Source organism: Tessaracoccus yangjingae (assembly GCF_055326235.1).
On record NZ_JBUZNN010000004.1, the window covers coordinates 113,962 to 170,931 of the forward strand.

The window sequence follows — 56,970 nt, forward strand, 5'->3', positions numbered from 1 at the left end:
CCACCACCCACAGGTGCTTCACCGTGATGCGCCGTCTGGCCGGTAGCCCGGAGGACTCCGGCGCAGGCGCCTGGGCTCTGACCGGCGCCGGCGGACCAGTCTGCGGATCGACGGCCCTCTGCTCCTCATCGACGACACCGGCAGCGCGCCGCGGCCCACACAGTGCCGGCCGCCCGACACTGACGTATGTCAGGCGGGCGCGGGCCAGCTCTTCGACATCACGCGGCTCCATGCCCCCATTGGTCGCAATCCGCCCGGGTCGTTTCCCAGCCGGGCTCGCGCCTGTGGAGAAGTCAGCGAGGCACGAGGCTGAGCATCTTGGGGAGGCGCGCGATGACCTTGGCGATCTCGCGGCCGTCCAGCGAACGCTGCACCGCGGGATCCGCCAGCGCCGCCGCCAATGCGTCCTCCTCGGTGATCACGGCCGGCACCTCGAGCTTCGCCCGGATCTTGCCCTGGATCTGCACCACCATGGTCACCGTGTCGTCGACCGTCAGGCTGGGATCCGCGGTAGGCCACGAGCTGTTGGCCACCGACGGGCTGTGGCCCAACGCCTCCCACATCTCTTCGGCCACGTAGGGCGCCACCACGCTGAGTGCCTGAGCCACGAACTCCGCCGCCTCGCGCACCGCGGGATCCGCAGGACCAGGGCCGGCATCGATCGCCTTGCGGGTTGCGTTGACGAGCTCCATCGTCCGCGCGACGGCCACGTTGAACCGCCCGGACTCCAGCAGCATGGACACCTCGGCGATGGCCTTGTGCGTGACCTTGCGCAGTGCCTTGTCCCCGGCCGCGCGATCCACTTGGCGGTCACTCGCGACGTCGGCGGCGATGCGGTGGGCCCGCTGCAGGAACTTGAGGCTCGACGCCGGCGACAGGTCGGCCCAGTCGATGTCGTCCTCGGGCGGACCGGCGAAGATCATCGTGAGTCGCACCGCGTCGACGCCGAACTCGTCGATCTGCTTGCCCAGGTCGACGCCGTTGCCCAGGGACTTGCTCATCGCCTTGCCCTCATTGATCACCTGGCCCTGGTTCAACAGCCGCAGCATCGGCTCGTCGAAGTCCACCAGACCCATGTCGCGCAGGACCTTCGAGAAGAACCTCATGTAGAGCAGGTGGAGGATCGCGTGTTCCACCCCACCGACGTACTGGGCGACGGGCATCCAGCGGCGGACCGCCTCCGGGTCGAAGGGGCCCTTGTCGTAGCCCGGGGAGCAGTACCGGAAGAAGTACCAGGACGAGTCCACGAAGGTGTCCATGGTGTCGGTGTCGCGGCGGCCGGGGCCGCCACACCGGGGGCATTGCGTCTCGACCCAGTCCGTGGCGGACGCCAGGGGTGAGGTGCCCTTGGGTGCTAGTGCCGCCCCCCGCAGGTCCGGCAGCCTGACCGGGAGTTGGTCGTCGGGGACGGGCACCTCACCGCAGGACTCACAGTGGATCACCGGGATGGGGCACCCCCAGAATCGCTGCCGCGACAGGAGCCAGTCCCGGAGCCGGAACTGGATGGTGCCCGTGCCGAGGCCGTCGGCCTCCAGCTGAGCGATGATCCTGGCCACCCCGGAGGCCTTGTCCCCGAGACCGTTCAGTGCGCCGGAGTTGATGTAGGCGCCGTCGCCGCTGGTGGCCACCCCGGTCTGGGCGGGATCGGTCCCGTCCACGTCGATGACCGTACGCACCGGCAGTCCGTAACGCCGCGCGAAGTCCAGGTCGCGCTGGTCGTGTGCCGGGACCGCCATGATGGCGCCGGTGCCGTAGTCCGCCAGCACGTAATCGGCCGCCCAGATCGGGATCCGCTCACCGTTGACCGGGTTCACGGCGTGACGCCCGAGCCACACCCCGGTCTTCTCCTTCTCGGTGGACTGGCGTTCGATCTCGGTCTCGCGCTTGACCTGCTCCAGATACGCCTCGAAGGTGGGCCGCTGCTCGTCGGTCACGAGCTCGGCCGCAAGGGGCGCGTCAGGGGCCACCACCATGAAGGTGGCGCCGAACAGCGTGTCGGGGCGCGTCGTGAAGACGGTGATGGGCTCGTCGCGGCCCTCCGCAACGAAGGCCACGTGGGCACCCTCGGAGCGGCCGATCCAGTTGCGCTGCATGGCGAGCACGTGGTCCGGCCAGCCGCCCTCCAGCTGCTCCATGTCGTCGAGCAGTTGCTGCGCGTAGTCGGTGGTCTTGAAGTACCACTGGTTCAGCTTGCGCTTGGTGACCTCGGTCTTGCAGCGCTCGCACCTGCCGTCGACCACCTGCTCGTTGGCGAGCACCGTCTGATCGGTGGGGCACCAGTTGACGAACGAGTCCTTGCGGTACGCCAGCCCCCGCTCGTAGAAGCGGATGAACAGCCACTGGGTCCACTTGTAGTAGTCCTCATCGGAGGTGTGGAGCCGACGCGACCAGTCGAAGCTCAGGCCGTAGCGCTTGAACGAGCGTGCCTGGGTCTCGATGTTGTTGTAGGTCCAGGTTGCCGGGTGCGAATCGGCCTTGATGGCCGCGTTCTCCGCGGGCAGCCCGAACGAGTCCCATCCGATCGGGTGCATCACGTCGTATCCCTTGAGGCGCCAGTAGCGCGCGACCACGTCCGCCATGGCGTATGCCTCGGCGTGGCCCATGTGGAGGTCGCCTGAGGGATACGGGAACATGTCCAGCACGTAGCGCCGCTCCCGGGTACCGTCGTCGGCCGGGCGGAAGGTCTCGTCCTCCTCCCAGAAGGCCTGCCACTTCTCCTGGGCCTGAACCTTGTCGTACTGACCCGCCTCTTGGCTCACGACTCTCTCCTGCACTCGGCCATCTGATGCGTCCTGGGGACACGGTGGTTCAATATACCCGCACCGCCTCCGGGGCAGGCATCAGCTCGGCCAGCACTGGTCAACCGCGGTTCTCGGTGGGTCCTCAGGCGAGGAGTGCGTCGACCTCGGCCGCTGTGGGCGGCTGCGCGCCCTTGCGCGTGCAGACGATGGCGGCGGACGCCACGCCGCGGGCGAGGGCAGCCTCCACATCTCCGGGATCCTCGGCGTAGGCCGACAGGAATCCGGCCATGAACGTGTCCCCGGCGCCGACGGTGTCCACCACCTCGACGGGGCGGCCCGGCGCGTGCAGACGCCGACCGTCGGGCTTGACGGCCACAACCCCGTCCGCCCCCAACGTGACGATGAACATGGAGAGGCCGTACTCGCCCACCCATCCCTCGGCATAGCCCAGAGGATCCGAGTCGTCGTCGACGAGCCACGCGATGTCCTCGTCGGAGGCCTTCGCGATCCCACCGTTCTTCCCCACCGCCGTGAGCAGATCCTGGATCAGTCCGAAGTACTCGGCCCGGTCCGGCAGCGTCGACGGACGCACATTGAGGTCGAAGCTGACGGCGGCGTCAGTGCGGCGGACGAAGTCCAGGATGTGCCTGGCCCCGGACCCGATCACCGCGCCGATGGAGCCGAAGTGCAGCCAGTCCCCCGACTCCAGCTCTGGCAGTTCCCCCGCCCGCCAGCTGAATGCCGACGTGCCGGTGAAGTGGAAGTGGTAGCTGGCGCGGCCCTCCTCGTCGAGGGAGACCACGGCCAACGACGTGGGGTCCGGCGTGCTGACGGCGAGCGAGAGGTCCACACCCGCCAGCTCCAGGTGGCTGCGCAGCTGGCGCCCCAGGGCGTCCGTGCTGAGCCTGCCCAGGAACCTGGTGTCCTGCCCCTGCTTGGCCAGGGCGGCGGCGGTGTTGAACGGTCCCCCACCCGACCGGGCGATCCACCGGCTCTCGGCCGGGGAGATCATTTCCTCCGGCATCAGATCGATCAGGGCCTCGCCACACACCACAAAACGCATGGCAGAACCCTACGGCACGGGCGCCGCCGGGGAGCGCGGAGGGCTCATTCGTCCCATCGGCGCGGGGGGATGGCGTCGCGGTGCACGCGGGCCAGCAGCCCACCGAGCTCGTGCCCTGGACTGATGCGTGCCAGCTGCTCCAGGCACGAGGTCTGGGCCGCGCCCCGTCCGCTCAGCCACGAGGCGATGCCGAGGAGCGCCAGCACGTTGGCCTCTGACTGGGGCGTGGCGGACTGGCGCGCGGAGACGAGATGCGGCCAGATCCGGTCCGCCGTGTCCATGCTCAGCCTGGCGAGGACCGCCCCCATGCGGTCCTCGTCCTCAAGGAGGACGCTCAGGAGGCATCCCTCCGAGGGGTTCAGCTGCGCCGGGGACTCCGCCAACTGCTCCAGGAGGTCCAGTGCCTGCCCTGCCGGCAGCGCCGCGACCAGCGCCTCCGCCGCCGCGACCTCCCGGCTCGGCGGTGGGCTGTGGAATTCGACCGGGGCCACGGCCTCCCCGCGATCCCCACAGATCCGGATGCCCTCGTACACGGCCTGGGCCTCGAGCGAGCTGGAGGTGCTCTCGATCTCGTGGGCCTCCAGATCTGCGTCGAGCGCCCAGGTGGTGCGCCCGTCGGTGACGAGCGCGTCGATGACACGCGCCTCCCCCACGACCGCGGCGAGCTCCGTGACCGCGAGCCCGGCGAGGTCCGGATCTCCGTAACCGATGATGACGAAGCGGCATCCCTCCACCTGTGAGGAGGCGTTGATGATCTGATCCGCCACGTCGTCGAAGTGGTGGACGAACCAGTCCACCTCAAGGCGGGCGCAGAAGGCGACGGTGGTGCAGCTCAGCCCCATCACCACACATGAGTGGGTGGGATGGAAACCGAGGAGGACGGCGGGCATGGCGAGGAGATCGGCTCGGGTGGTGCCCCGGAGAACGGGTGTGCTGCTCATGGGCGCATGGTCGACAACAGGGAGTGCCTTCTCCCAACCGGAATTCCGGGCTGTGGACAACCCCCTGGGTAGGCTGGCGGGACTATGAGCAACCAGCAGTGGCCACCGGCGGACAACGGGCGAGACAACTCCCCCTGGTCGCATCCGGACCCTGGCTACCGTCCCACGCAGTTCCACGACGTCCAGGGCCGCGATCCCCGCCAACCGTTCGGTCAACCACCGGCGCCACAGCCGGCCCCCGAGAGCCTGCGGCCTCAGCGCAGGCCGGGGGCCCCGCTCTGGATCGTCCTGGCAGCGGTGGCCGTCATCGGCGCCCTGATCCTCGGCATGCAGTTCCTCGGCGGCGATGAGGACGCCTCGCCGAGCGCATCTCCCACCGCCTCGGCGGCGGCCGAGCCGTCACCCACCCGCACGGGCAACTTCATCCCCTTCGAGGGCAACGGCGACGGGATCTTCGAGATCGTGCGGCACGAGTGGACCACGGACGGGCTGCGCCTGCGCATCCGCGTCGAGGTCGAAGAGGGCGAGTACCAGTTCGGGCTGTTCGCCTTCACCAACGAATCCCGCGAGGCATTCGACCCCATGGACCCCCTCCCCTTCACAGTGCGCGCTGGCGTGCCCTACGAGGCCGACGTCATGTTCGCCATGCCGAACGCCGACTCCACGATCGTGCTGGCCACGCCGTCGGGGCGCGTGGCGCTCAACGCCCTGCCGGTGCCCGGCAGCTGACGATGGCTAGTGGTGCAGGTGCACCACGGCGTCCGCCACCGCGACCACCAGCGGGTCGTGGGTGGTCACCAGCGTCGCGAGGCGGCGTTCGACGGTCAGTTCAGCGATCAGTTCCATGACGGAGGCCGCGGTGTCGACGTCAAGCTGCGCCGTCGGCTCGTCGGCGAGGAGGACGGCCGGCTCCGCGGCCAGAGCCCGGGCGATACCGACGCGCTGCTGCTGACCCCCCGACAGCTCACCGGGCCGATGCCCCCCGTGCCGGGACAGCCCCATCCGCTCGAGCAACTCCGCGACCCTGGTCCGCCGGGTCTGCGGATCGGTTCGGGCCAGCCTCAACGGGACCTCGATGTTCTCCGCCGCCGACAGGACCTGGATGAGTCCGAAGTCCTGGAACACCATGCCGATCCTGGTGCGCCGCAGCTCGAGGAGACGTTCCTCCCCTGCGCGCGAGAGGTCCTCGTCGCCGAGCAGAACCTGGCCGGCGTCGGGGCGGTCGAGGCCGCCGAGGACATTGAGGAGCGTGGTCTTCCCTGCGCCCGACCGCCCGGTGACCACCGTGAGGGCCCCGGGTACGACGTCGATGTCCAGCCCGCGCAGCACCTCGACGCGTGTCGCGCCGGATCCGAAGCCGCGATCCAGACCCAGTCCGCGCAGCCGCACACCGCCGCTCACCGCCCGTCCTCCCGTATGGGGGCGGCCGCGGGCCAGACCTCGACGTGCCCCTCCCCTGCCTCGAGGCGGACCCTGTCCCTCAGCCCCAGTGCCTCCACATGCGCCCGGGGAAGCTGGATCCGGCCCGCCCGGTCGATCACCGTGTACTCCTCCGCGGCCTGCGCACGCCCGTCCTCCCCGAACCTGCGGACGACCTCAGTGGAGGTGCGCCCGTCTCGGATCTGGATCGTGCGCTCCACGTGCCCGCTCACCGTCGGGTCATGGGTGACGATCAGCACGGTGGTCCCGGTCTCCAGGGCCACGCTCCGCATCGCCTCGAGCACGGCCGCCGAGTTGTCGTCGTCGAGCTCGCCGGTGGGCTCGTCGGCGAGCAGCACGGCGGGCCCGTTGGCCAGGGCGGTGGCGATCGCCACCCGCTGTTGCTCGCCGCCCGAGAGCTCACGGGGGTGGCGCTCGGCGGACGCGGCCACGCCCAGCACCTTCAGCAGCTCGGCCGCGCGCTGCTCGCGGCCGTCTCTCCCGGTGATCATCATGGGCAGCATCACGTTCTGGGCGGCGGTGAGATACGGGACGAGGTTCTGCGCAGTCTGCTGCCAGACGAACCCGACGCTGTGGCGCCGGAACTCGATCCGTTGACGAGGTCGCATGGCGGTGAGGTCGTGGCCCGCGACCCGCGCACGGCCCCCCGTCGGCCGGTCGAGGCCGGACAGGATGCCCAGCAGGGTCGACTTGCCGGACCCCGACGCGCCCACCAACGCGACGACCTCGCCGGGCTCGACGACGAGGTTGAGCCCCTGAAGCGCCTGTACCTCCGCCCCCTCGGTGGTGAAGATCCGCACGAGGTCCTCGCACCAGATATCGGGGCCGGCATGGTCACGTTGCACTCCTGCCACACCCGTGGGTGTCATGGCACCTCCTGTTGCACTGTGGTCCGCCGGGCGGCGGACCAGACGACGACGGCGAATGCGGCCAGGACGAGGACCATCACGATCCCGAGCGACGCCGGGTCGACCACCAGCGACGCGGAGCCCGCGCCCGTGATGAAGCTGTAGTCCAGGCCGGCCAGGAGTATGCCCGCGACCGCGATCCCCAGGACGACGCCGGCGCCCAGCGCCAGGACGAGCCCCGGCGCTACCTCCCAGGCGACGCTCCGCCGGATCTCGCCGGGTGCGGCGCCCAGTGCCCGAAGAAGGCGCGTCGACCCTCGACGTGCGCCGCCGGCCAACGACTCGGCTCCGACGACGGCCATGGTCATGAGGATCAGGCCCACCGCTCCAGCCATCGCGACGATGCGTGAGAACGCCTGCGACGCGGGGCCGAGTCGCGACCTGAGCTGCTCGTCCACCGTGGTGACCACGGCGGTCCCGAGCTGGTCCCGCAGGTCGGCGGCCACCTGATCGGCCGCGGCGCCGTCGTCGATCGAGACCAGCGCCAGGGTGGAGCTCTCCGGTGCGCCGCCGGCGGCCAACCACCGTCCGGAGTCGACCAGAGCCCATGCCTCGGGGGTGCCGGCGCCGGGGAGGAGGTCCAGCCGGCCGACGATCGTCACCTCGCCCATGCCCCCCAGCGTGGCTGGGCCGCTCTCCCCCGTCGTGGACCCACCGAGGACCACGGGGAGCGGGCCGCCGGCATCGGCCAGTGCCCCGGGGAGCCGCGGTTCGAGGGGCGTGCCGCGGTACGCGTCGGGCACACCCTCATCGACGGACCAGACGGCGACGTGTGTCACCTCACCTCCCCGGGACGTCAACGGCACCGAATCGGCGAGCCTGGTCAGCCGACCCACCGCGGCCACGCCGTCGACGGCGCGCATGCCTGCGACGACGTCGTCGGTCATCCGGGGGCCGGCAGCCCTGATCTGGGCACCGTTGACCGCCCAGGCCGCGTCCCGTGATGTGGCCTCCAGGCTCGTCGTCAGGACACCGCCCACCACCGCCATCGACACGCCCAACAGCACCGCTGCGAGCGGGACCGCGCCGCCCCCGGCCCCCCGCAGCGCCCGGCTGACCCCGAGCGGCCCGGCGAGGCCGCGACCCTCGCGCAGCCGCCCAGCCAGCAACCGCAGCAGGATCGGGTGCACGCGCCACAGGAGCGCGCCCGCGGCGAGCGTGACGAGGGCGGGCGCGGCCGCGGCGAGCGCCTCCAGCCCTCCCGCCGACGGCCGCTCGACCAGCAGGGCGACGGACACGGCGGCGAGGCCCAGGAGCGTCAGCTCCGCAGCCAGGCGCACCCGCCTGGGGCCGGGGCCGCTGCGGGTGCCTGGGCGGGCACCCCACGCGTGCATCGCGGGCATGACCCCGCCGAGGAGGAGCGCAAGGGTCAGGCCGGCCGGCCAGCGGCGCCACCCCCCGTCGGGCAGCGCCACGCCCAGCACGCCCAGTGCGGCCACCCCTCCGAGCAGCCCGAGGACGGCCCCCTCGGCCGCCGTCCACCCGAGGAGTTGCCCGGGTGCGAGGCCGCGGGCCCGCAGCAGCGAGGTGCCCACCGAGCGGCCCTCACGGACGGCGGCCCCCGCGAGCGCGACCAGCAGGGCCGCGAGGATCAGCGGCCCGACGGCGAGCACCAGCGCAAGCGACGTCAGCGTGCGCTGCTCCACCGCCACGGCGTCGAGCATCTCCCCCAGCTCGGAGAAGAACCGCACCGTGACCCGCCCGTCGTCGTCGAGCGGCAGCGTGCGCGAGAGCATCGCCGTCAGCTGCCCGGCCAGGAGTTCGGCGTCCACCTCGCCCTGCGACGGTGCAGGCGCGTTGATCCCGAACCAGAGCAGGTGGTTGATCTGGGGGCGCCGGCCCGAGGCGCCGGCGGACAGCGCTCCGCGATGGAGGAACACGGCCGAGACGAGTTCCGTGCCGAGATTGGGGTCGACGAGCTCCGCGTACCGGATGCCGCGCGGAACCTGCTCCCACCGACGGTCGGTGGGATCGGTCGGCCTGAACGTCCCGGACAGGCGCAGCCCGGGGAGCGGTTGGCTGCCGAGGGCCCAGCCCAGCCGCTCGGCCGCGTCGTGCAGCACGACGATGTCGCTGACGGGCTCGGCCGGGTCCGGTGCGGCCGGCCAGGTCCCCGAGACGAGCTCGGCGTGCTCGGCCAACGTGGCGTCGACCAGGACCGCGAACGTGAGCCGGTGGTAGCCCGAGGACTCCGGGGGCGTGACGACCAGCGGGAACCCCAGCTCGGCGACCAGTTGCGGCGGCCTGAGCACGTCCCGCAGCGGCAGGGGTTGCGCGGTCCTCAGCGCCTCGGCCGCCGCCAGGTACCCGGCGGCCGGATCCGGCGCCGCCTGGTCTCCCTGCGGTGCGCCGCGCCACCTCCCGACAAGGTCGCCCTGCTGGGCGGTGAGGGTGCCGAACGCGCCTGACATCGCCGCCGAGCTCAGGCCGCCCACGGCGGGCGGGACGAGCGCGGCCAGCGCGACGACCACGGCAACGGCGAGCGTGAAGAGGGCCACCGGCAACCGGTCCGCCCGTGCCTGCGCCAGGAGCCAGCGGGGCACGTTCATCGGTGCCCCTCCCAGCCGCCGGCCGCCTGCCGGGCGACGGCGCGGGCGATCACCGCGACGACGGCCCCAACTGACAGCGCGGCCACGGTGACCAACGCGAACCAGCCGCCCGCGTCCACCGTGAGCGGGATCGGCCAACGGGCGTCGGCCCCGACGGCCGAGCGGACCAGCGGCGGCACCACGAGCGCCCCGACGAGGCCTCCTGCGGCGACCCCGAGGAGGCTCGCGGTGAGGGAGACGCCCGCGTGCTCGAGGGCTCGGCTGCGCCCCTGCGCGCGACCGCCGAGGCCGAGCGTCCTGAGGACGGCCGTCTCGCCTCGGCGGGAGTCCAGCTGGGCGACGAAGGTCGCGGCCACCCCGGCCACGGCCAGCGCCACGCCCCCCGCTGCGCCGGTCCAGAACGTCCGGCGGGCGAGGGTCGCGGCCGGGTTGCCGGCCGCCGGGTGCGCGACGGACTCCACACCGGGCAGTTCCGCCAGGCCCGCCGCGACGGCATCCGGATCCCCGGCCGCGACCCAGAGCTCGCGAGGCCAGGGCATGGGGTCGGCGGTGACGGCGAGCGCTGCGGAGACCGCCCTCGAGTCGGCGAGGGCCGCGTGGGGCTGGGTCGTGCCTGGCACGACGTCGACGACCGACGCCACCTCTGCGGGGAGTCGCCGCTGGAACGCGTCGATCTCGAAGCGGTCCCCGGGCCCCAGGCCGGCCTCCTCCGCGGCACCGGACGTCAGCGTGACCGGGACTGCGGGCGGGGCGGACGACTCGACGACACCTGCGGGGTCCCGGCCCGTGAAGGCGACGTGGGGGCCGAGCCTGGTCGCCGCCAGAGCCGACGGCTCACCGGCGAGTCGCCATCCACCCTGCACCGGGGTGAGGAGGGGCGGGACGTCCGGCCGGTTCGTGGTGGCGACGTGGGCGGTGAGTTCGCCGTCGGTGGCGATCTCCGCGATGCCCACCTCCACCGGCGTGCCGGCCAGGAGGTCGCGGTAAGGGCCCGCGACCCCGTCGGGGACGGCGACGTCGGAGGCCCAGTCCCCCGTCGGCCCCAGCGGCACGCCGTCGGCGGCCAGCGTGACGGCCAACTCGAGGGTCGCGGCTGAGGGTCCGTCCGGGACGCGCACGCCCACCCCGTCGACTACGAAGCGTCCACCGCGGGGCAGCTCGACGCGGCCCGAGCCCGAGGCCTGGGCCGGGGGGCCGATGACGACGGAGCCGTCCCACGCCAGGTCCAGGCCGGGGACGGCGAGGTCGACGGCGGGCAGGCGGCGCGACACGCCCGTGAGGAGGTCGCGGACGAGGACCTCCACCCGGACCGTCGCACCGGCGCGGAGCCGGGAGAGAGCCTCGAGGGTCAGCTCGGTGGCGGCGTCGGCCTGATCGAGGATGTACGGGGCGTCCGCCTGCCGACGGCTCAGCTCCGGGACCTGACGGGCCAGTGCCTCCTGCCAGGGATCCAGGCGGATGCCGCCGTCGAGGCTGACGGTGAGCTCACGTGCGCCCGCCGGGATCGGCAACGCCCCCGCGAGCAGTCCCGTGTTCCCAGGTGGCTCTGGGACGGCCACCCCCGCCGGCAGGGACGCGGTCGCGGCGAGGCTGTCGAGCGGCCCGCTCACGAGCGCCACCGGGGAGTCGCCCACGCGTGCGGACCCGTCGGTCCAGACGGGGGCGGACGCGGACGCGCCCGCGACGGCCGCCGCATCGGGTGGGAGGGCGAGACCGGCGGCCGGCGGGGTGGCCAGGGTCGCCCGGACATCGGCGCCGCGCTCCAGCGCGGCGAGGTCGGCGCCCACCCTCAGCGAGGCGCCGCCGAAGAGCCCGGCCATCGTCACGGATCCGATGGCCACGACCATGAGGAGCGCGGGCACGGCGGCCGTGAGGACCGCGCGCGTCAGGTGAGCCACCGCCAGCCATGCCACGACGCCGCGCGTTGCGCGCCGCAGAACGCGCGCAACGGCTCCGGTGAGTGGCCCCAGAACGAGCGGTGCGAGGGCCCCGGCCACGACCAGGAGGGCTGCCGGGGCCAACGCCGCGGCCCGGTCCGGATCCCAGGGGCCCCCTGGGGCGGGTAGGGTGCCCGCGGCGGTGAGCCGCCATGTCGCGAGCGCGGCTGCCGCTGCGAGGACCAGGACCCCGGCAGCGCCACCGAGGGCCGCCGCGGTCCGGCCGCGGTCGGGTGCCGACGAGCGCGCCAACGCCTGCGCACGCCCGGCCACGGCACCGGTGAAGGCGACCACGGCAGTGCCGGCGGCAACGGCTGCGCCCCAGATCGCTTCGGGGACCAGTCCCCAGGACCCGGTCACCACCCCCATCCCGAGCGCCGCTCCCACGCCGCCCAGTGCTGCGCCAACCGCCGCGATCACCGCCGATTCGGCCAGCCCGAGGACCGTGAGCCTCGCGACGGTGGTCCCACGGGCGAGCAGCAGCCGCGTCTCGGCGTCCCGCGATGCAGCGACGACGCGTCCCACCTGCACCAGCGTCAGAAGAGCCAGCAGCCACACGACGCCGAGCGGCACCTGGCCCAGCCGGCGGGCGTCGGCCCAGTCCTCCGCCGCGGCGTCCACGCGCTCCCCCAGCGCGCCCTCCACGGTGACTCCGCGCCCGGTGTCGTCGGCCACCTCCACGAGGGCCTTGGCCCGGGCGGCCCCCGAACTGAGGGCATCGAACTCAGCGGGACCAGCCCCACTGAGGTCCGGGACCAGGGACCAGGTGAGGACCGGCGTGCCGGAAATCGCCTCGACGACCGGGCGCGAGACCAGCAGGGGGCCGCTGACGCCCGAGTGCGTCCCCCTCAGCGCCAGCGGGTCGCCCGCCCACGACGAGGAGCCGGGATCCGCCGGCCGCCAGGTGGCGGTGACGGTGACGGTGACGCCGCGCAGGTCGAGGACGCGGCCGACGCCGATCCCGAGGCGGGCGGCCGCGTCTGCCTGCATCGCCGCCTCGTCCTGGGCGGCCGGCGCCCGCCCGGCGACGATGGTGCCCCGGGCCAGGGCGCTCGGATCGTGGCGGGCCAGGAGCCGCGACCCTCCCAGCGGGACCGGATCGGCGTCGATGACCGTCGAGATCTCGAGGGTTGCCGGGGCGAACCCCGTGGTCAGTGACGACCGGGCACGACGGTCCTGATCGTCGGCGTCGGTTCCCGCGCGGGCACGAATGGTGAGAGTGGCCGGCGGAGACCCCAGCAAGGCGTCCCTGGCAGCCGTCTCGGCGAGGCTGGCCGTCAGCCAGGCGACGGCCCCGACAACGGTGGCCGCGATGAGGACGGTGCCGGCGAGGGCCGCGGACAACGCCGGCCGCGCGACGTTGCGCGCGATGCTCCAGGCCGTCCACTGCACGATCGCACCCTAGGGCATCGCGGTCAGCTCATCGGAGGGGCAGACGAGGGCTCGTTCTGGCTGGCCGCCAGCTTGCGGCGCTCCTCGTGGGCGTCCGGGTGGTCCTTGGACAGCAGCAGGACCCCGTAGACGGCGATCGCGCCGGTCACGGCCATCCCGACGGCTGGCCCCGGGCCCATCCCCGCGCCCTCCCCGAGCACGATCAGGCCGAACAGGACCGCGACGAACGGGTCGACCGTCGTCATCGTGCCCACCGTGATCTCGGCGGGGCCGGACGCGTAGCCCTGCTGAATCATCCAGACGCCCAGGCCGTAGCAGGCGAGCATCATGGCGACGGTGGCGACGACCTGGAATCCGCCGAACGGCTGCCCGTGCTTGAGCACAAGGTCCATCGCCGCCTTCATGAAGCCGGAGGCGAGCCCGTAGAAGGTGGCCCCTACCGACGACCACATCATCGCCTTCGCCCACGGGGCGGCCCGCGTGGCGAAGAAGGACAGGACGGCGCAGATGGCGCAGACCACGAGGAAGGCGATGAACATCGGCGCGAACTCGACCTGCTTCTGGCCCGTGGCGAAGAGCGACGAGAAGACGGTGAACCCGACGACGCCCACGACCGTGATGGCCACCGCGATCCACATCTTGCGGGTGAGCGCGTGCTTGTGGATCCGGGCGGCCAGCAGGACCGACCAGGGCACGGCCAGGATCCCCACGGGCTGGACCACGGCCACGGGCGCGAACGACAGCGCCACGAGATGGATCGCGGCCCCGGCCAGCACGAACAACAGCCCGAGAAGCCACTTGGGAATTCTGAAGAGCTGAAGCAGGCCGGCGAACGTCAGCCTGTTGGACGACGCCACACCGTCCGGATCGAAGGTGGACTTCACGCCCAGGCTCTGCAGCACCGCGCCGCTCGCGAACAGGAAAGAGGACACAACCTGCATCCCGATGGCCAGCCAGATCACGCCGTGAGCCTTTCAGTCGGACAACGTTGGAAGACTACCCTGCGACCGGCCGGATCGGGTACGACCCTGGTCGCCCCTCCTCGATCAGGGTCCGGGGTCAGCCGTAGACGACCACCTTGTCACCGACCTTTGCCGCATCGAACAGCGCCGCCACGGCCCCCTTGTCCCGCACGTTGACGCAGCCGTGCGAGGCACCGTTGTACCCGTTGCGCGCGAAGTCCGCCGAGTAGTGGACGGCCTGCCCCCCGCTGAAGAACAACGCATAGGGCATCGGGGTGTCGTAGAGGCTGGAGACGTGGTTCTTCGACTTCCAGTACACGGAGAACACGCCGTTGCGGGTGGGCGTGAGCTCGGAGCCGAAGCGGACCGACATCGTGTCGATGATCCTCCCGTCGATCACCCAGGCCAGGCGTCGCTGGGCCTTGGAGATGCAGATCACGCGCCCCGTCATGCAACGATCGTCCAGCGTCATCGTCGTGGTCTGCGCGCGCACCACGTTGTTCAGCTCGTCCGCGGTGGGCTTGCGCGTCATGCCGTAGAGCCGGTCCTTGGTGCGTTGGTCGACCTCACCGGTGACCGGGATCTGACGCTTGGCCTGAAAACCCTTGACGGCCTCCACCGTCACCGGCCCGTAGACGCCGTCGATCTTGGGCGAGTACCAGCCGATCTGCTTGAGCCGTGCCTGGATGTCCTTGACGCCGTCGCCCGTGCTCCCCTCCGCGAACAGAGCCGGGCCCGGCCTCAGGATGTTGTGCATCTCGTCCTGGGTGGGCTGGCGTGTCATGGAGTGCAGCCTGTCCAGCGTGGCCTGGTCCACCTCGCCGGTGACCGGGATGCCACGCTTCGCCTGGAATCCCTCGATCGCGAGCACGGTCTCCTCGCCGTAGACGCCGGTGATCTTCCCGGAGAACCACTCCAGCTGCAGGAGCCGGTGCTGGAGGTCCCGGACGGGGTCACCCTCATCGCCGGCCTTGAGGAGGGCAGGCGGCGCGGGCGGGGCGGGCGGCGCGGTCTCCTGGGTGGGAGGCTCGGTGATCGACGGCAAAGGCGTGGGCGTGGACGGGGCAGGAGTGGACGGGGCGGGAGTGGAGGGGCTGGGCGCCGCCTCCGGCACCGGCGCCGCGGTCGTGGGCACCGCCTGCGGTGTGGCCCGCGGGACGACCGCCGCTGGTGCGCAGGCGACCAGCAGCAGCGAGGCAGACGCGAACATCGCCAGGGAGAACGCCGCGAAGCGCCGCCGGGGCGCCGGCAATGGGCGCGCACCGTCGGCGCGGGGCACCAGCTTGATACCAGGCATTCTCAACACCGATGACCTCTCAGGGGGAAGAGCAGATCCGTCCGTGCCAGCATAGGCGCCGGGAAGGCCGACGACGCTGACGCGCTCGGGGTGGCGCGGGCCCATGTCGGTTCCTTTCCAGGGGGGATTCTCACCTCAGGTACGCATGGCCTGTCCCGGCGGTTGCACCACCATCCTCACGCGCGCATCCTCACGCGCGCCCGTTCAGCGCGCCACGCCTGGCACGCCAGTCCGGGAGGAGCGCGTCCATCCAGGCGATGAACCCGGGGCCGTGGCCGCGCTCGTGCAGGTGGACCAACTCGTGGACGAGCACGTACTCAAGCGCAGAGGGGGGATGCTCGGCGAGGGCGACGTTGAGCGTGATGGCGCCCGTCCTTGTGTTGCAGGTACCCCAGCGCGTGGTCATCCGCCTGAGACGGATCAGCGACGCCTGCCTCCCGACCCTGGCCTCCCATTCGTCGCGGAGCGCGGGCAGTGCCATCTCCAGTTCCCGCCGGTACAGCCCCTCCAGCCCACGGAGCCGCTCCTCCTCGTCACGACCTGAGAGCACGACGCCGGCCGCGGAGAACCCCGCCGACGGCCGGTCTCCCGCCCCCTTGATGACGTCGTGCCAGGCGCCCCAGACCCGGGCACGTCCGTCGTCGAGAGCCTGGGGCCGTGGTTCGATGCGTCGTACCTTGGCCTGCGCGGCGGCGATCCACTCACGGTGCCCCTCGACGAAGGTCCGCACGGCGTGCTCAGATACCCCGAAGGGCACGGAGACTGCCACCCTCCCGTCAGGCGGAACCACCCTCAGGCGCAGGTTCCTGATGGCCTTGTAGGTGACCTCCGCGTCGACCCCGGCCACCCGGAGGAGGGACGTTGAGGCGGAGCGTCGTGGCATGGCGCCATGATAGGAAGCCGGTCCGACAGAATCGGAACGGGCGCGTGGTCATCACCTGTTCATCTGCTGTTCCACCTGGGTGCGCTGCGCCGGCCCCGGGGGCGGCGTAAACAACCCCGATTGCGCATCCAGGGCCCCGAAGTAGCACACTGGGCCATGTGCCACCCGAGTTAGTCGTGCTTGTGCTCGTCATCGTGACCGCTCTGGTCTTCGATTTCACCAACGGTTTCCATGACACCGGGAACGCGATGGCCACGTCCATCGCCACCGGCGCGCTGAGGCCCAAGACCGCCGTCGCGCTGTCGGCCGTCCTGAACCTGATCGGCGCCTTCCTCTCGGTGGAGGTGGCGCTGACGGTCACCAATGCGGTGGTCAACATCCAGGACAAGTCCGGCGCCCCCAAGCCTGAGCTGATCGCCGACGGCGGGCTCGCGCTCCTCCTGATCATCCTGTCCGGCCTTGTCGGCGCCATCGTGTGGAACCTGCTGACCTGGCTGTTCAGCCTCCCCTCGAGCTCGTCGCACGCCCTCTTCGGTGGCCTGGTGGGCGCCACCATGGCCGGGCTCGGCGTCGACGGCGTGAAGTGGGTCGGAGACGGCACCAAGCTCGACGGCGTCATCGGTAAGGTCGTGCTGCCGGCGCTGATGTCGCCGGTGATCGCGATCGCGGTGGCCGCCGTCGGCACCTGGCTGGTGTTCGCCATCACGCGCGGCGTGGCAGCGAAGTACCGCGAATCGGGCTTCCGGTGGGGGCAGATCGGCTCCGCCTCCCTCGTCTCGCTGGCCCACGGGACCAACGACGCGCAGAAGACCATGGGCGTCATCACCCTCGCCCTGATCGCGACGGGGTCATGGACGGACCTGCAGTCGGTCCCCTTCTGGGTGAAGCTGGCGTGCGCTCTCGCGATCGCGCTCGGCACGTACCTCGGCGGATGGCGGATCATCCGGACCCTCGGAAAGGGCCTGGTCGAGATCTCCTCGCCCCAGGGAATGGCCGCGGAGTCCTCCTCGGCGGCGGTCATCCTGGTCTCCAGCCACTTGGGCTTCGCGCTGTCCACCACGCACGTCGCGACCGGCTCCATCCTCGGCACCGGGCTCGGCAAGAAGGATTCCACCGTCAACTGGCGCATCGCCGGACGGATGGGCATGGCCTGGTTGATCACGCTGCCGTCGGCGGGCCTCGTGGGTGCCGCCATGTGGCTGGTCGGGCACACGATCGGAGGGCTGGGCGGAGCGCTCGTCGTCTTCGCCATCCTCGTCGCCGCGTCGGCGTGGATGTACCGCCACTCCCGCAAGACGCTGGTGGACCATCGCAACGTCAACGACGAATGGGTGGAGCAGGTGACCGACAGGGTGGTGCCGAACCACAATCACGATGCGGCGCGAGAGGAGACCCGGGCATGAACACCCTGTGGCTGGCGCTCGGGGGCGCCTGGAACGTGTTGTGGCTGGGGATGCTCCTCGGCGCCGGCCTTCCGGCCATCTTCGCCCTGGGTATCCGGGCGCTGTCGTACGGCGTGGGCGGCGACGCGGATGCCACGGATCACGAGCCGCACCCGGTGGCCAGGATCGCGGCGTACCTGTGCTTCGCCCTGGTGCTGGTGGCCATCGCCGCCGGCATCGGCGTGATCGTCGCCCATGGCCTCGGCATGAAGCTCGAGTTCAACGGCCTTCTACCGGTGTTCCTGCCCAAGTAGGCCCTCAGGCTGGAGGGATCTCGCCGGACCCGCGCGCGATGAGCCGGGTGGGCACGACCACCTCCGCCGCGGCGGAGGAGTCACCCTCCAGCCGCGCGAACACGATCTCGGCCGCGATGCGGCCGATGGCGCTGGGGTCCTGCGCCACGACGGTGACCGGAAGGGCGAGGTGCTCGGCCATGGGGATGTCGTCGAAGCCCACGAGCGCGATGGCACGGGCCGCGCCAGCCGCCCTGAGCGCCGCGATGGCGCCGATGGTGATGAGGTTCTGCGCCGAGAAGATGGCCGTGGGCGGGTTGGTGCTGTCGAGGAGCCGTGAGACGGCCCTCTCCGCCGATGCCTCGTCGCCGAGCCCGGTGACAACGAGGTCCGCCGTCGCCTCGAGCCCCCGGTCGCGGCACTCGTCCAGGTATCCGCGCCGCCGCTCCCGCGCCGTGTAGATGAGCTCGCTGTCGCCGAGGAAGGCGATCCGGCGATGCCCCTGCGCGGCGAGGTGTGCCACGGCGGCCCGGGCGCCCCGATAGTTGTCCGACACCACCGTGTCGGCCTGGATGCCGACTGGCCGCCGGTCGACGAAGACGACGGGGGTGCCCCGCTCGATCTCGGGCTCGAGGTACGTGTGGTCGGTCCCGATCGTGGTGAGGATGAGGCCGTCGACCCTGCGGCTCAGAAAGGCCTCGACGGCCTCGCGTTCGCGGGTGGGATCGTCGTCGAGGCTGGAGGCGAAGACCGCGACGTGATGGGGACGGGCCACGTCCTCGACCGCCCGGTGCAGCGACGCCGAGAAGGGGTTGGCGACGTTGCCCACGAGGAGCCCGAGCGTCTTCGTGCGACCCCGCCGCCGGAGGATCCCGGCGTGCGGATCCGGCTGGTAGTGCAGGTCCGTGATCGCGGACTCGACACGGGCCCGCGTGTCCGCGGCCACCTTCGGATCCTGGTTGATCACCCGCGACACGGTGGTGACGGCGACGCCAGCCATCGCCGCGACGTCCTTCATGGTGGGCCGGGCCCCTGCCCTCACCGCGGCACCCGCCGCCGCGTGGCCCCCGTGATGGCCGAGAGCACCTCCTCGTAGCTGGCCGTGGCCGCGTCGAAGGAGCCGTTGTTGCGGCCGTGCCGAAGGACCTCGATCCGGTCCGCCACCGCCCGGACGTCGTTGAGGTTGTGGCTGATCAGGATCACGCCCAGGCCCATGTCGCGCAGCCGCTCCACGTAGCTCAGCACCTCCGCGGTCTGCCCGACCGACAGGGACGCCGTGGGCTCGTCCAGCACGACCAGCCGTGGCCTGCTCACGAGGGTGCGCGCGATGGCCACGCTCTGCCGCTGGCCCGCGGAGAGCTGGACCAACGGCGTCCGGAGGTCAGGGATCCTGGCGTTGAGTTGAGCCAGGTAGGAGCGGGCCAGGTCGTCCATCCGGTCCACGTCGAGCAGGGCGCCGGAGCTCAGCTCGCGCCCGAGGAAGATGTTGGAGGTCACGTCGAGGTTCTCGGCGAGGGCGAACTCCTGGAAGACCGCAGCGATCCCCATCGCGAAGGCGGCCTGGGCCGATGGGATGGTGACCGGCCGGCCGTCGAGGAGGATCTGTCCCCCGTCCGGCTGATAGACCCCGGAGACCATCCGGGCGACGGTGGACTTGCCGGCCGCGTTGTCCCCCACCAGCGCCACCACCTCGCCCGCGCGCACCGTCAGGTCCACGTCAACCAGCGCGAGCACGCCGCCGAAGTGCTTGCTCACCGAGCGGAGCTCGAGCAGGAGTGGGCGGGAGTCCATGGCCGTCATCCTTCCACCGATGCAGTCGCGGAGGCGGTGATCACGTCGTGAATGGCCACCAACGCCCCCCGGGCGCAGCCGTCGATCGGGAACGCCGGCTCGGCGAGCAGCTCCTCGACGGCGGGCAGCAGTGGCCTCCCCCGCACCGCCTCGCGCAGGGGGCCCACGAAGGTCTCACCCACCGTGGCCAGGTCACCTCCCCAGGTGATGCGTTCGGGGGCGACGACCGTGGCGAGGTCCGCCAGCGCCCGGCCGATGACCGCGCCCGCGTCCGCGACCACCTGACGGCATCCCGGGTCACCGTCCCTGGCCGCCTTGACGATGGCGCGCAGGTCCATGGGGCCGTGGCTGACGCGGACCGATTCGGCGAGGGCCTCCCCGGACACGACGGTGTTGAGGCAGCCGCGGGCGCCGCAGCGGCAGATCAGCCCGGCGGGATCCACCCGGACGTGGCCGAGCGCACCCGCCCCGCCGCGGAAGCCCCCGTGGACCATGCCTCCCAGCACGAGGCTGGACTCGGTGGTGTGGGAGGCGTGCACGTAGATCGCCGAGCTCGCGCCCCGCAGTGCGCCCAGGCGCGACTCGGCCATCGCCGCGGCGTCCGCCTCCTTCACCACCAGCACCGGCCGCTGGATCCGGGCCGACAACAGCTGATCCACGTCGAGTTCCTCCCATCCGGGCAGCTGGAAGGCCCCCGTCCGGCCCCCGCGTCCCACACTGGACGGCAGCGCCAGCCCCACGCCCGCCACGCGTTCCATGTCCGCCCCCACGTCGTCCGCGAGATCGGCCACGAGGAGCGCGGCGCGGTCCAGCGTCGTGTCCGAGCGGTGATCGGCAGGCAGCGGCAGGCGCGTCGAGGCCAGGACCTCGAGCGAGGCGTCGGCGATCACCAGGTCGAGGGATCTGCGGCCGATGTGCATGCCGACGGCCAGGGCCGACGACGTCCTGAGCGACACCAGCTGCGCCCGCCTGCCAGACCGCGTGGTGGCGCTGGTCTCCACCAGGCCGCTCTCGAGCAGCTGCTTGACGATGTTGGAGACGGTGGCGGGCGACAGGCCCGTCACGCTGGCCAGCTCGACCTGCGTGATGCGGCCGTACGCCTTCACAGCTTCAACGATTCGGGCGCTGTTGGCCTCGCGCAGCGACGGCTGAGATCCCGGCGCGCCCACGACCCTGTTCACGCTTGAAGGCTAGCAGCAGCGCCCGCATCCATCCGGCGTTGTCTTCAACTCCCGGACCCAGGCGTCCGGCTCCAAGTGTTAGCGCTGAACAACCATAAGCCCTAGTCACGAATGGTGGTATCGATTGCATTTGTAACGAAGTGATAACGCTTGACTTCAAGAATTGACGCCAAGCCGTTCGAGCGCTTACGTTCTAGCCATCGGGGGCAGCGACGGCGAACGTCGCGAATCCGCGGAGTCGAAGGAGACACGGGTAGGCATGATCGACGGTCACGTCTTGCTGGCGATGCGCGGCATCACCAAGGAGTTCCCAGGGGTCAAGGCCCTGGACGGCGTCACGATGAACGTACGCCGCGGCGACATCCACGCGATCTGCGGGGAGAACGGCGCGGGCAAGTCCACGCTCATGAAGGTGCTCTCGGGGGTGTATCCGCACGGCACCTACGACGGCGACATCGAGCTCGAGGGCGAGGTGGTGCGCTTCGGCGGCATCAAGGCCTCGGAGGAGCGCGGCGTCGTCATCATCCACCAGGAGCTGGCTCTGATCCCGGAACTCTCGGTCACGGAGAACCTCTTCCTCGGCTCCGAGGTGACCTCGGGCCTCCTCATCGACTGGCAGGCGGCCCGCCTCAAGGCGCTCGACCTCCTAGCCCGCGTGGGGCTAGACCTCGATCCCGACACCCCGATCAAGACCCTCGGCGTCGGCCAGCAGCAGCTCATCGAGATCGCCAAGGCTCTGGCGAAGAACGTCAAGCTGCTCATCCTCGACGAGCCCACCTCGGCGCTCAACGAGGACGACTCGCGCAACCTGCTGGACCTCATGCGAGGCCTCAAGGCCAAGGGCATCACCCAGATCATGATCTCCCACAAGCTCAACGAGATCGCGGCCGTCTCCGACGCCGTCACCGTCATCCGTGACGGCCGCACCGTCGAGACCTACGACGTGGTGGCCGGGCAGGTGGACGAGGACCGGATCATCCGCGCCATGGTGGGGCGCTCCATCGAGAACCGTTACCCCACGCGCACCCCGCACATCGGAGACGTGCTCTTCGAGGTCGACGGCTGGAACGTCGAACACCCGGCCATCCCCGGCCGCCTGATCGTCAAGGACGCCGCATTCACCGTCCGCGCCGGCGAGGTCGTGGGCTTCGCCGGGCTGATGGGCGCGGGCCGCACCGAGCTGGCCCGCTCGATCTTCGGCCGCTCCTACGGGCGCTGGCTCTCCGGCGAGATGAGGCTGGGCGGGAAGCGGATCGAGACCCACACCGTCGCCCAGGCGATCGAGCAGGGCATCGCCTACGTCACCGAGGACCGCAAGACCCTCGGCCTCAACCTGATCGACGACATCAAGAGCACCATCGTCGCGGCCAACCTCAAGGACATCGTGACCCGGTTCCTCCTCAGCCCGCGCAAGGAGGCGGCGGTGGCCGAGAAGTACCGCAGGGAGCTGCGGATCAAGGCGCCCAGCGTCGACGTCGGCGTCGCCACCCTCTCCGGCGGCAACCAGCAGAAGGTCGTCCTCGCCAAGTGGATGTACCCCGAACCCCAGCTGCTCATCCTCGACGAGCCCACCCGCGGCATCGACGTGGGCGCCAAGTACGAGATCTACAAGCTCATCCACGCGCTCGCCGACTCCGGGAAGGGCGTCGTGGTGATCTCCTCGGAGCTGCCCGAGCTCCTCGGCATCACCGACCGCATCTACACCATCTGCGAGGGCCGCATCACCGGAGAGCTCGCGGCGGCTGACGCCGACCAGGAAACCCTCATGCGACGAATGACCACCACCAGCACCTCGGCCGCGGCGCTGCCGGCCTGACCTGAACGGACACGACAATGAAGGCAATCAAGCAAGTCCTCGGAGGCAACCTCCAGCAGTACACGATGGCCCTGGCCCTCGTCCTCCTCGCCGTCGTCTTCGACGTGGTCTCCGGCGGACGGATGCTCACCTCGTCGAACTTCCAGAACCTCATCTCCGGAAACGCCTACGTGCTGATCCTGGCGATCGGCATGGTGATGGTCATCGTCATCGGCCAGATCGACCTCTCGGTGGGATCTGTGGCCGGCTTCGTCGGGATGACCACCGCGTTGACCACCTCCACCTACGGCTTCCCCTGGTGGGCCGGCATCCTCGCCGGTCTCCTGGCCGGCGTCCTGATCGGCGCCTGGCACGGCTTCTGGCTGGCGAAGGTGGGCATCCCCGGGTTCATCACCACGCTCGCCGGCATGATGATCTTCCGCGGCCTGGTGATCTGGATGTCGCAGTCCATCTCGGTGCCCGTGCCCGAGGAGTACAGGTTCTTCGGAGCCGGCTACCTGCCCGAGTGGGGTCCCGCGTTCACCGGCCTCAACAACTCGACCCTTCTCCTCGGCATCCTGGCCGCCGCCTGGTTCGTCTGGAGCGAGTTGAAGCGCCGCGCCCACGCCCTGGAGCGCGGGGCCGAGGCGCCCATGTGGGCGACCCTGGTGCGCATCGCCCTGATCGTCGTGGTGATCGGCTACGTCACCTGGCTGTTCGGCAGCGGCCGCCCCGGCACCTCCTTCCCGATCCCCGGGGTGATCCTCGTGATCCTCGTCATCGTCTACCACGTGCTCACCCAGCGCACCCGCTTCGGCCGTCACATCTACGCCGTCGGCGGCAACAAGGCAGCGGCCGCCCTCTCCGGAGTCAACACGGCCAAGACCTACTTCCTGGTGATGCTCAACATGAGCTTCCTCGCCGCCATCGCGGGCATCCTGTTCGTCGGCCGCGCCACGGCGGCGGGGCCCTCCGACGGCACCATGTGGGAGCTGGACGCGATCGCGGCCGTGTTCATCGGCGGCGCGGCGGTCTCGGGCGGCATCGGCACCGTCGTCGGCTCCATGATCGGCGGCCTGGTGATGGCGGTGCTCAACAGCGGCCTCATGCTGATGGGCGTCGGCGCGGACCAGACCCAGGTGATCAAGGGCCTCGTGCTCCTGGCCGCCGTGGCCTTCGACGTCTACAACAAGCAGCAGGGCCGGCCGTCCCTGATCGGGAACCTGATGCGCCGGTTCCGCAGCGAGCCCGCCTCAGCCGCGACCCTCGAGTCGGCCCCCGCCGCGCCCGGCCCGGTGGTCGACGCGGCCGACACCGTCCCCACCACCGCCCAGAGCAAGTAGACCCCGACATCCCCCTCCGGGTGGCGCCCTCTCGGCGCCTCCCCTCCCCCAGTGCGCCCCGGCGCGCACACCACCGGGCATCGATGCCCACCCCCGAACCGGATCGGCCGGTCGGGAACACCGAAAGGACCATCATGAAGATGAAGGCAGCCGGCCTCCTCACGGGCCTCCTCGTCACCTCCCTGGCGCTGACCGCCTGTGGCGGTGGCCGCGAGGGCACCACCGACCCCACCTCCTCGTCCCAGGCCTCCACCTCCGCCAGCGCGGGCGGCGAGGGCTTCGCGGCCGACGCCACCATCGGCGTGGCGCTGCCGTGGCTGGGCACCCAGAACTGGAAGGAGGCCGAGGTCATGTTCGCCGACCAGCTCGAGGCCGCCGGCTTCACCGCGCTGATCCAGGCGGCCGACAACAAGGTTCCGCAGCAGCAGCAGCAGATCGAGGCCATGATCGAACAGGGCGCCGAGGTCATCGTCGTCGGCCCGGTGGACGGCACGCAGCTCGGCTCCGTCCTGGAGAAGGCGCACGACGCAGGCATCGAGGTGCTCGGCTACGACCGCCTCATCGAGAACACCACCGCCATCGACGGCGTCGTCCAGTTCGGCTCGGTCCGCACCGGGGAGCTGCAGGGCCAGTCGCTGCTCGAGGGCCTCGAGGCCACAGGCCCCGGCCCCTACAACATCGAGCTGTTCGGCGGCGGCCCGGCCGACCCCAACGCCCCGAACTTCTTCACCGGCGCCATGAGCGTCCTGCAGCCGAAGATCGACGACGGCACCCTCGTGGTGGTCTCGGGGCAGACCGAGTTCACCCAGGTGGCCACACCCGACTGGGACAACGCCAAGGCGCAGGCCCGCATGGACTCGCTGCTCTCGGGCAACTACTCCGACAAGACCATCGACGGCGTGCTCTCCCCCAACGACGGCATCGCCCGCGCCATCCTCACCTCGGTGAAGCAGGCCGGCATGGACCTGCCCGTGGTGACGGGACTCGATGCCGAGAACGAGTCGATCATCTCCATCGCCGCCGGCGAGCAGTACTCCACGGTGGCCAAGCCCACCGACGCGCTCGTCGCGAAGACGGTTGAGCTGATCCAGCTGCTGCAGACCGGCGAGGGCCTCCCCGCCACCGAGGACACCGCCAACAACGGCAAGGTCGACGTCAACATCTACCAGCTCGACCCCGTCGTGGTGACCAAGGCCAACGCGGCCGAGGTGTTCGCCAACGATCCCGACCGACTGGCTCTGCTCGAGGGCTGATCCGATCGACGACGAAGGGGTGGGTCCGCGAGGACCCACCCCTTCGTCGTCAGCTGAGATCAGGGGCGCGCGTGCGGGAGCCGCGACACGAACCGCCCGCGGTCCACCACCACCCGCGCGTGGGTCCCGGCGCTGATGACGGCGTGCTCGTCGTGGGCGCGGACGTCGAAGGCCACCTGGCGGCCGTCCACCCGGGTCACTGTGACCTCGATCACGACCGTCGAGCCTGGCACGGTGGGCGCCTGGTGGGACAGGTCGACATGCGTGCCGAGCGTGATCTCGCCGTCGTCGAGGTGGCTGCGGAGGGCATCGATGCACGCCCATTCGATGATGCCCACCATGTAGCCCGTGGCCAGCACCTCCGGCATCGCGGCGAAGTCAGCGGACTCGGGCAGCAGGTGCGGCACCGTCCGGTTCTCAGGGACCAGGTAGCGCATCGTGTGGGACACACCAGGGTGCAGGGACGCTTTCACGAAGGCTCTCCTCAGCTCGGATCGTCGGTAGCCACATGCTAACCGTCGCGCGCCGGGTGGGCGCGGGGTAGCGTCAGAGGCGACGACGAACCCTTCGAAGGAGAAGCCCATGTCCCTCACGCTGATCGAGAAGTCCCACGAGGCCGCCGACATCTGGGCGTTCCGCTTCCGCAGCGACGAGCCGCTGATCTGGGAGGCCGGCCAGTACGTCGAGGTCGAGATCCCCCACGATGCCCCGGACGACGAGGGCACCGCCCGCTGGTTCACCAACTCAGCCGCCCCCTACGAGGGCATCCTGCAGATCACCACCCGCGTCACCGGCACCACGTTCAAGCAGGCGCTGTCGCGGCTCACCCCGGGCGACCGGATCGAGCTGAAGCAGGATCCGGAGGGGGACTTCACCTGGGAGGACACGGACGTGCCGATCGTCTTCGTGGCCGGGGGTATCGGGATCACCCCGTTCCACAGCATCCTCAAGCAGCGGCACCACGACGGCGAGCCCCTCGACGTGACGCTCATCTACGGCAGCGGCTCCGAGGACGTGGCCTTCGCCGACGAGCTCGCCGGCTGGGAGGAGGCAGATCACTCCCTGACCGTGCACCGCGTCGTCGGCGAGCCGTTGACCGTCGAGGTGCTCACCAGGCTGGCGCCCGACCTCATGGATTCGCTGGTGTACCTCTCCGGCCCGGAGCCCATGGTGGAGGATCTCGGCCAGGCCCTCCGCGACGCCGGCCTGCCCGACCCGCAGCTGAAGGAGGACTTCTTCCCCGGCTACACCGCCGACGACATCTGAATCCGGCCGGCCGCCCATCGTACGGGTGGGGGTGCCGGAGAAACGACAGAACCCCGCCCGAGGCGGGGTTCTGCTGGTTCTGGTGGAGCTAAGGGGATTCGAACCCCTGGCCTCTTCCATGCCATGGAAGCGCGCTACCAACTGCGCCATAGCCCCAGGCCGCCCTGCGGCGACTCGAAGAACGATAGCGCATCCGGACGGACTTGGAAAATCCGGGCCGGCCCACGCTTGAGCGCCCGCAGGACAGGCGGAACGCGGCGGCCCGCCACCCCTGAGGGGAGGCGGGCCGCGGCTGTGGGACGCGCGTCAGACCTTCTTCGCAAGCTCTCTGGCCAGCGCCGCGACACCGAACTCGTCCTTCGACTTCGCCACTGCCATCACCGGTACGCCGAGCTCCGCGAGTGCCTGGGCGGTCGGGTCGTCCCAGGCCAGCACGTGCACGCCGTCCCGGTGGCCGAGGAGGTTCACGTACGCGCCCGCGAACGACGGCTGGCTCAGCAGAACCGCGTCCCAGGCCCCGTCGTCCCACATCTGCCGGATGCGCGGGTCGAACTCCGCCACGTCCACCATGGTGTAGATCTCGAGCCGCTCGACGGTGTAGCCCTTGGCGCGCAGCCCGTCCTCGAGGTTCGTCGAGAGCTGGTCCGCGCACACGATGACCACGCGCTGCTCCCCCTCGGCCGTGGGGAACATCTCCACCAGCCTCTGCGAGCTGGCCGTCCCCTCCGGGCTGATCTCGATCTGGATCTCGCTCTCCTCGGCCGCCAGCTGGGTGGTCGACCCCATGGCCGCGACCCTCTTGCCTGCCGGGATGTCCCACCCGCGTTCACGCAGCGCCCACACGGTCTGCGCGGAGGGCAGCACCACCCAGTCCGCCCATCCGAGGATGTTGTCCGCCGAGATGAGCCTGGCCTCCTGGAGGGAGACGCAGTCCACGCGCAGCCCGTTCTTGCGCAGGGACTGGGCGAGGCGGCCCTCCTGGCGGACCAGGAGCACCCGGATGCGGTCGTCCCCGGCCACCTCGATGAACGGCGACTCGTCGTCGTGTTCGGCCGAGAGCTTCACCGACGCCAGCGCCTCCGGCGAGAAGAACCGGTCCGCCCTTCGCGCCTTGAGCGCGGCAGCGACGTTCTCGCCGGTGCGGACGGCGTGGAACTCCGAGGTGGGCAGGCCCACCTCCAGCACGTTGCGCTTGGTGCCGTCGATGGCGAACACGCCGGCCTTGAGCGACAGGATGCCCCGCCGCGACGCGAGCGCCCCCACCGGCGCCATGTAGGTGGTGCCCAGCCCCGTCAGCACCGCGCGCTCCGCGTCGATGGTGATCCGGGTCTCCACGTCGTCGAACTCGCGGAGCGCGGCGACGATGTCCTCGTCGTCGGTGCGGCACTCCAGCGCCAGCGCCCCCTGCCCGGGCGCCGTGAGGATGGGCAGGTACTCGGCGATCCGGTCCGTCAGGCCGAGCGCCTCGACGCCGGCGGCCGACAGGACCACCGCGTCGAGATCGCCAGGCTCAAGGTGGCGCAGCCGCTCCTCGAGCGAGCCGCCCACGTCGACGAAGGTGAGGTCCGGCCGCAGCGCCCGCAGCTGGGCGAGGCGACGCAGCGACGTGACCCCCACCCGCGAGTGCCGGGGAAGCGCCGCGAGGGTGATGCCGCTGCGCGTGCAGAGCACGTCGCGGTGGTCGCCGCGCGGCAGGACCGCGGGGAAGGTCAGGTCCTCGGGCTTGTCGCGCAGCGGAACGTCCTTGACGGAGTGCACCACGACGTCCACCTCGCCCGCCCGCAACGCCTCGCGCAGCTCCTTGGCGAAGATGACCTGCGAGTAGCCGTCGGGCATGTGGATGGTGTCCTGGCCCGCCGACGCGACGGGGACGATCTCCACCTCGTGCCCGCCCTCGCGCAGCCGCGCCGCGACCATCTCCGAACGCGCCAGCGCCAGCGCCGATCCGCGTGTGCCCAAGCGAAGTTTCACCGTTGATCCTCTCTGAGTGACGGGGTTAGCTTCTCACGAATGGGAGGCCGCCCGCGCTGCTGCGGGCAGGGCGTCCCCGATCCGCGCCATGGCCGTGTCGTCGTGGGCCGCCGAGAGGAACCAGGCCTCGAACGCCGACGGCGGCAGCGCGACGCCCTGGTCCAGCATGGAGTGGAAGAAGCGCGAGAAGGCGGCGGTGTCCTGCGCCTTCGCGTCGTCGTAGTCGGCGACCGCCTCGCCGCGGAAGAACACCGAGAACAGGCTGCCCGCCCGCTGGAGAACGTGCGGCACGGAGGCGGCCGTGAGCGCGTCGGCCACGGCGGCCTGCAGTTCGGCCGACCGACGGTCCACGTGCGCGTACACGCCCTCGTCCGCGAGCCGGAGCGTGGCCAGCCCTGCGGCCGTCGCCAGCGGGTTCCCCGACAGCGTGCCCGCCTGGTAGACCGGGCCCACGGGGGCCAGCAGCTGCATCACCCTGGCCGGACCGGCCAGCGCGGCCAGCGGCATGCCGCCGCCCACCACCTTGCCGAAGGTCACCAGGTCCGGCTCGTAGCCGCCCTCCAGGCCGAGCCATCCCGACGGTCCCACCCTGAATCCCGTCAGCACCTCGTCGAGGATCATCAGCGCGCCGTGCCTGGAGGTGAGCTCCCGGATGGCGGCGTTGAAGCCGGGCGCCGGCGGGACGACGCCCATGTTGGCGGGCGCCCCCTCTGTGATCACGGCGGCGATCCGGTCCCCCGCCTCGTCGAAGACCCTGGCCAGGGCCTCGACGTCGTTGTAGTCCACGACGATGGTGTCGGCGGCGGCGGCCTGGGTGACCCCCGCCGACCCGGGAAGGCCCTGGGTGGCCACGCCGGAGCCCGCCGCGGCCAGGAGCCCGTCCGAGTGCCCGTGGTAGCAGCCGGCGAACTTGACGATGGCGTCGCGGCCCGTGGCCCCGCGCGCCAGGCGGATGGCCGTCATCGTGGCCTCGGTGCCCGTGGAGACGAACCGCACCTGTTCCGCCATCGGCACCCTCGCCCGGATCACCTCGGCCAGCTCCACCTCGGCCTCCGTCGGCGCCCCGAAGGACAGCCCTCGCTCCGCAGCCCGCTGGACCGCCGCGACCACCTCGGGATGCGCGTGGCCGAGCAGCGCCGGCCCCCACGAGCAGACCAGGTCCACGTACTCGACGCCGTCCGCGTCCACCACGTATGGACCGCGGGCCGAGGAGACGAACCGCGGGGTGCCCCCCACGGACCCGAAGGCCCGCACCGGCGACGACACACCTCCCGGGATCACGCCGCGTGCCCGCTCGAACAGTTGATCCATGCTCACTTCATCCACCCCGCCAGCTCCAACGCCCAATAGGTCAACGCGATGTCCGCCCCCGCCCGGACGATGGCGGTGACCGACTCCGTCACGGCCGCGCGGCGGTCGATCCAGCCCCGCTCCGCGGCCGCCTCGATCATGGCGTACTCCCCCGACACCTGATAGGCGGCCACCGGCACGTCCGAGACCGAGGCCACGTCGGCGAGCACGTCGAGGTAATAGCCGGCGGGCTTGACCATCACCATGTCCGCGCCCTCGGCCAGGTCCAGCTCCGCCTCGCGCAGGCCCTCGCGGCGGTTGGCCGGGTCCTGCTGGTAGGTCTTGCGGTCCCCGCTCAGCGTGGAGGTGACCGCCTCGCGGAAGGGGCCGTAGAACGACGAGGCGTACTTCGCGGCGTAGGCGAGGATCGCGGTGTCCTCGTGGCCGGCCCCGTCGAGGGCCGCTCGGATGGCTTCGACCTGGCCGTCCATCATCCCCGACGGCGAGACCACGTGGGCGCCCGCCCGGGCCTGCGCGATGGCCATGGACGAGTAGGCGGCCAGCGTGGCGTCGTTGTCCACGAGGCCGCCCGCCGTGAGGAAGCCGCAGTGTCCGTGCGTGGTGAACTCGTCGAGGCAGGTGTCTGCCATGACGACTGTGTCGTCGCCGACGGCGTCACGCACGGCCCGCAGGCCGCGCTGCAGGATGCCGTCCTCCGCCCAGCCCTGCGACCCGGTGTCGTCCTTGTCCGCGTCCTCCGGCACACCGAAGATCATGATGCCGCCGATCCCGGCGGCCACGGCCTGCTCGGCCACGCGTCGCAGGCCGTCGAGGTCGTGGCGGCGCACGCCCGGCATCGACGAGATGGCGCCGGGTGCCTCCGCGACGAACACGGGCAGGACCAGCTGCGAGGCGCGCGGCTCCACCTCCCGCACCAGGCGGCGCATCGCCGGGGTGGTCCTGAGCCTTCGCGGCCGGATCTGGATCATGCCTTGTCCTTTCCTGCCAGAGACGCGATCGCCCGGATCAGCCCCTCCGCGTCCTGGGTCTGAGCCACTGCCGCGACACTCGCGCCCCCGCGCCGCAACGCGGCGGCCGACGGTGGACCGAACGCCACCACGCTGGTGTCGTCGCGCCACCCGAGCAGCCGCGCGACGGCGTCCCCCGCCGACCCGGCGGTGACTGCCACCACGTCAAAGTGCCCGGCCCGCCACTCCTCGACGAGGCCGCCGGGCAGGTGCTCGAGGGGTTCCATGGTGTAGACGGGCAGCACCTCGACGGTATAGCCCTTCTCCCGCAGCCCCTGGGCCAGCTCGGGCGAGGACAGGGCGGAGCCGGGGATCACCACCCTGCCTGATCCCTCCGGCCAGGCGCGCACCAGGGCGGCGGCGCTGGACTCCCCCGTCGGCACGAGCTCCACCGTGAGCCCCGCCGCCTCGGCGGCGCTCGCGGTCCGGGGCCCGACGGCGGCCACGCGCGCCTCCTGCGGGATCCGGAGGCCGAGCTCCGCGAGGGCGCCGAGTGTCGCGGCAGAGGTGAGCGCCACCCAGTCCGCGCCGTCGAGCGTGCCCTCCGGCCTCACCGTCACGCGCCGCTGCACCGGCTGGGCGACCACCTCCGCGCCGGCCGCCCGCAACCCGTCTGCCAGGGCCCCGTCGGCCTGCGGCAAGAGGATCCGCAGCCCGGCGAGGATCGCGTCACCGCGCCAGAGCGAGGTGTCGTCGTGGAGCTCGGCCAGCCGCGACGGCCGCCCCGCCCCGAGGTCGGCCACCTCCGGCGCGCCGTGCCGCATGAGCTCCTCGGCGGCCGTCTCCCCCGCCCTCGGGCCCAGCTCGACCCGGGTGCGGGTGGACGTTGAGCCGTCGATCGCGAACACGCCCGCCGCGAGCTCCCCGTCGCGCCCCCAGGCTGCGATGGGCGCCGCGCATCCGCCGCCCAGGCCGGCCAGCACGGCGCGCTCGGCGTCCACCGCCTCGCGCGTCGCGGGATCCTCGAGCGCGGCGAGCTCGGCCTGGACGTCCTCGTCGTCGCCGCGACACTCGAGGGCCAGCGCGCCCTGGCCGGGCGCAGGCAGGATGTCCAGGAGGTCCGTGATGTGGCCGGTCAGGCCGAGCCGCGTGAGGCCGGCCGCGGCCAGGACGACGGCGTCGAGGTCCCCCTGCGCCACCCTGGCAAGCCGGGTGCCCACGTTGCCGCGCACGTCCACGAAGAGCAGATCCGGGCGCAGGGCCCGCAGCTGGGCGACGCGTCGGGGCGATCCGGTGCCGACGGTCGACCCGGCGGGCAGGCCTTCAAGGGTGAGGGCGTCGCGGGCGCAGAGCGCGTCCCTGGCGTCGGCGCGCCGGGGCACGGCGGCGATCACGAGCCCCGGCACGGCGGCGGTGGGCAGGTCCTTGAGGGAGTGCACGGCGAAGTCGCAGCGCCCCTCCAGCAGCGCGGTGCGGAGCTCGGCCGCGAACACGCCCAGGGAGCCGAGGTTGGTCAGCGAGCCCCGCTCCACGTCTCCCCCGGTCCTGATCCGGACCAGCACCACGTCGTGGCCGCGGGCCCGGAGCGCGTCGGCCACCTGTTCGGACTGGGCGACAGCGAGCGCGGACCCGCGGGTGCCGAGCCGGAGCCTCATGCGGCGAGCCGATCGCAGCCGGCGATCACCGACGCGATCCCGTTGCCGTCGAGCCACGCCCCCACCAGGTCGACTCCGGCCGCGGCGACGGTCTCCAGGTAGTACTCGCGGGCGGAGTGCTCCATCCGGGTGGGCATCGACTCCCAGGAGACGGAGGCGAAGCCGGTGACGTCGGCGTCGGCGAGCTCGATGCCCAGGAACCGCGAGGCATCCGCCAGGGCCTCGGCGCGGGTGGGGAGCAGCTGCTCGGGGTAGGACAGCCGGAGGATCTCCTGCCCGTCGCGGCGGGCCCACGGCCACTTCATCGAGTAGTGGGTCAGCGCCTTGGCGTGGATGGCCTCGTCCCGCTCACCCACGAGGAGCCCGGAGCCCACCGGGGCGTCGGCCAGGGCGGGATGCGAGAGGCCGAGCACGGCGAGCCTGGCCGTGGCGACCGGCGGCGCGGTCAGGTCGACGCCGATCCGCGCGAGCAGCGCGCACGCGCTGGCGGCCGACGAGGCGAGCACGATGCGGTCGGCGAGCAGGACCTCTCCGTCCGGCAGGCCCACGGCGAACTGCAGGCCGGCCCGGCGCAGGGACACGGCGGGGGAAGCCATCCGGATCTCCCCGCCCGCGGCTCTGATCCGGGCGGCAAGTTCGTCGATGAGCCGGAACATCCCGCCCACCGGTTGCTCGACGGCCGCCACCCCCGGCCGGCGGAGGGCGGCGACGGCGCCGAGCAGGGTGCCCGACTCCGCGAGCGCGTGGGCCAGCCCGGGCGCGAACGCCGCCAGCGGCATCCGGTCCGGTGGCAGGGAGTAGACGCCCAGCGCCACGGGGGCCACCAGCGCGGCCAGGGCGCCCTCGCCGAGCCGCGCGCGCACCAGCTCGCCGACGGTGACGGCGTCCGCGCCGACCTCCGGCGGCAGGTCCGCGTCCTGGCGGAGGCGCGCCAGGGCGTCGGCGCTCAGCGCGCCCAAGGCCGGGTCGTCGAGCGACGACGGGATGCCCAGGACCCCCTCAGCCATGGGCCAGGCGCCGTCCGGGCGCCAGATGTGCGGCTGCCCCAGCGGGCCCGCCACCTCGAGCCCCAGCTCGTCGCACAGGGCCCGGCCGACGCCCCCGCGGACCGCGTAGGCCTCGGCGCCGGAGTCCACGGCGACCCTGCCGATCTGGACCGGGGCGATCATCCCGCCCAGGCGGGTGGTGGCCTCCAGGACGGTGACGCGCCGCCCCTGCCGGGCCAGGCGGTATCCGGCGAGGAGACCTGCCAGCCCCCCGCCGACGACGACCGCCGTCACAGCGAGTGCAGGAGGGCCACCAGGTCGGTGAGCACCCCCGGGTCGGTGGTGGGGGGCACGCCGTGGCCCAGGTTGACCACGTGGGCCGGGGCGGCCCGCCCCCGCTCGACGACGTCGCGGGCGTGGGCCTCGAGGGGCGCCCATCCGGCGGCCAGCATGGCAGGGTCGATGTTGCCCTGCAGCGGCAGGCCGGGGAGCAGGGCGGCGGCCTCGTCGAGGGGCGTGCGGTAGTCGATGCCCATGGCCTCGACGCCGCAGGCCGCCATCTCGGGAAGGAGGTGGCGGGTGCCGGTGCCGAAGTGGATGCGGGGCACTCGTCCCTCAACGGCAGCCAGCACCGCCGCCGAGTGCGGAGCGACGTGCCGGACGTAGTCCTCGCGGGTGAGGGCGCCGGCCCAGGAGTCGAACAGCTGCACGACGCGGGCCCCGGCGTCCACCTGTACGCCCAGGAACTGCCCGGACACATCCGCGCACCAGGCGAGCAGCCGGTGCCACGCCACAGGATCTGCGTGCATCATGGCCCGCGCCGCGAGGTGGTCACGCGAGCCGCGACCCTCCACGAGATACGCGGCCAGAGTGAACGGCGCGCCGGCGAAGCCGATCAGTGGTGTGTCGTCACCCAATTCCGCCACCACCGTCCTGACCGCCTCGGTGATGGGGCTGGTCTCGATGAGCGCGTGCCGCGTGACGCGGTCCACGTCCGCCGCGGTGCGCACGGGCCGCTCGATCACGGGGCCCACGCCGGAGTGGATCTCCACCTCGACCCCGGCCAGGACCAGCGGGGTCATGATGTCGGAGAAGAAGATGGCGGCGTCCACCTTGTGACGCCGGACGGGCTGCAGCGTGATCTCGGCGGCCAGCTCCGGGATGAGGCAGGCCTCCAGGATGGTGGTGCCCTCCCGGATGGCGCGGTACTCGGGCAGCGAGCGTCCGGCCTGGCGCATGAACCAGACGGGGAGGCGTTCGGGGCGGTGTCCGCTCAACGCGGAAAGCATGGGATTCATTTGTGGACGATTCTGCCTCATCAGCCAAGGGTGCTTGAATAGGGATCACTGTGACTATGCGCGTGTTCTCCATTCAGCACGACCGGCAGGGACTGCCGGAGGTTGAGCGCACCAGCGCCTGCGTCGACGACGTGGCCGCCCGCCTCACCTCCCTGCCGGAGGTCAACGGGGCCGTCGTGCTGAGCACCTGCAACCGCGTCGAGGTGATCCTCGACACCAACGGCGAGGCGTCCAACACCATCCTCAGGGTGGCCCTCAACGCGTCCTTCGACGCCCCGCCGGCCTGGGACCTGTACCTGGGAGAGGCGGCGCTCGGGCACGTGTTCCGGGTGGCCGCGGGCCTGGACTCCATGGTGGTGGGCGAGCGCGAGATCGCCGGCCAGTTGAGACGCGCGCTGACCGCCGCGCAGGAGCAGGGGGTCACCTCCCTCCCGCTCAACCTCGCCGTCGACGAGGCGCTCAGGACGTCGCGGCGGATCGCGCGGGAGACCGCCCTGGAGAGCGCAGGCCGCTCCGTGGTCAGCGTCGGCCTGGACCTCATGGGCATCGAGGACTGGACGGCGGCCACGGTCACCATCGTCGGCACCGGCTCCTACGCCGGGGCCGTGGTCGCGGCGCTGCGGGCCCGCGGGGCGGCCCGGATCCGGGTCCACTCGGCCAGCGGCCGCGGGTCCACGTTCGCCGACAGCCACGACCTCGTCCACGTCGCCACCCTCGAGGAGGCCCTGACGGGCACGGACCTGGTGGTCACCTGCCGCGGGCTCGGCTCCCCCGTCGTCGAGGCCGCGCACGTCCGCGGACCCCAGCGCTTCCTGGATCTCTCCCTGCAGCGCGACGTGGCCCCCGAGGTCGCGGCGCTGGTGGGGGTCCGCGTCGTCGACCTCGCCTCCATCCAGGCCTCCATCCAGCCCTGCTTCGCCGACGACACCCGCCGCGCCGAGGCGCTCGTCGAGGCCGGGGTCGCGGACGTGCTGACCAGGCTCCGCGCGCGCATCGTGGACCCGGCCGTGGTGGGGCTCCGGCAGTCGGTCATGGCCATGGTGGACGACGAGGCCGCCCGCCTCCCCCAGCGCCCCCTCACCCACGAGGACGCCACCCTGGCGCTCCGCCGCCTCGCCACCCGCCTCCTCCACGTCCCGTCGACGCGCGCCAGGCAGGCGGCGGAGCAGGGCCGCACCGAGGAGTACCTGCTGGCCATGGCCGAGCTCTACGGCATCGGCGCCGACGAGGTGGTTGACCCGGACGCCATCGAGTCCCAGCACTGCCCCGTCACCCACATGGGCGTCGAGGACCTGGATTCCACCGAGGCCCAGGAGGCCATGTGACCCTCGAGCCGTACACCGCGGTCCTCTTCGCGTCCTACGGCGGGCCCAACGAGTCCGCCGACGTCCTGCCCTTCATGCGCAACGCGACGGCGGGCCGCGGCATCCCGGACGAACGCCTGATCGAGGTCTCGAAGCACTACGAGCTGTTCGGCGGCCGCTCCCCCATCAACGAGCTCAACGCCGCCCTCATGGAGGCGGTGCGCGCGGAGTTGGGTCGCCGCGGGATCGAGGTGCCGGTGGTCATCGGCAACCGCAACTGGCATCCCTACTTCGCCGACACCGTCCAGGGCCTCGTGGACGACGGTCACCAGCGGGTGGTCGCGCTGGCCACGTCGGCGTACTCCTCCTACAGCGGCTGCCGCCAGTACTGCGAGGACCTGGAGCGCGCCGCCGAGCCGCGGGGCATCCGGATCGACAAGGTCGATCCTTTCGGGGAGACCCCCGGCTTCGTCTCGGCCAACGCCCGCGCGCTCGTCGACGCGGTGCGCCGGCTCCGGGGCCGGATCGGCGACGGCGCCCTGCGCGTGCTGTTCGTCACCCACTCCATCCCCACCGCCATGAACGAGGCCTCGTCGACGGGCGAGCCCGAGCGTCGCTACGACGCGCAGCACCTGCGTGTCGCGGCCTCGGTCGCGGAGGAGGCGTCCTCGACGCTCGGCGAGGAGCTCGCCTGGGAACTGACCTTCTGCTCCCGCTCAGGGGCGCCGCACATCCCGTGGCTGGAGCCGGACGTCAACGACCGGATGCCCGAGGTGCAGGCCGAGGGTGTCGCGGGCGTGGTGGCCGCGCCCATCGGCTTCATCTCCGACCACATGGAGGTGGTCTACGACCTGGACACCCAGGCCAGGCAGACCGCCGAGGAGCTGGCCCTGCCCTACGAGCGGGCGGCCACCGTCGGGACCGACGAGGGCTTCGTAGCCCTCCTGGTCGACCAACTGCTCGCCAAGGCCGCCGCCGCGCGTGGAGAGGCGTCGTCCGTGGGACGCTGCCGGTTCTCCATCGGGCGCTGCTGCCTCCCCCGCCCCCAGGTTCAGGAAGGAACCCGATGAGCAGGCACCCCGGTCGCGACGAGCGCGACGAACACGACGTCGATCTCGAGGCCATCAACGCGCAACCGCTGTACGCCATGTACTCGGTGTTCTCGACGGCGGCCCCGCTGCCGGGCTCGTCGCTGGAGACCGCGGGGCTGGCCGCCGAGCTCACGGCTGCTCTGGACACCGCCGGCGTCACGGTGCGCGGGTTCTACGACGTGGGCGGCTTCCGGGCGGACGCCGACCTCATGGTGTGGACGCTCGCGCACGATCCCGCGTCGCTGCAGGCGGGCTACCACGCCATCCGGCAGTGCGGCCTGGGCGCCCACCTCGCGCCCGTGTGGTCCGTCATGGGGGTGCACCGCCCCGCCGAGTTCAACCGCACGCACGTGCCCAGCTGCTTCGCCGGCTTCGCGCCCAGGCCGTGGCTCACCGTCTACCCGTTCGTCCGCAGCTACGACTGGTACTACCTCGACGACGCCCACCGCTCCAGGATGCTGATGGAGCACGGCATGGCGGGGCGCGAGTACCCCGACGTGGTGGCCTCGACGCTGTCGTCCTTCGCCCTCAACGACTACGAGTGGATCCTGGCGTTCGAGGCCGACGAGCTGCACCGGCTGACCGACGCGATGCGGCACCAGCGCTCGGTGGAGGCCCGGCTGCACGTCCGCGAGGAGACGCCGTTCTTCACGGGGCCGCGCGTGGAGCTCGCCGAGTGGATCAACCGGCAGCCCATCGGCTGACGACGGGCGGCTACTTCCAGCCGAGCTCCCTGGCCACTGCCACCAGGTTCTGCATCCAGTGGGCGTTGTAGTCCACGCCCAGCTGGCTCGGCATCGCGAACAGCACGTAGTCCGCCTCCGTGACCGCCTCGTCGGCCCTCAGCATCGCGGCCACCTCCTCCACGCCGCCCACCATCTGCGGCCCCGAGCGCGCCTTCGAGCCGTCCAGGATGCCCACCTGGTCGTGCGCGTCGCCGCGGAGCCCGAAGTAGCGGCGGTCGTCGTCGTTGGTGACCGGGAAGACCGGCCGCGTGACGGCGGTCCACCCTGGACCCGGGTGGCCGAGCCGGTGGAACACCCGCCGGTAGCCGCGCAGCTGGTCCGCCTGCTGGATGTGGAAGGGGCGCCCGTCGTCGGCCAGGAGGAGCGTGGAGCTGAGCAGGTTCATCCCCTGCTCGGCGGTCCAGATGCCTGACTCGGCGCTGCCCGCGCCCCACCAGATCCGGTCCGGCAGCCCGGGGCTGAGGGGCCGGATCGGCAAGTCCGGGCCGTCGCCCGAGAACTGGGCCGCGGCGGAGTGCGCCACCGGATCGCCGGCGATGGCGCGCCGGAACCGCGCCGCCTTGGCCTGCGCATGGTCGGCCCACGACTCGCCGTCGGAGAGCCGGTAGCCGAACTGCCGCTGCCCGTCGACGGCCTGCTCGGGGCTTCCCCTGCTGACCCCCAGTTGCAGCCGCCCACCGGAGATCAGGTCCGTGGCGGCGGCCTGCTCGGCGAGATGCAGGGGGTTCTCGTAGCGCAGATCCAGGACGCCGGTGCCGACGTCGATCCGGGTGGTGACGGCGGCCATGGCCGCCAGGAGCGGCATCGGCGAGGCGTGTGACTCCTCGAAATGGTGCACGCGCACCCACGCCCCGTCCAGGCCCACCTCGTCGGCGATCCTCGCGAACTCGACATGCTGGCGCAGCGCGGCGGCCGCGTCCGGCACCCGGGCGCCCACCACGTGGCGGTAGTGCCCGAAGGACAGGAACCCGATCCGCTTCATATCTCGGCTAACGCGGTTGGGGGTGGAATATTCCGACGTTGTGGGCGAGCAGTCGCCAGGCGCCGTGCGCGTGTCCGAGCTCCGAGAAGTGCGCGTTGCCGAGGCCGCCCAGCACCCGGCCATGGAGGCCGAGGAGCGCGTGGATGACGCGGTTGAGCAGCAGCCCGTGGGCGACGATCAGCACCGTGCCGTCGGCATGCGTCGCGGCGATCTCCTCCAGGGCCGGCAGCCCCCGCGCCACCACATCGGCGAGGGTCTCGCCCTCCGCCGAGCGCCGAAAATCCACCCCGTTGGCGTACTTGGCCTCGTAGTCCGGCATCCCCGCCTTCACCTCGTCCCAGGTCAGCCCGGCCCAGCTGCCGACATCGATCTCCATCAGCCGGGGGTCCGTACGGATCTCGGCACCGGGGCGGACGATGGCGGCGGTGTCGAGCGCCCTGGACAGTGGTGAGGCGTAGACGGCGTCCACGTGGACGTCGGCGAGCGCGTCACGGGCCGCCTCGGCCTGGCGGCGGCCGGTGTCGTTGAGCGGCACGTCGGCCCGGCCCTGGAAGCGCTGCTGGGCGTTCCAGTCGGTCTGGCCGTGGCGCAGAACCAGGAGCCGGGTCGAGTGCTCCAGCCTCACAGCGCCGCGTCGTCGCCGTCGTCGTCCGGCTCGGGAAGGTGCAGCTCGAGCGGGATCTGGGGGCAGTCCTTCCACAGCCGCTCGAGGTTGTAGAGCGTGCGCTCCTCCGTGTGCTGCACGTGGACCACGAAGTCGATGTAATCCAGGAGCACCCACCGGTTCTCGCGATCCCCCTCGCGCCGGACCGGCTTGTAGCCCGCGGCCAGCAGCCTCTCCTCGACCCCGTCGACGATGGCTCCCACCTGGCGTTCGTTGTTGGCCGAGGCGATGAGGAAGATGTCGGTGATGGCGAGTTGCTCCGACACGTCGAAGGCGACGATCTTGTGGCCCTTCTTGTCGGCCGCCGCCTGGGCGGCGATCTGGACGGGCTTGAGCACGTCGTCAACTACGGTCACTGGGGACTCCTGATCCTGGGGCCGGGTACAGCCCTCTCTTGGCGATGTACTGGACGATACCGTCCGGCACCAGGTACCAGATGGGCTCGTGGGCGTGGACCCGCTCGCGGCAGTTGGTCGACGAGATGGCCAGCGCCGGCACCTCGAGCAGGGTGACCGCGTCCTCGGGGAGGTGCGCCAGGTCGTCCGGCGTCATCGGCACCCCCGGCCGCGTGACGCCCACGAAGTGCGCGAGGTCGAACAGCTCGTCCGCCCCGTACCAGGTGAGGATCTGGCGCACGGCGTCCGCGCCGGTGATGAAGAAGAGGTCAGTGTTGTCCCCCCGCTCGGCGCGCAGGTCCTTGAGCGTGTCGACGGTGTAGGTGTTGCCCGGGCGGTCGATGTCCACGCGCGACACGGAGAACCTGGGGTTCGACGCCGTGGCGATGACCGTCATGAGGTACCGGTCCTCGGCGAGGGACACGTCGCGGTGGCTCTTCTGCCACGGCATGCCGGTGGGGACGAACACCACCTCGTCGAGCTCGAACTTGGCCGCGACCTCGGAGGCGGCCACGAGGTGGCCGTGGTGGATGGGGTCGAACGTTCCGCCCATCACGCCGAGGCGGTAGCGCCGGGACGTCTCGGTGCGCGCCAAGGCGAGCTCCGTGGTGGTCACTTCGAGTGCGGGCGACCCGAACCCATGCCGATGATCCAGCCGAGGGCACCGAGGAGGAAGGCGAGCGCGAGCGCGCCCATCACCCAGCTCGGCACGGTGGCGGCTGCGGCGGTCTCCAGAAGAAGGCTCATGGCGCCCGATCCTAGCAAGGGTGCCCCGCGGTGGGGACCGTCTCGGCTACGCGCGGACCTGTCCGGCGCCCTCGATGACGTACTTGCTGCTGGTCATCTCCGGCAAACCCATGGGGCCGCGGGCGTGCAGCTTCTGCGTCGAGATGCCGATCTCCGCGCCGAACCCGAACTCGCCGCCGTCGACGAAGCGGCTGGAGGCGTTGACCAGGACCGCCGCGGCGTCCACCTCGGCGACGAACCGCTCCGCCGCCTGCCTGTTGCGGGTCACGATGGTCTCCGAGTGGCCGGTGGTGTGGGCGCGGATATGGTCGAGAGCCTCGTCCAGGGAGTCGACCACCTTCGCGGCGAGGTCGAGGGTGAGGTACTCGGCGTCGTACTCGTCCGCGGTCGCGGGGACCACGTCGTCGGAGTAGGCGGCGGTTGCGGGATCACCGTGGACGGTGACGCCGGACCGGCCCAGGGCGGCGAGCGCGGCCGGGAGGAACCGGTCGGCGACGTCGCGGTGGACCAGGAGCGTCTCCGCGGCGTTGCACACGCTGGGACGCTGGGTCTTGGCGTTGAGGAGGATGGTCAGCGCCTGATCGAGGTCGGCGTCGGCGTCGACGTAGACGTGGCAGTTGCCGGTGCCCGTCTCGATGACCGGGACCGTCGAACCGTCGACCACCGCCTGGATGAGGCCGGCGCCGCCTCGGGGGATGAGCACGTCGACAAGGCCGCGGGCGCGCATGAGCTCACCGGTGACCTCGCGGCCGCCTTCCACGAGGTGGACCGCGTCCGGCGTGACGCCCGCCTCTTCCAGGCCGCGGCGGAGGGCTGCGACGGTGACGCGGTTGGTGTTGAGGGCCGACGACGACCCGCGCAGCAGCGAGGCGTTGCCGGACTTCAGGCAGATGCCGGCCGCGTCGGCCGTCACGTTGGGGCGGGCCTCGTAGATGATGCCCACGACCCCGAACGGGACCCGGACCTGGGTGACGGAGACGCCGTTGGGCAGCTTCCAGCCGCGGACGACGTCGCCGACGGGGTCGGGCAGGGCGGCGAGGTCACGCAGGCCCTGGACCATGCCGGCGATGCGGGCCGGGGTCAGCGCGAGCCGGTCCACGATCGACTCAGGGGTGCCACCCTCACGCGCGGCGGCCACGTCCGTCGCGTTGGCCGCGAGCAGCTCGGGCTCGGCGGCCGCGAGGGCGTCGGCCATGGCGTGCAGGGCCCTGTCCTTGGCCGCGCGGTTGAGCGTGGCGAGCTCCACGGCGGCTCGACGGGCTGAGGTGGCCTGGGTCTGGAAATCCATGGCGCCCAGTCTATTCGGGCGGGGGCCGGACCCTCCCCCGTCTCGCCCCGCCCTCCCCCTGCCGGGGGCGGTGTTGAGCCTGACACGCATCTCGCGGAGAGGGCTTGAGCCTGACACGGCTCTCGACGTGGGGCGTTGAGCCTGAAACCCTTCTCATGGGCGTTGGAACGTTCATATCGCCCCGAATCCACGTCGAGTCCTAAATCCGGCTCAACGGGTCTGTGGACATCGGGAAACGGGACCCGCGAGATGCGACCAAGGAGCCATGAGACAAGACATCCGCATCCTCCTCGATGAGGAGAAGGTCATCAACGCCTCTACGCGCCCCGAACTGGCGAGGACACTTAACGCTCTGCGGTGCCGCGGCGAGCTCACCGCGGTCCTACCGGCGATCTTCGCGCTCCCGGACAAGGCCTCCGAGTTCGAGACGCGCGTCGCGGCGGCGGCCGCCTCCACGCGTCCGTACATCGCCGTCGGGCGGACGGCGGCACGAGCGACGTGGTGGCCCGAACTCGAGGGCGACGTCGTGAGCCTCGCCCACCAAGGGGTGCTGGACGACCGATCCGGCTTCGAGTTCCATGAGCGCTACATCCCGCCTGCCTTGGTCAACAGCGCCGGCCCCCTCCCCCTCACCTCGCCCGCCCTCACAGTGCTGGACCTTATCCCGGAGCTCGGGCCCGACGTCGTGGACGAGGCCCTCCGCCGTCGGGTCGTCACCCTGGGACATCTCCAGGCGGCGCTGGCCATGACGCCCCGACGCCGCGGGAACCGGACCCGACGGGAGGTCCTGCTCGACTCGAGGGACGCGCCCTGGTCGGCGCTGGAGAGGCTGGCCCACCGGACTCTCCGTGAAGCACGCATCCCGGGCTGGGTCACCAAGTTCCACGTTGATCTGGGCCCGACGGTGATCTATCTCGATATCGCCTGGCCACAGCTGAAGGTGGCCGTCGAGATCGACGGGTTCGAGTTCCACGGTTCCAAGGAGTCGTTCCACGCCGACCGCAAGCGCGACGCGGCCCTCACGGCCGCCGGATGGCTCGTGCTTCGGTTCTCGAGCGAAACCATCGTGGCCATGCCTGACGCTGTGCAGGCCATCCTCCGCGATCGCCATTGAGCCGGATCTGGATGTCGACAAGCGGAAACCGCGATTGGAACGATCCAGGCGACGTGACATCGACATCAGGCTCAACTCACCGAAGCGAGAGCCGTGTCAGGCTCAACGTCAGACGGCCAGGGCGACCCGGCTGCGGGCGCGCAGGTGCCGCACGACGTAGACGCCCAGGTTCACCGAGCAGACCACCGACATGGCCCCCGCGCAGATGATGAGCGCCCAGTCGAAGGTGAACAGCCCGAAGACGAACCACATCACCTGCACCAGCAGCATGATGGCCAGGTAGCCGACGGACACCCCGGAGAGGTCAGGGGCCGTCACCATCTCGCGGAGCTGGGAGAGCTGGCCGAACAGCTGCGGGACTGCGATGACGAAGCCGAACGCCATGGCCCCGAACAGCAGCTCCACGCCGGTCAGCGACGCCATGAGGAGGATCGGCAGCACGAGCTGCGGCGCGACGGCCTGCTTCCTGTCACGCAGCACGAACACGACGATGACAAGGGCGAGCAGCGACATCAGCAGGTTGGGCCACTGCATCTGACCCTTCTGCACGAGGAACCCGTGCACCATCCAGGCGCCGGTGGTGGCCGCGGAGATCTGCCACAGCCGCAGCGACACTCCGGCGCTCGTCCCTGCGCGCAGGATCCGGATCAGCTGGGGAAGGTTCGACGCTACACCGATGGCAGCGGCCACCCACCCGAAGATCTCGATCACCCTCTCAGGTTAGGCCAGCCCCGCGCCACCCCGAAATCGGTTCAGGGAGTTGCCCTGGATCCGGCCGGTCAGTCCTCCGCCAGCATCATGTGGTCCCGGTGGATGACCGGACGCTGGCCCCGGTGCCCGTCCTCCGCGCTGCTGTGGCCGACCTCGGCCGTGAGCTCCGCGCTGGAGTAGGCGACGAACCCGCGACCCACGGGCTCGCCGTCGGGCCCGACGATCTCGACCGGCTCCCCCTCGGCGAAGATGCCCGCCACCTCGCGCACCCCGATGGCCAGCAGCGACGCCTTCTTCTCCACCAGTGCCCTCCGGGCCCCTGCGTCGACGTGGAGGAACCCTCGCGGCTCCGCGGCGAAGGCCAGCCACAGCAGCCGCCGGGGCCGCCGCTTGCGGGTGGGGAGGAAGAAGGTGCCGACGTCCTGGCCGGTCAGCGCCTGCTCGAGGTGGTCTGCGTGCGCCAGGACCACGCTGACGCCGGCCTGCGTGGCGATGTCCGCCGCCTGGAGCTTCGTGCGCATGCCCCCGGTGCCCACCTTGGACCCCACGCGCGACGTGTCGACCTTCAGCGCCGCGATGTCCTCCACCCGGTCGATCCGCTCCGCGCCGGGCGTCTCCGGGTGGGCCGTGTAGAGGCCGTCCACGTCGCTGAGGATCACCAGGGCGTCAGCGCGCACCAGGTGCGCGATGAGGGCGGCGAGCCGGTCGTTGTCGCCGAAGCGGATCTCGTGGGTGGCCACGGTGTCGTTCTCGTTGACGATGGGCACCACGCCCAGCCGGAACAGCCGCGAGATGGTGTTGAGTGCGTTGCGGTACGTGCGGGGCCGGAGCACGTCCTCGACCGTCAGCAGCAGCTGCGCCACGGTGACCCCGTGCTCGGCGAACGCGTCCGAGTAGTGCCTGATCAGGAGGCCCTGACCGACCGCGGCCGCGGCCTGCTGGGTCTCGAGGTCACGCGGACGCCGCTTCAGCCCCAGGGGGCCGAGCGCCGCCGCGATGGCGCCGGAGGTCACCAGCACCACGCGGGTTCCGCGGTCGTGCAGCGACGACAGTACGCTGGCGAGCATCTCGACCCGCGCGGGATCGAGGTGGCCGTCGGCCCTGGTCAACGACGACGAGCCGACCTTCACGACCACCCTGCGGGCGCCCGCGACCTCAGGCCTCATCGTCGCGCGTCTCCTCCGGACCCGGCTCGTAGCCCGTCGTGGTGAAGTCGATGCCCGACGCCTTGGCCGCGTGGTAGTCCGCGTCCATGCGGCGGCGCCGCACGGCGGCCGGCCGCTCCGTCTCCAGACGCACGTCCTCCCCGCGGCGGCTCAGGATCTCGGCTCCGGTCTCGACCTGCGGCGCGAAGTCGAAGACCACCGCGTTCTCGCCGCCGATCGCCACCGCGTCGCCGGGGCGCGCCCCGAGCTCCAGGAGCTTGTCCTCGATGCCCAGACGGTTCAACCGGTCCGCGAGGTACCCGACGGCCTCCGCGTTGTTGAAGTCCGTCTGCCGGATCCACCGCTCCGGCTTGTCCCCGCGCACGCGCCACACCAGGCCGCCCTCGCCGTCGCCCTTCCGGACGATGGTGAACTCCTGCGTCTTCTCCCTGCGCGCCACGGGGGCCGGGCGCAGCACCGGCTTGGCCTTGGCGGCCTCCGGGAGCGCGGCCCGGCGGGCGGCCACGATGTCGGCCATCGCGAACTTCAGCGGCCCGAGCCCCTCCCCCGTCTTGGTGGAGATCTCGAAGATCCGGTGACCGAACCTGGCCAGGTCCGGGCGGACGATCTCGGCCATCTCGTGCGCGTCCGGGAGGTCCACCTTGTTGAGCGCGATCAGCCGCACCCGGTCCTCCAGGCCCCCGTGGGCGGCCAGCTCGGCCTCGATCACCTCGAGGTCGGAGACCGGGTCCCGGCCGGGCTCGTAGGTGCCGAGGTCGATGACGTGCACGATCGCCTGGCAGCGCTCGATGTGGCGCAGGAAGTCGAAGCCGAGCCCGCGACCCTCGGAGGCGCCCTCGATCAGCCCCGGCACGTCGGCGACGGTGTAGGTCACGTCACCGGCGACGACCACGCCCAGGTTCGGCACCAGCGTGGTGAACGGGTAGTCGGCGATCTTGGGCCGCGCGCGCGAGATGGCCGCGATGAGCGAGGACTTGCCGGCGGACGGGAAGCCCACCAGGCCGACGTCCGCGACCACCTTGAGCTCGAGCTGCACCAGGCGGCTCTCGCCCTCCTCGCCCAGCAGCGCGAACCCCGGCGCCTTGCGGGCCGCCGTCGCGAGGGCCGCGTTGCCCAGCCCGCCCTTGCCGCCGGCGGCGGCGATGTACTCCGAGCCCGGCTCGGTCAGGTCGGCGAGGATCTCGCCCGTCTCGGCGTCGCTGATCACCGTGCCGCTGGGCACCGCCAGGACCACGTCGTCCCCACGGGAGCCGTCCTGATGGTCGCCCTTGCCCGGCTGGCCGTTGACGGCCTTCCGGACCGACTGGCGGTGGTACTCGACGAGCGTCGACAGCGAGTCGTCCACGCGGAAGATGATGGATCCGCCGTCGCCGCCGTTACCGCCGTCCGGGCCACCCAGGGGCACGAACTTCTCGCGGTGGATGGAGGTGCACCCATGGCCGCCGTTGCCGGCCTGGACGGTCAGCTTGACCCGGTCGACGAACGAGGGAATAGCCATTGAATGCTCCTTCTTCAGGCATGGGGAAGTCTAGCGAGAAAGCAAGAACGGCCCCGAAGGGCCGTTCTCGATGAGTGTGTCGCCTGAAGGATCAGGCGGGTACGACGTTGACGACGCGGCGGCCGCGCTTGACGCCGAACTCGACCTGGCCCTCGACCAGGGCGAACAGCGTGTCGTCGCCACCGCGACCCACGCCGTCGCCGGGGTGGAAGTGCGTGCCGCGCTGGCGGACGAGGATCTCGCCGGCGCCGACAACCTGACCGCCGAAGCGCTTCACGCCGAGGCGCTGGGCGTTCGAGTCACGACCGTTTCGCGTCGAGGACGCGCCCTTCTTGTGTGCCATGGTTCAGCTCCTCAGCTCTCGATCCCGGTGACCTTGACCTGGGTGTACCGCTGGCGGTGACCCTGGCGCTTCTTGTAGCCGGTCTTGTTCTTGTACTTGAGGATCCGGATCTTCGGACCCTTCTTCACACCCAGCACCTCAGCGGTGACGCTGATCTTGCCGAGACCCTTGGCGTCCGAGGTGATCGAGTCGCCGTCGACCAGCAGCAGCGGCTGCAGGGTGACGGTACCGCCGACCTCTTCGGACACCAGGTCGATGTCCAGGACGTCGCCAACAGCAACCTTGTGCTGACGTCCTCCGTTGCGCACGATCGCGTACACGACTGACCTACCTTCTTGTTTGCTCAAAGCCTTAACGGCGCGCCCAACCCTGAGGGGGCAAAGCACCGAGGGCCAACTCTACGCGGCGGCCCCTGACGGGGTCAAACCGGGCAGGCCCGCCTACGTGGTGACGACGACCGGAACGATCATGGGCCGGCGGCGCAGGGATTTCGCCACCCACTGCCCCACCGTGCGGCGGGTGACCTGCTGGAGCCGGTGCGAGTCGTCCACCCCGTCGCGCAGGGCGTCGACGATGGCCTCAGCCACCCGCGTGCGCGCCTCGTCGAACACGCTGCTGTCCTCGGCGATGCCACGCACGTGGATGTCCGGGCCGCTGATGATGCTGCGGTTGTGGAGGTCGACCGCCGTGATCACCGACACGAAGCCCTCCTCCCCGAGGATCCGCCGGTCCATGATCGACTCGGAGATGTCGCCCACGGTGGAGCCGTCGACGAACACGTAGCTGGCGTCGATAGCGCCGACCTTCCTGGCCACCCCGTCCTTGAGGTCGATCACGTCGCCGTCGCCCGCGACGATGGTGCGCGCGGCCGGCACGCCGGTGGCCTGCGCCAGCTTCGCGTTGGCGATGAGGTGGCGCGCCTCGCCGTGCACGGGCAGCACGTTGCGGGGCTTGAGGATGTTGTAGCAGTACAGGAGCTCGCCGGCCGAGGCATGGCCGGAGACGTGCACCAGGGCGTTGCCCTTGTGCACGACGGTGGCGCCGAGCTTGGACAGCCCGTTGATGACCCGGTAGACGGAGTTCTCGTTGCCGGGGATGAGCGAGCTGGCGAGCAGCACCGTGTCTCCGGGGCCCACCTCGACGACGGGGTGGTCGCGGTTGGCGATCCGGCTCAGCGCGGCCATGGGCTCGCCCTGGGAGCCGGTGGAGACGATGACCACCTTGTCCTTGGGGTAGTTGCCGATCTCCTTGAGCTCGATGAGCGTCCCTGCCGGCACCTTGAGGAAGCCGAGGTCGCGCGCGGTGGACATGTTGCGCACCATCGAGCGGCCGACGTAGACCACCTTGCGGTCGTAGCGCACGGCCATGTTGAGGACCTGCTGGATGCGGTGCACGTGGCTGGCGAAGCTGGCCACGATCAGCTTGCCGGTGGCCTGGTCGAAGACCCGCGCGATGGCCGGCTCGATGTCGCGTTCGAGCGTGGTGAACCCGGGGGTCTCGGCGTTGGTGGAGTCCACCATGAACAGGTCCACGCCCTCCTCCCCGAGGCGGGCGAAGCCGCGCAGGTCCGTGATCCTCCCGTCGAGGGGGAGCTGGTCCATCTTGAAGTCGCCGGTGTGCAGGACCAGGCCGCCCTTGGTGCGGATGGCCACCGCCAGGGCGTCGGGGATGGAGTGGTTGACCGCGAGGAACTCGAACTCGTAGTTGCCGATCTCGACGATGTCGCCCTCCTCCACGGCGTCGAGGTCGAAGTCGCGGATCCGATGCTCGCGCAGCTTGGTGGCGACGAAGGCCAGCGTCAGCTTGGAGCCGTAGATGGGGATGTTCGGGCGCTTCTTCAAGAGGTACGGCACGGCGCCGATGTGGTCTTCGTGGCCGTGGGTGAGGACGAGGGCGACGATGTCGTCGAGCCTGTCGTCGAGGTAGTCCAGCGCCGGGAGGATGAGGTCCACGCCCGGGTGGGTGTCCTCGGGGAACAGCACCCCGCAGTCCACGAGCGCGATCTGCCCGTCGATCTCGAAGGCGGTCATGTTGCGACCGATGTCGCCGAGCCCGCCGAGCGGGATCACCCGCAGGGTTCCGGGGGCCAGCTTGGGGGGTCTCTTCACGTCGGTCATGGGCTCAGGCTAGTGGATGGGTCGCCAGGCGGGCGCCCCCTACGATGGGCGCCATGTCCGTCACCGACACCGTCCGCCTTGCCCTCCCCGCCGAAGCCGTCGACATCGCCCGCATCCAGCGGCGGGCATGGGCCGAGTCGGGGCTGCTGGCCGCGGCGGGCGGTGGCCTTGCGGCCGACGAGGCCACCCGCGTCTGGCACGAGGCCATCGTCAAGCCGCCGTTGGCACACCTGCGGGTGCTGGTCGCCATCGGCGACGGCGGCGTCGTGGGCTTCGCCGTGACGGGCCCCAGCGGGGACCCGGACCGCTCGCAGCGGGACGGGACCATCGCCGAGTTGGTGGTCGATCCCCGGCAGCGGGGCCACGGCCACGGGTCGCGGCTGGTCAACGCGGCCGTCGACACCCTGCGCCGGGACGGCTACGAGGTGGCCACGATGTGGGTGCGCGCGGCCGACGACGCGCTCCGCGCGTTCCTGTCGGGCTGCGGCTGGGCGGCCGACGGTGCGCACCAGGAGATCGGCACCGACGACGGCGCGCCCGGCGTCAAGCTGATCCGGATGCACACCGACATCTCGCTGGGGACGTCCTGATCAGTGGATGCCTAGGGATCACTAGATCCCCAGCACCGACTCCATCTCCAGGGTGAGACCCGGGTGGTCCATGACGTGCCTGATTCCGGCCACCACACCGGGCATGAAGGAGACCCGCTCGAACGAGTCGTGGCGGATGGTCAGGGTCTCCCCCGTGTCGCCGAAGACGACCTCCTGATGGGCCACCAGGCCCTGCAGCCGCACCGCGTGGACGTGGATGCCGTCCACCACCGCGCCACGGGCCCCGTCGTCCTGCACGGTCGCGTCCGGAACCGGCCCCAGCCCCGCCTCCTCGCGCGCCGCCGCGATGCGGCGCGCCGTCGTGGCGGACGTGCCCGACGGGGCGTCGGCCTTGTGGGGGTGGTGCAGCTCGATGATCTCGGCCGACGGGTAGAACGGGGCGGCGAGGGCGGAGAACTTCATCATCAGCACGGCGCCGATGGAGAAGTTGGAGGCGATGAGGACGCCCACCTCCGGGTGCGCCGCGCACAGCTCACGCACCCGCGCCAGGCGCTCAGCGGTGAAGCCCGTGGTGCCGATCACCATGTGCAGCCCCTTCTCGAGGCACCACCCGATGTTGTCCATCACGGCGTCCGGATGCGTGAAGTCCACCACCACCTGCGCCCGGTTGACCAGCTCCCTGGGCTCCCCCAGGTCCGCGCCCCCCACGGGCGTCATGCCCTCGGCGCGCGTGACGGCCCGGACCACCTCGCTGCCCATCTTCCCGCTGACCCCGAACACGCCCACGCGAATCTCGCTCACGAGTGATCCCTCCCGTTGGTTTCTCCCATCCAAGCATCGACGGCGGGGCCCCGCCACCCGCCGGGCAAAGCCGCAGGGGCGGGCCCGGAGAATTCCGGACCCGCCCCTGCGGTCACGCACCTGGACCAGGCTCAGTCGTTCGACTCGGCCTTCTCCTCCACCACCGGGATCAGCGACAGCTTGCCGCGGTCGTCGATGTCGGAGATCTCCACCTGCAGCTTCTGGCCGACGGAGAGGACGTCCTCCACGCTCTCGACGCGGGCGCCGCCGGCGAGCGGGCGCAGCTTCGAGATGTGCAGGAGCCCGTCCTTGCCCGGCAGCAGCGACACGAACGCGCCGAAGGTGGTGAGCTTCACCACGGTGCCGAGGTACCGCTCGCCGCGCTCCGGCAGGTGCGGGTTGGCGATGGCGTTGATCGCGGCGACGGCGGCGTCCGCGGCCTCGCCCGTCTCGGCGCCCACGTAGACGGTGCCGTCGTCCTCGATGGAGATGTTCGCGCCGGTGTCGTCCTGGATCTGGTTGATCATCTTCCCCTTCGGGCCGATGATCTCGCCGATCTTGTCCACCGGGATCCGCACCGTGATGATGCGGGGAGCGTACGGGCTCATCTCGTCGGGCACGTCGATGGCCTCGTTCATGACGTCGAGCAGCGTGTGCCGGGCGTCGCGGGCCTGCAGCAGGGCCTTCTGCAGCTCGACGGCGGGAATGCCGTTGAGCTTGGTGTCCAGCTGGAGCGCGGTGAGGAAGTCACGCGTGCCGGCCACCTTGAAGTCCATGTCGCCCAGCGCGTCCTCGGCGCCGAGGATGTCGGTCAGCGCGATGTACTTCGTCTCGCCGTCGACCTCCTCCGACATGAGGCCCATGGCGATGCCCGCGACGGCGGACTTCAGCGGGACACCGGCGTTGAGCAGGGACAGCGTGGAGGCGCAGACCGAGCCCATCGAGGTGGAGCCGTTGGAGCCCAGCGCCTCCGAGACCTGACGGATGGCGTAGGGGAACTCGGTGCGGGTGGGCAGCACGGGGATCAGCGCCCGCTCGGCCAGCGCGCCGTGGCCGACCTCGCGCCGCTTCGGGGAGCCGACGCGGCCGGTCTCTCCGGTGGAGAACGGCGGGAAGTTGTAGTTGTGCATGTAGCGCTTGGTCCGCTCCGGGGAGAGCGTGTCGATCTTCTGCTCCATGTCCAGCATGTTCAGCGTGGAGACGCCCATGATCTGGGTCTCGCCGCGCTGGAACAGCGCCGAGCCGTGGACGCGCGGGATGACGGCGACCTCGGCGGCCAGCTCACGGATCTCGCTCGGGCCGCGACCGTCGATGCGGACGGACTCGGTGAGCGTGCGGTGGCGCACGATCTTCTTGGTCAGCGCCTTGAGGGAGGCCGACACCTCGTTCAGGCGGCCCTCGAAGCGCTCAGCGAGCTGCGCGGTGACGTCCTGGCGGATGGCGTGGGTGGCCTCGTCGCGCTCCTGCTTGCCGCCGATCTTCATGGCCTCGGCCACGCGCGCGGAGGCGAGCTCGGAGACGGCCTCGAAGACGTCGTCCTGGTAGTCGCGGAAGACCGGGAAGTCGTAGGTCTCCTTGGGCAGCTTGGCGGCCAGCTCGGACTGGGCGTCGCACAGCGCCTTGATGAACGGCTTGGCCGCCTCGAGGCCCTGCCCCACGACCTCCTCGGTGGGGGCCGTCTTGCCGGAGCGGACGAGCTCCCATGTGGCCTCGGTGCCGCCGGCCTCGACCATCATGATCGCGACGTCACCGTCGGCCAGCACACGGCCGGCGACCACCATCTGGAAGACGGACTTGGACACCTGCTCGACGGAGGGGAACGCCACCCACTGGTCGTCGATGAGGGCGACGCGGACGCCGCCGATGGGGCCGGAGAACGGCAGGCCCGCGATCTGGGTGGACATCGAAGCGGCGTTGATGGCCACGACGTCGTACATCACGTTGGGGTTGAGCGACAGCACGGTCACAACGACCTGGACCTCGTTGCGCAGGCCCTTGACGAACGCGGGGCGCAGCGGGCGGTCGATGAGGCGGCAGGCCAGGATGGCGCCCTCACCGGGGCGGCCCTCGCGACGGAAGAACGAGCCGGGGATCTTGCCCGCGGCGTACATGCGCTCCTCGACGTCGACGGTGAGGGGGAAGAAGTCGATGGCGTCGCGCGGGGTCTTCTGCGCGGTGGTGGCCGACAGCAGCATGGTGTCGCCGTCGAGGTAGACAGCGGCCGCGCCGTCGGCCTGCTGGGCCAGCACGCCGGCCTCGAAACGTACGGTGTGCTTGCCGAACTTGCCGTTGTCGATCACGGCTTCAGAGAATTCGATGCCTGGTCCTTCCATGGACAGGCTCCTTTCGGGGGGTGTTCGCCCGCCCGCGCACGGCGATGCTCGCCACGCCTGCCGGTCATCGATCGAGGCCCGCGGGTGCGCTCTCCGGGCGCCCGAAAGCCACTACCGAGGACCAGACGGACACGTGCGCTGGGCGGCGGGTGGAAATGAAGATATTCAGTTGTCCAGTGCAGTCTAGCCGCTTGGGCCACGATGGTTGAATGCTCAGTGTCACCGATCCGCAGTCGGTCGAGGCCTCCATCGCCACGGCGCGCAGGTGGGCGGCGGAGAGCGCGGGCCACGCCGAACCCCCGGCGGCACGGCTCCTCGCCCGCGTCCTGGCCCACCCCGACGGGCTCCCGTTCACGCTGGACTTCGTCGACGGGGTGCTGAGACCCGAGGACCAGCGTGTCGCGGCGGAGGCGCTGCGCGGGCTGGCCCGCCGCCCTGCCCCGTTCCTGCCGCCGCCGCTGCGATGGGGGCTGAGGGTGGTGGGGCTGGCGCCCCGACCCACCCTCGCACTGGTGAGGGCGGCCTTCACCGCTCTGGTCGGAGACCTGGTGGTCGATGTCGGCAGGCGGCTGGGCTCGTCGCTGGCGCGGTGCCGGCGCCGCGGGAGCCACCTCAACGTCAACCTGCTCGGGGAGGCCGTCCTCGGCGACCGGCACGCCTCGGCGCGGCTCCGCGAGACCATGCGACTCCTTGCCCGCGACGACGTCGACTACGTCTCCATGAAGGTCTCGGCCGTCCTGGGTCCCCACTCCCCCTGGGCCCACGAGGCCACCGTCGAGGAGGCCGCCACGCGGCTCCGGCCGCTCATGCTGCTGGCGGCGCGCTCGGGGAAGTTCGTCAACCTGGACATGGAGGAGTACCGCGACCTCCACCTCACGCTCGACGTGTTCTCCCGGCTGGTGATGGATCCCGAGCTGCTTGGGCTGCGCGCCGGGATCGCGGTGCAGACCTATCTCTCCGAGTCCGGCCTCATCCTGAGGCAGCTCGACGCGCTGGCCGGCCGGCGGGTGTCGGAGGGGGGCGCGCCGATCAAGGTGCGGCTCGTCAAGGGCGCCAACCTGGCGATGGAGCGCGTCCATGCCGAGCTCAGGGGCTGGGACAACCCCGTCCTCGGGAGCAAGGCGGAGACGGACGCCAGCTTCCTACGCGCCTTGGACTTCTGCCTCACCCCCGAGCGCGCCGGGCGGCTGCTCGTCGGGGTGGCCAGCCACAACGTCTACTCCCTGGCGGCGGCCTGGGAGCTCGCGCGCGCCAGGGGGGTCGCGGGTCAGCTGGATGTCGAGATGCTCTCGGGCATGGGGGTGCCGCTGCAGGAGGTCATCCTGCGCGAGGTCGGCCGGCTGAGGCTCTACGTCCCGGTGGTGCCGCGCGCAGAGTTCGACTCGGCGATCTCGTACCTGGTCCGCCGCCTGGAGGAGAACGCCGCCCCGGAGAACTTCATGTCCGGCGCCGCGAACCTCGGCCGCGACACGTCGTTCCTCGCCAGGGAGGAGGCCAGGTTCCGGGAGGCGGTCGCCCTGGTCCCCGCGCCGACCCCGCAGCGGTGGGCCACGCAGAGCCGCTCCGACCACGCGCCCGGGTTCGCCAACGCGCAGGACACCGACCCGGCGCTGCCCGCCAACCAGGAGTGGGCCGCGGCCCTCCACTCGCTGCTCCCGACGCCCGGGCTGGGCGCCGCCCTGGTCAGCCACGCCACGGTGTCCACCCGCGAGGGCATCGAGTCGGTCGTCGAGCGCGGCCGTCGGGCGGGCGCGCTGTGGGCTGCGGTCCCGCCGGCCGACCGGGCGACGGCGCTGCGCAGGCTCGCTGCGGCACTTGAGGAGGCCCGCACCACGCTCGTCGCGGTGGCCGCCGACGAGGTGGGCAAGCTGATCGACCAGGCCGACGTCGAGGTATCCGAGGCCGTGGACTTCGCCGCGTACTACGCCGAGCGGGCCACCGACCGGATCGAGGGGGCAGTCCACGTCCCGCCAGTCCTGACCGTCGTCACGCCGCCCTGGAACTTCCCCATCGCCATCCCACTGGGCGGCGTCGCCGCGGCGCTCGCCGCGGGATCCGCGGTGATCCTCAAGCCTGCGCCGCCCGCCCGGCGGACCGCGGCGATCCTGGCCGAGGCCTGCACCCGCGCCGGCCTGCCCCCCGACGTGGTGCAGTTCGTGGTGGTGGACGACGGCCCCTTGGGACAGAGCCTGGTCTCGGATCCGCGCGTGGATCTCGTGATCCTCACCGGGGCCGCGGAGACAGCCGCGATGTTCCGGTCATGGCGACCCTCCATGCCCCTTCTCGCGGAGACCTCGGGCAAGAACGCCATCGTCGTGACACCGTCGGCGGACCTGGACCTGGCGGTGGCCGACCTCGTCACCTCGGCATTCGGTCACGCCGGGCAGAAGTGCTCGGCCGCCTCGCTGGGCATCCTGGTGGGCTCCGTGGCGCGGTCGCGGAGGTTCCGGGACCAGCTCCTCGACGCCGTCTCGTCCCTGAGGGTCGCCTGGCCCGCAGACCCGGCCGCCCAGATGGGCCCCCTCACCGAGCCGCCGGGACCCAAGCTCCTGCGCGGGCTCACCCGGCTGGAACCCGGGCAGAGCTGGCTACTGGAACCGCGCCGGCACAGCGAACGCCTGTGGAGCCCCGGGATCCGGGCGGGCGTGCTGCCCGGCAGCGAGTTCCACCGGGTCGAGTACTTCGGCCCAGTCCTCGGCCTGATGGAGGCCGCGACCCTGGAGCAGGCCGTCGACTGGCAGAACGGCACCGAGTATGGACTCACGGCGGGCCTGCACTCCCTGGACCCCAGTGAGATCGAGGCGTGGCTGCGACTCGTGGAGGCCGGCAACTGCTACGTCAACCGCACCATCACCGGGGCGATCGTGCAGCGCCAACCCTTCGGCGGATGGAAGCGCTCGGCCGTCGGGCCGGGCGCGAAGGCGGGTGGCCCCAACTACGTCGCCTCGCTGGGCAGATGGGACCCCGAGCCGCAGTGGCCGCAGCGGACGAGGATCCCCACCGGTCCGGCGTTCGCGCCGCTGCTGCGCGGCGCACGCACCGTCCTGTGGGCCACGGAGTGGGAGCACCTGCGCGCGGCGGCGGCCGGCGACGAGGAGGCGTCGCGGACCGTGTTCGCAGCCGTGCACGACCCGACGGCGCTGGTCTCCGAGCGCAACATCCTGCGCTACCTGCCCGCGAGGGTGGTGGTGCGGGTGGAGGAGGCCGACGCGTGGGACGTCCTGCGCGAGGCGTCCGCAGCGATCGCGGCAGGCTCCGATGTGCGGTTCTCGGCCCGCGGGCCGCTCGCCGACGGCGTGGCCGAGGCCCTGGGCCGGGTGGGCTTCCCGCTGGAGATCGCCGCCGACGAGGAGTTCGACGCGACGGCGACCGGCCGCATCCGCCACCTCGGCTCGCGTGACCTGCTCGCCGATCTCGGCGGCTCGATCGACGCCACCGTCTACCCAGGTCCCGCGCTGCCGGGGCGCCTGGCGTGTCTGCCCTACCTGCGTGAGCAGAGCGTCTCGGTCACCACCCACCGGTTCGGCCACCCGCGGGAGGTCCTGAAGACGACTCAGGGCGCCCCCTGAGGGGCGCCCTGAGCGATGAAGAGATACTGCCGAGGTCAGCGACGCAGGCCGAGGCGGGCGATGAGCGCGCGGTAGTGCTCGACGTCGTTCTTCGCGACGTAGTTGAGCAGGCGGCGGCGCTGGCCGACCATGAGCATCAGGCCGCGGCGGCTGTGGTGGTCGCCCTTGTGCTCCTTGAGATGCTCGGTGAGGTGAGCGATCCTCTTGGTGAGGAGGGCGATCTGCACGTCCGGCGACCCGGTGTCACCCGGGGTGGTCGCGTACTCGTCGATGATCTTCTTCTTGTCAACAGCGTCCATAAAATGGGGCTCCTTCCGGTTCGCTGCACGGCGCCCCAGGCGCGGGTGCTGTCGGGGCTCTGACTGATCCGTGGCCGATCTAACGGCAACCTGGGAACCCTATCACCGCGGGGACGGTGCCCCCAAACCGGTGGAGCACCCCGGTGCATGCCCGAAGCGGTAGGGTGGCAACAGTCCCGGCACAGTGAGCAAGGAGCCCCTATGGCAATCGGCGTCCGTCCTGCAACGGCAGCAGACCTCGAAGCGCTGCGCGCGAACCAGTTCCGTCCGGACCTCGGCCTCGTGGATCAGCATTTCGAGGCGCAGCAGCGGGGCTCGCTGATCCTCGCCGTCGCCCTCGACGAAGACGAGCCCGTCGGCACAGCGGTGCTCGACCTCGAGGCGGACTCCATGACCCCCGAGCTTCGCAACATGTATGTCTATCCCCACGCACGCCGGCTCGGCGCGGGGCGGGCTCTCAGCCGCTTCCTGGAGGAGGAGGCCCGGGCCCGTGGATTCTCGGCCGTCTACCTCGCCGTGGACCCCAACAACGAGCGCGCCGTCCCCCTGTACATCTCGCTGGAGTACTACCCCACCGGCGAGCACCTGTTCGTGGAGGAGCCCGAGGTGCCGCAGGTCGAGGGTGATCTGGAGCCCAGCAAGCACTACGCCATCTACAAGAAGTCC

General features: G+C 71.4%; 50 protein-coding genes, 1 tRNA gene and 1 pseudogene (2 of these 52 cut by a window edge). 14 read left to right on the forward strand and 38 right to left on the reverse strand.

Annotation, left to right across the window (positions count from 1 at the left end):
- From ACZK5D_RS07690 to ACZK5D_RS07705, 4 genes are all read right to left on the reverse strand, one after another.
- Nucleotides 1-22, reverse strand: partial view of a ComEA family DNA-binding protein gene (locus ACZK5D_RS07690; protein WP_463664865.1) — the beginning only. 572 nt of this gene lie to the left of the window's left edge; 22 of the gene's 594 nt are visible here — the first part of the coding sequence; it begins with the start codon at nt 20-22; its stop codon lies off the left edge, out of view.
- 271 nt (nt 23-293) lie between these two features.
- Nucleotides 294-2,759 carry a leucine--tRNA ligase gene (gene leuS, locus ACZK5D_RS07695; protein ID WP_463664866.1) on the reverse strand — a complete coding sequence of 822 codons (2,466 nt, stop codon included), beginning with the start codon at nt 2,757-2,759 and terminating at the stop codon, nt 294-296.
- A gap of 124 nt (nt 2,760-2,883) precedes the next feature.
- Nucleotides 2,884-3,804 (reverse strand): carbohydrate kinase family protein, encoded by a 921-nt coding sequence (locus tag ACZK5D_RS07700; RefSeq protein WP_463664867.1) that lies wholly within the window; start codon nt 3,802-3,804, stop codon nt 2,884-2,886.
- Between the two features lie 44 nt (nt 3,805-3,848).
- Nucleotides 3,849-4,745 (reverse strand): DUF4192 family protein, encoded by an 897-nt coding sequence (locus tag ACZK5D_RS07705; protein WP_458994195.1) that lies wholly within the window; start codon nt 4,743-4,745, stop codon nt 3,849-3,851.
- Nucleotides 4,746-4,829: 84 nt separating this feature from the next.
- Here ACZK5D_RS07705 and ACZK5D_RS07710 point away from each other — a divergent pair, with 84 nt between their 5' ends.
- Nucleotides 4,830-5,474: a hypothetical protein gene (locus ACZK5D_RS07710; RefSeq protein WP_458994196.1), complete on the forward strand. Its 645-nt coding sequence runs from the start codon at nt 4,830-4,832 to the stop codon at nt 5,472-5,474.
- A 6-nt stretch (nt 5,475-5,480) separates the two neighbouring features.
- On the opposite strand, the gene ACZK5D_RS07715 is transcribed toward ACZK5D_RS07710, so the two are convergent.
- The 7 genes from ACZK5D_RS07715 to ACZK5D_RS07745 form a co-directional block, all read right to left on the reverse strand.
- Nucleotides 5,481-6,146 carry an ABC transporter ATP-binding protein gene (locus ACZK5D_RS07715; protein WP_458994197.1) on the reverse strand — a complete coding sequence of 222 codons (666 nt, stop codon included), beginning with the start codon at nt 6,144-6,146 and terminating at the stop codon, nt 5,481-5,483.
- Nucleotides 6,143-7,054, reverse strand: coding sequence for an ABC transporter ATP-binding protein (locus tag ACZK5D_RS07720; RefSeq protein WP_458994198.1), 912 nt, complete (start codon nt 7,052-7,054; stop codon nt 6,143-6,145). The genes ACZK5D_RS07715 and ACZK5D_RS07720 overlap by 4 nt, the downstream gene beginning before the upstream one ends.
- Complete coding sequence (locus ACZK5D_RS07725) at nt 7,051-9,642, reverse strand: ABC transporter permease (protein ID WP_463664868.1); 2,592 nt, start codon at nt 9,640-9,642, stop codon at nt 7,051-7,053. The genes ACZK5D_RS07720 and ACZK5D_RS07725 overlap by 4 nt, the downstream gene beginning before the upstream one ends.
- A complete protein-coding gene (locus ACZK5D_RS07730) occupies nt 9,639-12,971 on the reverse strand; it encodes an FtsX-like permease family protein (RefSeq protein ID WP_463664869.1) in 3,333 nt (1,110 codons plus the stop codon). The genes ACZK5D_RS07725 and ACZK5D_RS07730 overlap by 4 nt, the downstream gene beginning before the upstream one ends.
- A 23-nt stretch (nt 12,972-12,994) precedes the next feature.
- On the reverse strand, nt 12,995-13,933 hold the full coding sequence (locus tag ACZK5D_RS07735) for a DMT family transporter (RefSeq protein ID WP_458994201.1): 939 nt from the start codon (nt 13,931-13,933) through the stop codon (nt 12,995-12,997).
- A gap of 97 nt (nt 13,934-14,030) precedes the next feature.
- Nucleotides 14,031-15,230 (reverse strand): L,D-transpeptidase family protein, encoded by a 1,200-nt coding sequence (locus ACZK5D_RS07740; RefSeq protein ID WP_458994202.1) that lies wholly within the window; start codon nt 15,228-15,230, stop codon nt 14,031-14,033.
- 190 nt (nt 15,231-15,420) lie between these two features.
- A complete protein-coding gene (locus ACZK5D_RS07745) occupies nt 15,421-16,113 on the reverse strand; it encodes a M48 family metallopeptidase (protein WP_458994203.1) in 693 nt (230 codons plus the stop codon).
- Nucleotides 16,114-16,271: 158 nt separating this feature from the next.
- On the opposite strand from ACZK5D_RS07745, the gene ACZK5D_RS07750 reads away from it, so the two are divergent.
- Nucleotides 16,272-17,516: an inorganic phosphate transporter gene (locus tag ACZK5D_RS07750; protein WP_458994204.1), complete on the forward strand. Its 1,245-nt coding sequence runs from the start codon at nt 16,272-16,274 to the stop codon at nt 17,514-17,516.
- Nucleotides 17,513-17,809 carry a hypothetical protein gene (locus tag ACZK5D_RS07755; RefSeq protein ID WP_458994205.1) on the forward strand — a complete coding sequence of 99 codons (297 nt, stop codon included), beginning with the start codon at nt 17,513-17,515 and terminating at the stop codon, nt 17,807-17,809. Before ACZK5D_RS07750 ends, ACZK5D_RS07755 begins: the two co-directional genes overlap by 4 nt.
- 4 nt (nt 17,810-17,813) lie before the next feature.
- On the opposite strand, the gene ACZK5D_RS07760 is transcribed toward ACZK5D_RS07755, so the two are convergent.
- From ACZK5D_RS07760 to ACZK5D_RS07770, 3 genes are read right to left on the reverse strand one after another with little or no spacing between them, the layout of a single operon-like run.
- A complete protein-coding gene (locus tag ACZK5D_RS07760; protein WP_458994206.1) occupies nt 17,814-18,806 on the reverse strand; it encodes a LacI family DNA-binding transcriptional regulator in 993 nt (330 codons plus the stop codon).
- A 20-nt stretch (nt 18,807-18,826) separates the two neighbouring features.
- Nucleotides 18,827-19,579: an ATP-binding cassette domain-containing protein gene (locus tag ACZK5D_RS07765; protein ID WP_458994207.1), complete on the reverse strand. Its 753-nt coding sequence runs from the start codon at nt 19,577-19,579 to the stop codon at nt 18,827-18,829.
- 5 nt (nt 19,580-19,584) lie between these two features.
- Complete coding sequence (locus ACZK5D_RS07770; RefSeq protein ID WP_458994208.1) at nt 19,585-20,760, reverse strand: ROK family transcriptional regulator; 1,176 nt, start codon at nt 20,758-20,760, stop codon at nt 19,585-19,587.
- Between the two features lie 259 nt (nt 20,761-21,019).
- On the opposite strand from ACZK5D_RS07770, the gene ACZK5D_RS07775 reads away from it, so the two are divergent.
- From ACZK5D_RS07775 to ACZK5D_RS07785, 3 genes are all read left to right on the forward strand, one after another.
- Complete coding sequence (locus ACZK5D_RS07775) at nt 21,020-22,576, forward strand: ATP-binding cassette domain-containing protein (protein ID WP_458994209.1); 1,557 nt, start codon at nt 21,020-21,022, stop codon at nt 22,574-22,576.
- A 17-nt stretch (nt 22,577-22,593) separates the two neighbouring features.
- Nucleotides 22,594-23,898: a sugar ABC transporter permease gene (locus ACZK5D_RS07780; RefSeq protein WP_458994210.1), complete on the forward strand. Its 1,305-nt coding sequence runs from the start codon at nt 22,594-22,596 to the stop codon at nt 23,896-23,898.
- 134 nt (nt 23,899-24,032) lie between these two features.
- A complete protein-coding gene (locus tag ACZK5D_RS07785; RefSeq protein WP_463664870.1) occupies nt 24,033-25,151 on the forward strand; it encodes a substrate-binding domain-containing protein in 1,119 nt (372 codons plus the stop codon).
- A gap of 59 nt (nt 25,152-25,210) precedes the next feature.
- Here the strand turns inward: ACZK5D_RS07785 and ACZK5D_RS07790 are convergent, their stop codons facing one another.
- Complete coding sequence (locus tag ACZK5D_RS07790) at nt 25,211-25,624, reverse strand: thioesterase family protein (protein WP_463664871.1); 414 nt, start codon at nt 25,622-25,624, stop codon at nt 25,211-25,213.
- Between the two features lie 109 nt (nt 25,625-25,733).
- On the opposite strand from ACZK5D_RS07790, the gene ACZK5D_RS07795 reads away from it, so the two are divergent.
- Nucleotides 25,734-26,417, forward strand: a complete 684-nt coding sequence (locus tag ACZK5D_RS07795; RefSeq protein ID WP_463664872.1) for a ferredoxin--NADP reductase — start codon at nt 25,734-25,736, stop codon at nt 26,415-26,417.
- Between the two features lie 80 nt (nt 26,418-26,497).
- Here ACZK5D_RS07795 and ACZK5D_RS07800 read toward each other — a convergent pair.
- The 8 genes and pseudogenes from ACZK5D_RS07800 to hemE form a co-directional block, all read right to left on the reverse strand.
- Nucleotides 26,498-26,573 (reverse strand) — tRNA-Ala (locus tag ACZK5D_RS07800).
- Nucleotides 26,574-26,723: 150 nt separating this feature from the next.
- Nucleotides 26,724-28,388, reverse strand: a complete 1,665-nt coding sequence (hemC, locus tag ACZK5D_RS07805; RefSeq protein ID WP_463664873.1) for a hydroxymethylbilane synthase — start codon at nt 28,386-28,388, stop codon at nt 26,724-26,726.
- 33 nt (nt 28,389-28,421) lie between these two features.
- Nucleotides 28,422-29,699, reverse strand: coding sequence for a glutamate-1-semialdehyde 2,1-aminomutase (hemL, locus tag ACZK5D_RS07810; protein WP_463664874.1), 1,278 nt, complete (start codon nt 29,697-29,699; stop codon nt 28,422-28,424).
- Nucleotides 29,700-29,701: 2 nt separating this feature from the next.
- A complete protein-coding gene (gene hemB / locus ACZK5D_RS07815; protein WP_463664875.1) occupies nt 29,702-30,667 on the reverse strand; it encodes a porphobilinogen synthase in 966 nt (321 codons plus the stop codon).
- A complete protein-coding gene (locus tag ACZK5D_RS07820; RefSeq protein ID WP_463664998.1) occupies nt 30,664-31,293 on the reverse strand; it encodes a uroporphyrinogen-III synthase in 630 nt (209 codons plus the stop codon). The genes hemB and ACZK5D_RS07820 overlap by 4 nt, the downstream gene beginning before the upstream one ends.
- Before the next feature lie 123 nt (nt 31,294-31,416).
- Nucleotides 31,417-32,301, reverse strand: a pseudogene (hemC, locus tag ACZK5D_RS07825) (hydroxymethylbilane synthase); the annotation flags it as partial.
- Nucleotides 32,298-33,581 carry a protoporphyrinogen/coproporphyrinogen oxidase gene (locus ACZK5D_RS07830; RefSeq protein ID WP_463664876.1) on the reverse strand — a complete coding sequence of 428 codons (1,284 nt, stop codon included), beginning with the start codon at nt 33,579-33,581 and terminating at the stop codon, nt 32,298-32,300. The gene ACZK5D_RS07830 and the pseudogene hemC (ACZK5D_RS07825), both read right to left, overlap by 4 nt.
- The gene (gene hemE / locus ACZK5D_RS07835; RefSeq protein WP_463664877.1) at nt 33,578-34,585 is read right to left on the reverse strand and encodes a uroporphyrinogen decarboxylase; all 1,008 of its coding nucleotides are present in this window, start codon (nt 34,583-34,585) and stop codon (nt 33,578-33,580) included. The genes ACZK5D_RS07830 and hemE overlap by 4 nt, the downstream gene beginning before the upstream one ends.
- Before the next feature lie 62 nt (nt 34,586-34,647).
- On the opposite strand from hemE, the gene ACZK5D_RS07840 reads away from it, so the two are divergent.
- From ACZK5D_RS07840 to hemQ, 3 genes are read left to right on the forward strand one after another with little or no spacing between them, the layout of a single operon-like run.
- Nucleotides 34,648-35,910, forward strand: coding sequence for a glutamyl-tRNA reductase (locus ACZK5D_RS07840; RefSeq protein WP_463664878.1), 1,263 nt, complete (start codon nt 34,648-34,650; stop codon nt 35,908-35,910).
- Complete coding sequence (locus ACZK5D_RS07845) at nt 35,907-36,959, forward strand: ferrochelatase (RefSeq protein ID WP_463664879.1); 1,053 nt, start codon at nt 35,907-35,909, stop codon at nt 36,957-36,959. Before ACZK5D_RS07840 ends, ACZK5D_RS07845 begins: the two co-directional genes overlap by 4 nt.
- Entirely contained in the window at nt 36,956-37,684 is a 729-nt protein-coding gene (hemQ, locus tag ACZK5D_RS07850) for a hydrogen peroxide-dependent heme synthase (protein ID WP_463664880.1), read from the forward strand. Before ACZK5D_RS07845 ends, hemQ begins: the two co-directional genes overlap by 4 nt.
- Before the next feature lie 10 nt (nt 37,685-37,694).
- Here the strand turns inward: hemQ and ACZK5D_RS07855 are convergent, their stop codons facing one another.
- Genes ACZK5D_RS07855 through ACZK5D_RS07880 form a run of 6 tightly spaced genes read right to left on the reverse strand, consistent with a single transcriptional unit; the run spans nt 37,695 to nt 41,802 of the window.
- Nucleotides 37,695-38,708 carry an LLM class flavin-dependent oxidoreductase gene (locus tag ACZK5D_RS07855; protein WP_463664881.1) on the reverse strand — a complete coding sequence of 338 codons (1,014 nt, stop codon included), beginning with the start codon at nt 38,706-38,708 and terminating at the stop codon, nt 37,695-37,697.
- A 7-nt stretch (nt 38,709-38,715) separates the two neighbouring features.
- The gene (locus ACZK5D_RS07860; protein ID WP_463664882.1) at nt 38,716-39,333 is read right to left on the reverse strand and encodes a histidine phosphatase family protein; all 618 of its coding nucleotides are present in this window, start codon (nt 39,331-39,333) and stop codon (nt 38,716-38,718) included.
- Nucleotides 39,330-39,728 carry a ribosome silencing factor gene (gene rsfS, locus ACZK5D_RS07865; protein ID WP_463664883.1) on the reverse strand — a complete coding sequence of 133 codons (399 nt, stop codon included), beginning with the start codon at nt 39,726-39,728 and terminating at the stop codon, nt 39,330-39,332. Before rsfS ends, ACZK5D_RS07860 begins: the two co-directional genes overlap by 4 nt.
- Complete coding sequence (gene nadD, locus ACZK5D_RS07870) at nt 39,715-40,383, reverse strand: nicotinate-nucleotide adenylyltransferase (protein WP_463664884.1); 669 nt, start codon at nt 40,381-40,383, stop codon at nt 39,715-39,717. Before nadD ends, rsfS begins: the two co-directional genes overlap by 14 nt.
- On the reverse strand, nt 40,380-40,514 hold the full coding sequence (locus ACZK5D_RS07875) for a hypothetical protein (protein WP_463664885.1): 135 nt from the start codon (nt 40,512-40,514) through the stop codon (nt 40,380-40,382). Before ACZK5D_RS07875 ends, nadD begins: the two co-directional genes overlap by 4 nt.
- A gap of 46 nt (nt 40,515-40,560) precedes the next feature.
- The gene (locus tag ACZK5D_RS07880) at nt 40,561-41,802 is read right to left on the reverse strand and encodes a glutamate-5-semialdehyde dehydrogenase (protein WP_463664886.1); all 1,242 of its coding nucleotides are present in this window, start codon (nt 41,800-41,802) and stop codon (nt 40,561-40,563) included.
- 265 nt (nt 41,803-42,067) lie between these two features.
- Between ACZK5D_RS07880 and ACZK5D_RS07885 the strand changes: the two genes are divergently transcribed.
- Nucleotides 42,068-42,916, forward strand: coding sequence for an endonuclease domain-containing protein (locus tag ACZK5D_RS07885; RefSeq protein ID WP_463664887.1), 849 nt, complete (start codon nt 42,068-42,070; stop codon nt 42,914-42,916).
- Nucleotides 42,917-43,024: 108 nt separating this feature from the next.
- On the opposite strand, the gene ACZK5D_RS07890 is transcribed toward ACZK5D_RS07885, so the two are convergent.
- The 6 genes from ACZK5D_RS07890 to ACZK5D_RS07915 all read right to left on the reverse strand — a co-directional run bounded on the left by ACZK5D_RS07890 (nt 43,025) and on the right by ACZK5D_RS07915 (nt 48,751).
- Nucleotides 43,025-43,627 carry an SWEET family sugar transporter gene (locus tag ACZK5D_RS07890; protein WP_458994229.1) on the reverse strand — a complete coding sequence of 201 codons (603 nt, stop codon included), beginning with the start codon at nt 43,625-43,627 and terminating at the stop codon, nt 43,025-43,027.
- A gap of 68 nt (nt 43,628-43,695) precedes the next feature.
- Complete coding sequence (gene proB / locus ACZK5D_RS07895) at nt 43,696-44,793, reverse strand: glutamate 5-kinase (protein WP_463664888.1); 1,098 nt, start codon at nt 44,791-44,793, stop codon at nt 43,696-43,698.
- Nucleotides 44,783-46,291, reverse strand: coding sequence for a GTPase ObgE (obgE, locus tag ACZK5D_RS07900; RefSeq protein WP_463664889.1), 1,509 nt, complete (start codon nt 46,289-46,291; stop codon nt 44,783-44,785). Before obgE ends, proB begins: the two co-directional genes overlap by 11 nt.
- A 91-nt stretch (nt 46,292-46,382) precedes the next feature.
- Nucleotides 46,383-46,634: a 50S ribosomal protein L27 gene (rpmA, locus tag ACZK5D_RS07905; RefSeq protein WP_458994232.1), complete on the reverse strand. Its 252-nt coding sequence runs from the start codon at nt 46,632-46,634 to the stop codon at nt 46,383-46,385.
- An 11-nt stretch (nt 46,635-46,645) separates the two neighbouring features.
- The gene (gene rplU / locus ACZK5D_RS07910) at nt 46,646-46,954 is read right to left on the reverse strand and encodes a 50S ribosomal protein L21 (protein ID WP_463664890.1); all 309 of its coding nucleotides are present in this window, start codon (nt 46,952-46,954) and stop codon (nt 46,646-46,648) included.
- Nucleotides 46,955-47,074: 120 nt separating this feature from the next.
- The gene (locus ACZK5D_RS07915; RefSeq protein WP_458994234.1) at nt 47,075-48,751 is read right to left on the reverse strand and encodes a ribonuclease J; all 1,677 of its coding nucleotides are present in this window, start codon (nt 48,749-48,751) and stop codon (nt 47,075-47,077) included.
- A 53-nt stretch (nt 48,752-48,804) separates the two neighbouring features.
- On the opposite strand from ACZK5D_RS07915, the gene ACZK5D_RS07920 reads away from it, so the two are divergent.
- Nucleotides 48,805-49,341: a GNAT family N-acetyltransferase gene (locus tag ACZK5D_RS07920; RefSeq protein ID WP_463664891.1), complete on the forward strand. Its 537-nt coding sequence runs from the start codon at nt 48,805-48,807 to the stop codon at nt 49,339-49,341.
- Between the two features lie 21 nt (nt 49,342-49,362).
- Here the strand turns inward: ACZK5D_RS07920 and dapB are convergent, their stop codons facing one another.
- Both dapB and ACZK5D_RS07930 read right to left on the reverse strand, forming a co-directional pair.
- A complete protein-coding gene (gene dapB, locus ACZK5D_RS07925) occupies nt 49,363-50,094 on the reverse strand; it encodes a 4-hydroxy-tetrahydrodipicolinate reductase (RefSeq protein ID WP_463664999.1) in 732 nt (243 codons plus the stop codon).
- 140 nt (nt 50,095-50,234) lie between these two features.
- Nucleotides 50,235-52,436, reverse strand: a complete 2,202-nt coding sequence (locus ACZK5D_RS07930) for a polyribonucleotide nucleotidyltransferase (protein ID WP_458994236.1) — start codon at nt 52,434-52,436, stop codon at nt 50,235-50,237.
- 209 nt (nt 52,437-52,645) lie between these two features.
- Between ACZK5D_RS07930 and ACZK5D_RS07935 the strand changes: the two genes are divergently transcribed.
- Nucleotides 52,646-56,005: a bifunctional proline dehydrogenase/L-glutamate gamma-semialdehyde dehydrogenase gene (locus tag ACZK5D_RS07935; RefSeq protein WP_463664892.1), complete on the forward strand. Its 3,360-nt coding sequence runs from the start codon at nt 52,646-52,648 to the stop codon at nt 56,003-56,005.
- Between the two features lie 35 nt (nt 56,006-56,040).
- Here the strand turns inward: ACZK5D_RS07935 and rpsO are convergent, their stop codons facing one another.
- Nucleotides 56,041-56,304 (reverse strand): 30S ribosomal protein S15, encoded by a 264-nt coding sequence (rpsO, locus tag ACZK5D_RS07940; RefSeq protein WP_458994238.1) that lies wholly within the window; start codon nt 56,302-56,304, stop codon nt 56,041-56,043.
- A 201-nt stretch (nt 56,305-56,505) separates the two neighbouring features.
- Between rpsO and ACZK5D_RS07945 the strand changes: the two genes are divergently transcribed.
- A protein-coding gene (locus ACZK5D_RS07945) for a GNAT family N-acetyltransferase (RefSeq protein WP_458994239.1) crosses the window boundary here: on the forward strand, nt 56,506-56,970 show its 5' portion. 15 nt of this gene lie beyond the right edge of the window; 465 of the gene's 480 nt are visible here — the first part of the coding sequence; its start codon is at nt 56,506-56,508; its stop codon lies beyond the right edge, outside the window.

Bases quoted from the DNA above. Each gene is read 5' to 3' on its own strand.
- ACZK5D_RS07700 (WP_463664867.1), bottom strand. From the start codon at position 3,804: ATGCGTTTTGTGGTGTGTGGCGAGGCCCTGATCGATCTGATGCCGGAG.
- ACZK5D_RS07705 (WP_458994195.1), bottom strand. From the start codon at position 4,745: ATGAGCAGCACACCCGTTCTCCGGGGCACCACCCGAGCCGATCTCCTC.
- ACZK5D_RS07710 (WP_458994196.1), top strand. From the start codon at position 4,830: ATGAGCAACCAGCAGTGGCCACCGGCGGACAACGGGCGAGACAACTCC.
- ACZK5D_RS07720 (WP_458994198.1), bottom strand. From the start codon at position 7,054: ATGACACCCACGGGTGTGGCAGGAGTGCAACGTGACCATGCCGGCCCC.
- ACZK5D_RS07725 (WP_463664868.1), bottom strand. From the start codon at position 9,642: ATGAACGTGCCCCGCTGGCTCCTGGCGCAGGCACGGGCGGACCGGTTG.
- ACZK5D_RS07740 (WP_458994202.1), bottom strand. From the start codon at position 15,230: ATGCCTGGTATCAAGCTGGTGCCCCGCGCCGACGGTGCGCGCCCATTG.
- ACZK5D_RS07745 (WP_458994203.1), bottom strand. From the start codon at position 16,113: ATGCCACGACGCTCCGCCTCAACGTCCCTCCTCCGGGTGGCCGGGGTC.
- ACZK5D_RS07755 (WP_458994205.1), top strand. From the start codon at position 17,513: ATGAACACCCTGTGGCTGGCGCTCGGGGGCGCCTGGAACGTGTTGTGG.
- ACZK5D_RS07760 (WP_458994206.1), bottom strand. From the start codon at position 18,806: ATGAAGGACGTCGCGGCGATGGCTGGCGTCGCCGTCACCACCGTGTCG.
- ACZK5D_RS07765 (WP_458994207.1), bottom strand. From the start codon at position 19,579: ATGGACTCCCGCCCACTCCTGCTCGAGCTCCGCTCGGTGAGCAAGCAC.
- ACZK5D_RS07775 (WP_458994209.1), top strand. From the start codon at position 21,020: ATGATCGACGGTCACGTCTTGCTGGCGATGCGCGGCATCACCAAGGAG.
- ACZK5D_RS07780 (WP_458994210.1), top strand. From the start codon at position 22,594: ATGAAGGCAATCAAGCAAGTCCTCGGAGGCAACCTCCAGCAGTACACG.
- ACZK5D_RS07785 (WP_463664870.1), top strand. From the start codon at position 24,033: ATGAAGATGAAGGCAGCCGGCCTCCTCACGGGCCTCCTCGTCACCTCC.
- ACZK5D_RS07795 (WP_463664872.1), top strand. From the start codon at position 25,734: ATGTCCCTCACGCTGATCGAGAAGTCCCACGAGGCCGCCGACATCTGG.
- hemL (WP_463664874.1), bottom strand. From the start codon at position 29,699: ATGGATCAACTGTTCGAGCGGGCACGCGGCGTGATCCCGGGAGGTGTG.
- hemB (WP_463664875.1), bottom strand. From the start codon at position 30,667: ATGATCCAGATCCGGCCGCGAAGGCTCAGGACCACCCCGGCGATGCGC.
- hemE (WP_463664877.1), bottom strand. From the start codon at position 34,585: ATGAATCCCATGCTTTCCGCGTTGAGCGGACACCGCCCCGAACGCCTC.
- hemQ (WP_463664880.1), top strand. From the start codon at position 36,956: ATGAGCAGGCACCCCGGTCGCGACGAGCGCGACGAACACGACGTCGAT.
- ACZK5D_RS07855 (WP_463664881.1), bottom strand. From the start codon at position 38,708: ATGAAGCGGATCGGGTTCCTGTCCTTCGGGCACTACCGCCACGTGGTG.
- ACZK5D_RS07875 (WP_463664885.1), bottom strand. From the start codon at position 40,514: ATGAGCCTTCTTCTGGAGACCGCCGCAGCCGCCACCGTGCCGAGCTGG.
- ACZK5D_RS07880 (WP_463664886.1), bottom strand. From the start codon at position 41,802: ATGGATTTCCAGACCCAGGCCACCTCAGCCCGTCGAGCCGCCGTGGAG.
- ACZK5D_RS07885 (WP_463664887.1), top strand. From the start codon at position 42,068: ATGAGACAAGACATCCGCATCCTCCTCGATGAGGAGAAGGTCATCAAC.
- proB (WP_463664888.1), bottom strand. From the start codon at position 44,793: ATGAGGCCTGAGGTCGCGGGCGCCCGCAGGGTGGTCGTGAAGGTCGGC.
- obgE (WP_463664889.1), bottom strand. From the start codon at position 46,291: ATGGCTATTCCCTCGTTCGTCGACCGGGTCAAGCTGACCGTCCAGGCC.
- rpmA (WP_458994232.1), bottom strand. From the start codon at position 46,634: ATGGCACACAAGAAGGGCGCGTCCTCGACGCGAAACGGTCGTGACTCG.
- ACZK5D_RS07915 (WP_458994234.1), bottom strand. From the start codon at position 48,751: ATGACCGACGTGAAGAGACCCCCCAAGCTGGCCCCCGGAACCCTGCGG.
- ACZK5D_RS07920 (WP_463664891.1), top strand. From the start codon at position 48,805: ATGTCCGTCACCGACACCGTCCGCCTTGCCCTCCCCGCCGAAGCCGTC.
- ACZK5D_RS07930 (WP_458994236.1), bottom strand. From the start codon at position 52,436: ATGGAAGGACCAGGCATCGAATTCTCTGAAGCCGTGATCGACAACGGC.
- ACZK5D_RS07935 (WP_463664892.1), top strand. From the start codon at position 52,646: ATGCTCAGTGTCACCGATCCGCAGTCGGTCGAGGCCTCCATCGCCACG.
- rpsO (WP_458994238.1), bottom strand. From the start codon at position 56,304: ATGGACGCTGTTGACAAGAAGAAGATCATCGACGAGTACGCGACCACC.